This window comes from Longimicrobium sp. (genome assembly GCF_036399935.1).
Lineage (GTDB): Bacteria > Gemmatimonadota > Gemmatimonadetes > Longimicrobiales > Longimicrobiaceae > Longimicrobium.
This window is the reverse complement of sequence record NZ_DASWMD010000070.1, coordinates 1-55997: the sequence shown is the minus strand read 5'-3', so window position 1 is coordinate 55997 and position 55997 is coordinate 1. Positions and strand designations below refer to the sequence as shown.

Here is a 55997-nt window from a genome sequence, read left to right as displayed (position 1 = left end):
CCCGTCTTGCCCGCGGCGGCGATGGTGTACGGCAGCCCCGCCGTCCGCACGCCCGATCCCGTGCCGCGGTCCACCACGTCGCGCATCAGCGAGGTGGTCAGGTAGGCCACGCCCGGCGACATCACGTAGCGCTTGGCGGACTTGGCCTCCCACACCACGCGCCCGTTGGAATCCACCACCCGCTGGATCAGCCGGGGCTTCACCGCGGCGCCGCCGTTGGCGAAGGGGGCGTAGGCGGCCACGAGCTCGATGGGGATCACCGAGGCCGCGCCCAGGAAGGTGGACGGATACGGCTTGATCTCCGTGGTGATGCCCATGTCGTGGGCGGCCTGCACCACGCGGGTGGCGCCCACCTTCTGCCCCAGGACCACCGCCGCGCGGTTGGACGAGGTGCGCAGCGCGCCGCGCATGTCCATGGTCAGCGAGTCGGAAACGTGGTCGGCGGGATAGTAGCCGCCCGTGGAATCCGTGGCGCCCGGGCCCACCAGCGGCTCGGTGATGGGAATGCCCTTGGCCAGCGCCGCGGAGTACACGATGGGCTTGAAGGCCGAGCCCGCCTGCCGGCGCGCCTGCGTGGCGCGGTCGAACTGGCTGAGCGCGTAGTCGCGGCCGCCCACCAGGGCCAGCACGTTGCCGTTGTCGGGGTCCATCGCCACGAACATCCCCTGCAGGCACGCGCCCGGGTTGGCCGGCTTGCCCCCGCAGGATGCGCCTCGGAAGCGGCCGTGCGTGCCGCGCTCCACCGCGCGGATCTGCGCGACGAGCGCCTGCTCGGCGGCGGACTGCAGCGCCGGGTCCAGCGAGGTGTACACGCGGTAGCCCGCCTGGTCGGCGTCGGTGCCGAAGCGCTCGCGAAGCTCGCGGCGCACGGCGGCGATGAAGTACGGGGCGCGGCCCCGGGCCTCCGGCGGCGGGGCCAGGCCCAGCGGCTCGGCCATGGCGGACTGCGCCTCGTCGCGCGAGATCACGCCGGACGAGGCCATCATCCCCAGCACCAGGTTGCGGCGGGTGCGCACCGCGTCGGGGTTGCGGCGGGGATCGTAGAACGAGGGGTTGCGCGGGATGGCGGCCAGCATGGCGGCCTGCGCGTTGGTCAGCTTCGTCGCCGACTTGCCGAAGTACCCCTGCGACGCGGCTTCCACACCGTAGAGGCCGGCGCTCAGGTAGATCTGGCTCAGGTACATCTCCAGGATCTCGTCCTTGGAGAACTCGCCCTCGATCTTCCGCGCCAGCGTGATCTCCCACAGCTTGCGCCGCAGCGTCTTTTCGCGCTTCAGGTGCTGCGGAAAGACGTTCCGCGCCAGCTGCATGGTCACGGTGCTGAAGCCCTGGCCCCAGCTGAGCGAGCGGACGTTGCGGGCCATGGCGCCGAACGCGCGCCGCCAGTCCACGCCCTTGTGGCGGTAGAAGCGCTTGTCTTCCACGGCCAGGAACGCGCCCGACACGTGGGCGGGAATGCGCTCCAGCGGCACCACGATGCGGCGCTCTGGCGCAAGATGGGCCACCAGCTGGCCGCGGCCGTCGTACACGCGGGTGGCCTGCGGGGGCGCGTAGTCGCGCAGCGCCACCACCGACGGGCAGTCCGCGCCCGAGCAGCGCGGCCACAGCCACGCCAGCGCGCCCACGCCCGCCGCGGCGCCGACGGCCAGCACGATCAGCAGGACGCGAACGGTGGTGCGCAGCCGCGAGCGTCCGCCGCTTTTGGCGGCACGGGGCCGGGTGGTCTTGCGTGCCATCTGGCTCGGGGAAAACGGGATGGAGAGTCTGCCAGGAGGTCCAGCTGTGTACCGGCGGCGGACAGGTGGTGTTCCGAGTCCGCGCCTGCTCCGGTTTCCGTTGACGGGCCGCGACTCAGCCGCGCAGCAGCCGCCCGCCGTCCACCACCAGCGTTTCGCCGGTAACGAAGTCCGCCTCCACAAGATACAACAACGCGCGCACCACGTCTTGCGGCGATCCATTGCGCTGCAGCGGCGAGCGCCGCGCGAGTTCCGCGACCTCCGCCTCGGTGAGATTTTCCGGCGGCAGCACGGTGCCGGGCGCAATGGCATTTACGCGAACGTCGGGCGCAAGGTTTCGCGCGGCCACCTTCGTGAGGTGAATGAGCCCCGCCTTGGACACCGCGTGGGCGGCGTAGGCGGCCCACGCCTGCATCCCCGCGAGGTCCGCGAGGTTGATGACGGTGCCCTTCCGTTCGCGCAGGGTGGGCGCGAGGTGGCGGATGAGGAAGAAGGGCGCCTTCAGGTTGACGGCGAGCGTGTGGTCCCAGAGTTCTTCGCTGGTCTGCTCCAGCCGTTCGGACGGGAACACGGACGCGTTGTTGACGAGCAGGTCGATGCCGCCGAACGCGTTTACCGCCTCGCTCGCCAGCCGCCGCACCTCCGCGTCGTTCGACAGGTCCGCGCCGATGATGGCCACCTCGCCGCCCCGCGCGACGATCTCGGCGCGCAGTTCCTCGGCGGGCCGCGCGGACGAGTTGTAATGGATGACGAGCCGGTATCCGCGCGTGGCGAGCGCCGAAGAGATTTCGCGGCCGATGCGGACGGCGCCGCCGGTGACGAGAGCTGTTTTCATGCGGGAAGGTTACGCAATGAGGTGCGGCGGGGGCAACGGCGGGCGCTCACCCCGGCGGTCATCTGAGGACTCGCGCACGGGAAGGCTGGCCCCGGCCCATTCCGCGGCGCCCCCCATCCCCAGCCCTTCCCCCGCAAACAGCCGCGGGGGAAGGGAGCCAGTGTGGTGCGCGGCCGTCGTTGCCGATGCTGGGCAAGGAACGCTTGCATGGCTCGGTGCGCTTCGGGAAGGTCCGGCGCAGTCCCCGGCTGCCCTCTCCCCCCGGCCCACTCTCCCGCAAGCGGGAGAGTGGGAGAACTGCACCAGGCTCCGGGCGCGCCGCATGGCCCGACTCACACCACGACAAGCCAGTCTGCGAAGGCAGATCTCGTGTGATCGTTGCAGCGAATTCATCCGCCGTGCGGGCCCGGCACGATTGCCTTCGCTCCCTCCGCCCAGCCCGTTACCGATCAGGTGCTCTCCCGCTGGCAGCCTGCGATGCGTTTCCGTTATATTCCTCGTCAGCAACCGCCATGGGAAACACACAGGAGCTGCGCGTGGAAGGCAACGTCGAGACGCTGGTGATCATCGGGTCGGGGCCCGCGGCTTGGACCGCCGCCATCTACGCCGCCCGCGCCAACCTTGCCCCCCTGGTGGTGGAGGGCGAGATCTCGCGCGACATGATCCCCGGCGGACAGCTGATGTTCACCGGCGACGTAGAGAACTTTCCCGGTTTTCCGGAGGGCGTCAGCGGGCAGGAGCTCCCCACGCGAATGAAGGAGCAGGCCGAGCGCTTCGGCACGCGCTCGCTGATGGAGAACATCGACTCCGTCGATTTCTCCACCTATCCCTTCGTGCTGCGCCCCACCTACAGCGACGAGATCCGCGCTCGCGCCGTGATCGTGGCCACCGGCGCGCGCGCCAACTGGCTGGGCCTCGACAACGAGATCCGCCTGGCGCAGGCCGGCGGCGGCGTGTCGGCCTGCGCGGTGTGCGACGGGGCCCTCCCCGCCTTCCGGGGCAAGCGGCTGGCCGTCGTTGGCGGTGGCGACACGGCGATGGAAGAGGCCACCTACCTCACCAAGTACGCCGGCGAGGTGGTGATCGTGCACCGCCGCGACGCCTTCCGCGCCTCCAAGATCATGGCCGAGCGGGTGCTCGCCAATCCCAAGATCCGCGTGGAATGGAACAGCCGCGTGGCCGCGGTGGTGGGCGACGGCTTCGTCACCGCGCTGCGGCTGGAGGACTCGGTGACCGGCGAGCAGCGCGAGCTGGAGGTGGGCGGGCTCTTCGTCGCCATCGGCCACACGCCGAACACCGCGTTCCTCAAGGGGCAGATCGACCTCACGGAGCACGGCTACGTGAAGTGCCCGGTGCCGTGGCGCACCTCTACCACCGTGGAAGGCGTGTTCGCCGCCGGCGACGTGATGGACGACTACTATCGCCAGGCGATCACGGCGGCGGGTACGGGATGCATGGCGGCGCTGGAGGCGGAGCGCTGGCTGGCGCACCACGAGCACATCGGCGCCGTCCCCATGCTGGAAACCGGCGAATCGTCCATCGCCATCGCCGAGGAGATGGTCCACGCCGAGTAGGCGCAGGCATCATCAAGAACCATAAGGCCGCGTCCACCCAGGGCGCGGCCTTTTTGCATACATGCCACTCGACCCCGTCCCGCCTGATCAGCCCAACGAATGTTTGGTTGACCTCAGGATCGTCCCAGTGTACGGTTTCGCGCTCAACGGAGCACACTGGACAAGTGCCCTCACGCATAGTACTATACAACAGTATCAAAAGATGAACTCCAAGAACCGGAGGATACTGGAAGCGGTCTTCGAAGAGCCGGTGAGGGCAGATGTCGACTGGCGCGATATCGAGGGACTGTTTCTCGCCTGTGGAGCACGGATCAAGTACCGCGGTGGCTCACGCGTGAACGTCGTGCTCAATGATGTCATGGCCAGCTTCCACCGACCTCATCCAGAGCGGGAAACCGACAAGGGCGCGCTTCGGTCCGTGCGCCGTTTCTTGAGGAACGCGGGAGTAGAACCACGATGAAGTACAAGGGCTACACGGCTAAAGTCGAGTACGACGCCGAAGCAGGGCTTTTGCACGGAGAACTGGAAGACATCTCCGATGTGGTGACGTTTCAGGCCGATTCCGTCGCCGAACTGGAAGCCGAGTTCCATGCGGCGGTTGACGACTACCTGGACTTCTGCAAGGAGGAAGGTCGCGAACCGAACCGGCCGTTCTCGGGCAAACTCGTGCTTCGCATGAACCCCGATTTGCACCGTGCGGCTTCGCGGACCGCGAGAAGCGAGAAGCAGAGCCTCAACGCATTCATCAGTTCGGCCGTTGAAGCAGCGGTTAGGAAAGGCTCCGCGCCGCTCGATACGTAGATGAAAAGGCGTTTCACGCAGAGGCCGCAGAGGGAAAAGAGAGGACGCAGAGGAACTTACCGAGCCCTCTGCGTCCTCTCTGTCTTCTCTGCGTCCTCTGCGTGAAACTGCTTTTTCGGCTCCTACGCCCGTGCCATAGGCTGTTCCTGCTCCACGTGGTCGTAGTCGAACCGCTCCTGCGTGGCGGACGGGGCGACGGTGATGATGACGAACTTGGAGGTGGGCGTGTTGCTGCGCTCAGCCACGGAGTTGATGGGCACGAGCACGTTCGCCTCGGGATAGTACGTGGCGGCGCAGCGGCGCGGGATGGGATACGACAACACGATGAAGCGCCGGGCGATCCGCGTCTCGCCCTCGTAGTGGCTCGTCAGGTCCACCACCTGCCCCGGCTGCAGCCCCTGCTCGGCGATGTCCTGCGCGTTCATCATCACCACGCGCCGCTCGTTGTGGATGCCCCGGTAGCGGTCGTTCAGCCCGAACACCGTGGTGTTGAACTGGTCGTGGCTGCGCATGGACATCATGATCAGCTGCCGCGGCTCCAGCTGCACCCGGTGGATGGGGTGCACGGTGAAGTTGGCCTTGCCGGTCGTGGTGGTGAACTGGCGCTTGTCGCGCGCCAGGTTGGGCAGGTAGAAGCCGCCCGGCTCGCGCACGCGGCGGTTGTAGTCGTCGAAGCCGGGAATCACCCGCTGGATGCGCTCGCGGATCAGGTCGTAGTCCGCCGCCATGGCGTCCCAGTCCACCGTGCTGCGCGCCCCCAGCGTCGCCTTCGCCAGCCGAGCGACGATCGCCACCTCGCTGACCAGGTGCTCCGACGCGGGCGCCAGCATGCCCCGCGACGAGTGTACGATCCCCATCGAGTTCTCCATCGACACGATCTGCACCCCCGACGCCTGCACGTCGCGCTCGGCCCGGCCCAGCGTCGGCAGGATGAGCGCGGTGCGCCCGGTTACGAGGTGCCCGCGGTTGAGCTTGATGGAAACCTGCGCCGTCAGCCGGCAGCGGCGCATCGCCTCCGCCGCGTATCCCGTGTCCGGGCCGGCGGAAAGGAAGTTGCCCCCCATCCCCAGGAACACCTTCACCTTGCCGGCGTGCATGGCCTTGAGCGTTTCCACCGTGTCGTAGCCGTGGTGGCGCGGGGGATCGAAGCCGAACTCCTGGCCGATGCGCTCCAGGAACTTTTCCGGCATCCGCTCCCAGATGCCCACCGTGCGGTCGCCCTGCACGTTGCTGTGGCCGCGCACCGGCAGCGCCCCCGCCCCCGGCTTGCCGATGCTCCCCTTCAGCAGCAGCAGGTTCACGATCTCCTGGATGGCCGCCACCGCCTGCGGCTGCTGGGTGAGCCCCATGGCCCAGGCGACGATCACCGTGCGGCTTTGCATCACCATCGTGGCCACGCGGTTGATCTCCTCGCGCGTGACGCCGCTCTGCTCGATGATAACCCGCCAGCTTTCGCGCCCCAGGTCTTCGATGAAGGCGTCGTAGCCGTGCGTGTGCTGGCGGATGAAGGCGTGGTCGAACACGGTGCCGGGCGACCGGCGCTCCTCCTCGAGCATCTCCTTGACCACGCCCTTGAGCAGCGCCACGTCGCCGGCGATGCGCACGGGAACGAACAGGTCGGCCAGCGGGGTGCCCGCGCCCGTCAGCACGCTCAGGGCCCGCAGCGGGTTCTTCAGCTCCTGCGGATTGTTGAAGTGGTTGAGCCCGGTTTCCGGCAGGGGGTTGATGGCGATGATGCGGCCGCCGTTGCGCTTCAGCTCCTGCATGGCCGACAGCATCCGCGGGTGGCAGCTGCCGGGGTTGTGGCCGATGTCGATCAGCAGGCTGGTGTGCATCACGTCGTCCAGCGTCACCGTGCCCTTGCCGATGCCTATGGCGTCGGTGAGCGCCGCCCCGCTGGACTCATGGCACATGTTGCTGCAGTCCGGCAGGTTGTTGGTGCCGAACTGCCGCACGAACAGCTGGTACAGGAACGCCGCTTCGTTGCTGGTGCGGCCGGAGGTGTAGAACGCGGCCTCGTCGGGCGAATCCAGCCCGTTCAGCTCCCTCGCCAGCAGCTGGAACGCCTCGTCCCAGGCGATCGGCTGGTAGTGCGTGGCCCCCTCGCGCAGCACCATCGGCTGGGCGATGCGCCCCTGCTTGGCCAGCCAGAAGTCCGACCTCCGCGACAGCTCCGCCACGCTGTTCTGCGCGAAGAACTCCGGCGGAATCAGCGTACGGGTGTTCTCCTCGGCCGTGACCTTCGCGCCGTTCTCGCAGTACTCCGCGAAGCCCGAGCGCTCGCCGGGCGCGGGATCGGGCCAGGCGCAGCTCTGGCAGTCGAGCCCACCCGGCTGGTTGAGGTTCAGCAGCATCCGCGTGCCGTCCACCGCGCCCATCTCGCCCACCGCGTACTGCATGGCCACCTGCACGGCCCTGAGGCCGCCCGCGGTGCGCTTGACCTTGCCCAGCTTGAGCCCGGTGAACTCCTCCGGGGTGTGGGCGTGCACGTCGCCATGGGACGCCTCGTCGGCGGAGGTGGCGGGGTGCTTCCCCTCGTCCACCAGCTCCTGGCGCACGCCCTCCTCGCTGGCCAGATCGATCTTGGCGGCTTCCCAGGCGTCCGGCTGCGGCTTGTCGCGGTCGTCGCCGCGGATGGCGCCCTGCTCCGGCTCCACGGACCCGCGGCTCTCCAGGTCCAGCCGTTCCTGTGGATCGATGTTGCCGCCGTCGGTCATGGCCGTTCTCTTTGGATGGTTGCGGGCGGGGAGGGGCAAAATCCATACTCTACCGCGCGCGGTTCTTGCGCACGCCCCGCGGCGGCCAGACCTGCATCACACTCGCTGGATGATCGTTTGGACATGACGGACGCGCCGCCCGCCGGCTCCCCCCAGCACCTGCCCGACCCGCCGCCCCGCTTGGAAGTGGACGCCGTCGTCCAGGCCCCGGAGCGCCTGGCGGCCGTCGACGCCACCGGGCTGCTGGATTCGCCCCCGGAGCCCGCGTTCGACGCCCTGACCCAACTGGCCGCCCGCCTGCTGCGCGTGCCTGCGGCTTTCATGGCGCTGGTGGACGAGGACCGCGACTTCTACAAGGCCGCGTGCGGGTTCGGCGCGCCGCTGGAGTCGGAGCGCGAGCTGCACGGCCGCACCTTCTGCCACTACACGGTGGCCGACGCGCCCGGGCCGCTGGTGATCCCCGACACCCACGAGCACCCGGCGTACCGGCAGGTGCCTACCGTGGACGTGCTGGGCGTCCGAGCCTACCTGGGCGTTCCCATCTTCTTCCAGGGCCAGCCCATCGGCTCGCTGTGCGCCATCGACCACCACCCCCGCGCGTGGAGCAAGGACGACGTGGAGGTGCTCACGCAGCTGGGCGCATCGGCGCAGCGCGAGATCGAGCTGCGGCTGGCGCTGGAAACCTCGCGCCGCGCGGCCCGGGAGCTGGAACGCGTCCATCGCGAGCACCAGGAGCTGCTGGACGCCACCACCGACGGCGTCTACACGGTAGACCGCGACGGGGTCATCCTGTTCGCCAACCGCGCCGCGGCCGAGCTGCTGGGCTTTGCGCCGGAGGAGATGCTGGGCCGCAACGCGCACGACCTCTTCCATCACTCCTATCCCGACGGCAGCCCGTACTCCCCCGACGAGTGCCCCATCTCGCGCGCTGCGCGCTCGGGAACGCCCGTCCAGATATCCAGCGAGGTGCTGTGGCGCAAGGACGGGACGCCGCTGCCCGTGGCGTACGCCTCGTCGCCGGTGCACCGCGACGGGCAGACGGTGGGCGCCGTGGTGCGCTTTACCGACATCGCCGAGCAGAAGCGCGCGACGGAGGGGCTTCAGCTGCTGGCCGAATCCGGGCGCCTGCTTTCCACTTCGCTGGACGAGGACGAGACGCTGCAGGCCATCGGCCGGATGGCGGTGCCGCAGCTGGCCGAGATGGTGGTGGTGGACCTGATCGAGGGCCCGGCCATGCGCCGCGCGGCCTGGTCGCACGCCAGCCAGGGGGCGTCGCCGCTGCTGGAGCGCGCGAGCCAGTTTCCGCCGGCGCTGGACGATGGCGGCCCGCAGGCACAGGTGGTCGCCTCGGGCGAGCCCCTGCTGGTGCGCGAGGTGGACGACGAGTGGATCGTGCGCGCCAGCCGCGCGCCGGAGCACGCCGAGATCATGCGCGAGCTGGTGCTGCGCTCGCTGATCGTGGCGCCGCTCCGCTCGCGCGAGGCCATGCTGGGCACGGTGACGTTCGTCCGCTGCGCCTCGCGTCCGCCGTTCGAGCAGGCCGACGTTGCCGTGGCGGACGAGCTGGCCCGCCGCGGCGCGATGGCGCTGGAGAACGCCCGCCTGTACGACGCGGCCCGGCGCGCCACCCGCGCCCGCGACGACATGCTGGGCGTGGTTTCGCACGACCTGCGCAATCCCATCCACTCCGTGTTCATGAGTTCGTCGTTCCTGCTGGACGTGATCCCGGCGGATGGGCGCGACATGGAGCGGAAGCAGCTGGCCATCATCCGCCGCGCCGCCGAGCGGGCCAACCGGCTGATCCAGGACCTGCTCGACATCACCCACATCGAGAGCGGGCGCCTTTCGCTTCACCGCGAGCCCCACAAGGCGGCGTCCATCGCGGGCGAGGCGGTGGAGTTGGCCGGCATCGTGGCGGCGGACCAGAAGATCTCGCTCGTTCGCGGCGAGATGGACGCGGAGGCGCGGGTGAACGCCGACCGCGACCGCGTGCTGCAGGCGCTGGGCAACTTGATCGGCAACGCGCTGAAGTTCACGCCCGCGGGCGGCAGCGTGACCCTGTCCGTGGAGGCGGAGGGCGGCGAGGTGCGGTTCTCCGTGGCCGACACGGGAACGGGGATCGCGCCGGAGCAGGTGGCCCGCCTGTTCGACCGCTACTGGCAGGCCAACACCGCCGACCGGCGTGGGGTGGGGCTGGGCCTTTCCATCGTCAAGGGCATCGCCGACGCGCACGGAGGACGGGTGGAGGTGAGGAGCGAACTGGGCCGCGGCACCACGTTCACCCTCGTGCTCCCCTCCGCCTGAGGCCAACCGCCGCACTTGCGCGGGGTGCGGCCCCGTCCAAAGATCCTCTGCCGCGCCGTTCGCCCCCGCGCTCCCCGCCCGCATGCCGACGACCCTGCGCTGCCCCGCCTGCTCCGCGCCGCTGGACGCTCCCTCCCAGCACGCGGCTACCTCCCGATGCCCGTACTGCGGCGTCGGCGTGCTGCTCTCCGAACGTAATCAGGGCACGCAAGCCGCCACGAACGATCCGCACGCGGACACCATCGCGGAAGTCGTCCGCATCCTCCAGTCGGGCCACATGATCCAGGCGGTCAAGCTCTACCGCGAGCGGTTCGGCGTGGGGCTGAAGGACGCGAAGGACGCCGTGGACCGGATCTCCGCCGGGCAGCCGGCGGGAACGGTGCCGCACCGGTCAGGCGGCAAGGGGCTCGGCATCGGCTGCGCGGTGATGATCCTCCTGGTGGTCGTCGGCGCGCTCATGATCTGGCGCTCGCCGCGCGCCGCGGAGGAGACGACCACGCCACCCGCGACGCGGGAGTCCCGCGATCCGGTGGGCGCGGTCGCTCCCGGGCCGTCCGCGCCTCCCGCGCTCGGGGACGAGGTGCTGCGGTTCGGGAGCGAGGGCACGGGGGCCGGACGGTTCACCGATGCGCGCGGGGTGGCGGTGGACGGAGCGGGGCGGATCTACGTGGCGGAGTACCAGGGCGGCCGCGTGCAGGTGTTCGATTCGGCGGGCACGTTCGTCACGCAGTGGATGGCCGATCCGAAGATGCCGCTGGTGGACCTGGAGGCGGACCGCGGCGGCACCGTGTACGTGGTGCAGTACGGCCGCATCCGGCGCTACGAGGGAGCGACAGGCACCCTGCTGAGCGAGCTTCCCCGCCCCGAGCGGATGACGAGCTACTCCGACGTTGCGCTGGCGCTGGACGGAACGATGTGGGCCGTCGCGGGCACGTCCCGGATCGCGCACCTGGGCCGGGACGGCTCCGTGCGCCGCACCATCGACCTGCGCCAGGCGGTCGGGGAGGATGCGTCTCCGGAGCGGGTGGCCGTCGCGGGCACGGGCGACGTGTACGTGCTGGACCGCTGGTCGGACGAAGTCTACCACCTGGCCCCGGACGGCCGGTTCGTGGACCGGTTCGGCGGATCCGGCGAGGGGCCGGAGAGCACCCCTTCGCCCGAGGGCATCGCCATCGACGGACGCGGACGCGTGCTCGTGAGTGACCTGGGCCGCGGCATCCGCGTGTTCGATGCCGCGGGGCACTACGTAGGCGAGTTCGGCGGTCAGGAAGTGGTGTTCGGCCTGGCCGTCAACGACCGCGACGAGGTGTTCGCCGCCTACCGCAACCGCCACCAGGTCGTCAAGTTCCGCCTGAAGCCCTGACCTCCGGAACACGGTCACCCTCCGCGTGGCCGGAGAGGCTGACGAGGGAGTGCGCGCCTGGCGTGCTTTCGGTTGTGCATCTATCTTGCGTGACAAGATAGGTGGACACGTACAACGATAGACGAGCCGATGGATCGTGAGCTGAAGCGCGGAACGCTGGACATGGTGCTCCTCCGGCTGCTTTCGGAGCGGGAGATGTACGGGTACGAGCTGGTGGCGGCGGTAGAGGAGCGCACGCGCGGCGCCATCGAGGTGGGCGGTGGCACCATGTACCCGGTGCTGTACCGGCTGGAGCAGGCGGGGCACGTGGAGCCGCGGTGGGAAACCCCCGAGCGGGGCGCCGCCCGCAAGTACTACCGCCTGACGGCCGAGGGCGCCCGTGAGCTGGAGCGGCTGGTGGCGGAGTGGCGGGCGTTCGCGCAAGGAATGGACAGGCTGCTGGACGGCGAAAAAGTACCCCGATGAGCGATACAGAACGCTACGTGCACCAGGTGCTGCGGCACGTGCCCGCCGCCTTTCCGGAACGCCGCGCGCGCATCGGCGCCGACCTGCGCGCCTACCTGGCCGACAGCGTGGCCGCGGGGGAATCCGAGGAGGGCGCGGTGCGGCGGATGGGTCCGCCCGAGCAGGCGGCCGAGAGCTTTCTGCTGGACGCGCCGCTTCCGCTGGCGCCCCCCTGGGACCGCGTGGGCGCGTACGTGCTGGACAACGTCCTGGTCGCGGCGCCCGTCATCGGGGCGATGGCGCTCGCCGCTCTGCTGAACCCGGACCTGCTGGTGAGCCATCCCCAGACACCCAGGCTGCGGGTGGTGGTGGGTGTGCTCGTGGCCGGGACGATCGCCTTCTCGGTGCTGTACTTCCCGCTGTTCGAGGCACGTACGGGGCAGACCCCGGGCAAGCGCCTCTTCGGAATCGCGGTGGTGAAGACGTCGGGAACGGCCGTGCATTTCGGGAGAGCGCTGCTCCGCCGGCTGCCCTCCCTCTTCAACTTCGCGCTGCTCGACGCGCTCTTCGCCGCCTTCACGGCCATGCGCCAGCGCGCATTCGACATCGTTGCCGGGACGCTGGTGGTCAGCGTTCCACGTCCGCCGCGCCGGCTGCGGGCGTGGGTGGCCACCGGGGTGCTCGCCGCGGTGACGGCGGGCGCGATGGTGGCGCTCCTGTCGCTGGTACCGCGCGCCGCCGCCCCGGCGCCGATTCGCGAGGAACTCTCGGATTTTTCCGCAGGACCGTCGTTTCCCTGAACCGTGGAGATCTCATGCGCCTGATGCCACTCGCCGCCTTCGCGCTCGCCACCGCCTGCTCACCGGGCGATCATGCACCCGAAGCCGAGGCCGCCGCCGCGGCCCCGCTCCGTGCCGAAACCGCCGCGCCGCCGGAACGGTACACCCTCACCATCGAGCGTGGCGGAACCACGATCCTGTCCGAGCGCGTCACCCGGACGGCGGAGCGGATGGAGAGCGAGATGACCGCCGGGCCCTCCGAAGGGCGCCTGACGTACACCGCGGAGCTGAACCCCGACGGTACGGTTTCGCGGCTCGACGGCCGCCTTGCCGAGGCCGGTGCGGCGGCACAGCCCGCCGCGAATGCCCGCCTCTCCGTCGTTCTGCGCGGCGACAGCGCGTTCCTGGAACTCGCGGAGGGCGACAGCACCCGGCGGGAGCGGATGGGGGTTGCCCCGGGCACCATTCCCATCCCGGTCAGCGAAGCGGTGGCCGTGCTGGAGCAGTATCTTCACCGCGCCCGCGCCATGGGCGGCCCCACCGCCGAAATCCCCGTCCTCACCCTCGAAAAGGGCGTAAAGACAGGCAGGGCGACCGTCACGTTCACGGGAGCGGACTCGGCACGCGTCGTCTTCCAGGGCGAGGGTTCCACCACCGAGATCCACGCCCGCACCGATGCCGCGGGGCGGCTGCTCGGGGCGCGCGTCTCCGGTTCGGGGCTGGTGATCCGGCGCACGCCTGCGCCCTGAGCCCTCGGGGCGCGTCCGTTCGCCTCCTTTCGAAACGACGACGGGATCGTCAGGTTCCACCTGGTTCCTGACGATCCTCAACCCTGCCCCGCGGATGCAGCTGGATCGCGCCACCCGGATCGGAGCCGCCGTCGCCGGCCTGCTCGCGTTCTGCCTCTTCGGAGCGATCGCCTTCGCGGTCCTTTCGCTCCGCTCCAATCCCGACAGCACCGGCGCCACGCCCGGAGCCTGGGTGGTCGTGGGGATCGTGGTCCTGCTCGCCAGCCTTGCCGCCGCGGCCGCGGGCGGGGCGCTCGTGGCCCTCATCGCCTGGGCGTACCGCCGCTTGGTCCGCCGATCCGACGCGTGATCCCTCCACCGAACTCGCGGGCTCCCGGGAAATGACGAACGCCCCGACCACTGGCCGGGGCGTTCGTCGATGGAGGTGCGGCCGTGGATCAGAACGGCTGCACCACGTACAGCACTTCCACGCGGTCGTCGCGATCGCGGTCCACGAACTCGGCCACCTCGTACTCGCCCGAACGCACGCGCAGGATGCGCGGGCCGTCCGGCTGTGCCACCCACACGCCCATCAGCGGCTGGTCGTAGCCCAGCGCCACCGACTGCAGCGCCAGCCGGCCGAACACGATGTCACCCAGCACGCCCGCCAGCCCGCCGCGGTCCAGCCGGTCCGCGTCCGTGCGGCGGCGGAAGATGACATCTTCCACGCTGCCGCGGCTCCACAGAGTTCCCGAGCGGCTGCCCAGCCCGAATCCCTTGTCCAGGCACCACTCGCGGCCCTGCACCGGGTGACCCGCCCCGCTGCGGCAGAACGCGGGAGCGTTGGCGCTCGGCTGGCGGTCGCCCATGCGGCGGAGCTGCCAGTTGCCCAGCTCGCGCGCGCGGTTCTCGTCCATGTCCATCAGCACGTCGCCGCGGCGGTTCTGCAGGCGGACGCGGCCGTTGGTGGTGAGCACGTTCACCGCGTCCGCCGCCAAGCCACGCGTCCGGCCACGGGAAAGCGCGTTCTGCAGCGCGTTCGTTCCCGAGCGATTGGACCCGCGGCCCCGCGCTGCTGACTCGCTGGTCGACGAACCGCGTCCCGCCGCGTTTCCGTTCCCCGAACCGCGGCGCTCCGTCCGCGCGGAGCTGTTGCCCCGCGCCTCGCCATCGCGCCGGGTGGATGCGCGGCTCCGTTCCGTGCGGTCGGCCTGGTTGCCGCGCTCGCGGGCTGGGCGATCCGCGTCCGCGCGGCCACGTCCCTCCTGGCCCCGCGCAGGCGTCTCGGACCGACCCTCCTGCCGTTGCGCGCCGCCGCGGGCACGGGATTCAGTCTGCCCGCCGCGACCGGCCTCTGCCTCCCCGCCCTGCTTGCCCTTGCCGCCACCCTGCTGCTGGACGCCCAATGCGGATGGCGCCGCGAGCGCTTCGCCCGCGAAGGAGCTCGCGGAAAGCGCAACGGCCGCCGCGAGCGTGAGTGCGATCCTGTTCATCGGTGCCCTTGGAACGTGTGTCTGCTGCCGGCCGCGGTTTGCGCGCGCCAGCCAGCGTGGTGCTGCGCAAGGATGTTGCCGCGCGCGGGGGCCAGAGCCATCTTGCGGGCACATCGTTTACCTACGCCGCGCCACCCGCACTCTCAAGACGACGTGTCCGCTCCCACGTCACCTTCGCCCTCTCTCGCCAGGACGCCGCTCGCCAGCCAGGTTCAGGAGTAGCCGTGCAGACGACCCTCTACCTGCGCGAGGTTTCGCTCCGGCGCGAGACGGTGCCCTCGTTCGACGAGTACCCGTTCTCCCTACCCGCCGTCCGCGGGCTCAACGAACTGGAGTTCCGGTCCCCGGTCACCTTCCTGGTGGGCGAGAACGGCTCGGGAAAGTCGACGCTGCTGGAGGCCATCGCATCCTCCTGGGGCTTCAACCCCGAGGGCGGCAGCCGCAACATGATGTTCGCCACGCGCCCGTCGGAAAGCGGGCTGCACGAGCACCTGCGGCTGACGCGCGGGACCAAGCGGGCGCGCGACGGATTCTTCCTGCGCGCCGAAAGCTTCTACAACGTGGCCACGGAGGTCGACAAGCTGGACATGACCGGCTGGTATGGTGGAAAGTCGCTGCACGAGCAGTCGCACGGGGAGTCGTTCCTGGCCGTGTTCATGGACCGCCTGTTCGGGTCCGGCTTCTACATCCTCGACGAGCCCGAGGCGGCGCTATCGCCCTCGCGCCAGCTTTCGGTGCTCACCCGCATCAATGACCTGGTCAGCGAGCAGAGCCAGTTTCTGATCGCCACCCACTCGCCCATCCTCATGGGCTATCCGGGTGCCGACATCCTGCTGCTGGACGAGGACGGCATCCGCCGGGTGGACTACGAAGAGACGGAGCACTACTTCATCACCCGTGAGTTCCTGCAGAACCGCGAGCGCATGCTGTCGCAGCTGTTCAGCTGAGCGATCCATCCACCGACCGAGCGGCCATGGGCACCCGAGACCCGCGCATCGACCAGTACATCGACAGGTCCGCCCCGTTCGCGCAGGCCATTCTGCGGCACCTGCGCGAGGTGGTGCACACCGCCTGCCCCACGGTGGAAGAAACGATGAAGTGGAGCTTTCCCCACTTCATGTACCAGGGAATGCTGTGCAGCATGGCCTCGTTCAAGCAGCACTGCGCGTTCGGACTGTGGAAGGGCTCGCTGATCCTGGAGCAGGGCGGCGACCGCGCGCGCGACGCCATGGGCCACTTCGGGCGCATCACCTCCGTCGACGACCTGCCGTCCGACGAGATCCTGACCAGCTACATCCACACGGCGATGAAGCTGAACCAGGAGGGCGTGCAGCCGCCCAAGGCCCGCAAGACCGGGAGCAAGCCCGAGCTGGCGGTGCCCGACGCGCTGATGGACGCGCTCCGCGCCGATCCGGCGGCGCTGGCGGAGTTCGAGAAGCTCAGCCCCAGCAACAAGCGCGAATACGCCGACTGGATCGCCGACGCCAAGAGCGACGCCACCCGCCAGCGCCGGATCGACCAGGCCCTCGAGTGGATCGCAGAGGGCAAGTCGCGCAACTGGAAGTACGAGCGCAAGTAAGCTCGTACGCACCCTGTCTCTTACAGCCGCCCGACAAGATGCCTGCTGATTCCCTCGCTTTTCTCCCCGCGCACGAGCTGGCGCGCCGCGTCCGCGCGCGGGAGGTGTCGCCCGTGGAGGTGCTGGACGCGTGCATGGCCCAGGTGGAGCGGCACAATGGCGAGATCAACGCCGTGGTGACGCTCAATCCCGGCGCGCGTGACGACGCGGCGGCGCTGGAGCGGCGGATTGCGGCCGGCGAGGACGTGGGCCCGCTGGCGGGGGTGCCGGTGGGGATCAAGGACGTCACCGAGGTGGCCGGCGTGCGCACCACCTACGGCTCGCCGCTCTTTAGCGACTTCGTGCCGAACGAGGACGCGCTGGTCGTGGAGAGGCTGCGCGCGGCGGGCGCGGTGATCCTGGGCAAGACGAACACGCCGGAGTTCGCGGCGGGGGGAAACACCTTCAACCCCGTCTTCGGGCGCACGCGCAACCCGTGGAACCCGGAGCGCAGCGCGGGCGGATCTACCGGTGGCGGCGCGGCGGGGCTGGCGACGGGGATGTTCGCGCTGGCGCAGGGCACGGACCTGGGCGGAAGCCTGCGCATTCCCGCGTCGTTCTGTGGCATCGTGGGGCTGCGGCCGTCCGTGGGCCTGGTCCCCACCGTGCCGCAGGACTTCATGTGGGACCCCATGCAGGTCACCGGCGTGATGGGCCGTTCGGCGGAGGACGTGGCGCTCGCCCTGGGTGCCGTGGCCGGGGCCAGCGACCGCGCGCCGCTCGCCCAGCCCACGGAGGGGCGCGACTTCGTTTCCGCCGTCCGCCAGGGCGATGCGAGAGGGATGCGGATCGCCTACTGCCCCGACATCGCGGGCATCGGCATCGACGCCGGCGTGGAGCGCGTGTGCCGCGAGGCCGCGTTCGCGCTGCGCGACGCGGGCGCGACGGTGGAGGAGATCGAGCTGGACCTGGCCTACGGGCGCAAGGCGTTCCTGGCGCTGCGCGGGCTCTGGTTCGTCTCGCAGCTTCACCCGCACCTGGACAAGCTGGAGCACTTCGGACCCAACGTGGCCAACAACATCCGCGCGGGGCTGGCGGTGACCATGGAGGAGATCGGCGCGGCCGAGCAGGCGCGGCGGCGCATCTGGGAGCGCTTCCGCCAGCTGTTCCGCGACTACGACGTGCTACTGACGCCCACGATGGCCGTCCCCCCGTTCCCCGTGATCGAGAACTATCCGCAGACGGTCGGCGGGCGGGAGATGGAGACGTACGTGGACTGGATCGCCCCCACCTTCGTGCTCAGCCTGACGGGACTTCCCGTGGCCTCCGTTCCCGCCGGGCTGGACGCGGACGGGCTGCCCGTCGGGCTGCAGGTCGTGGCGCCGCCGCGGGGCGAGGAGCGCGCGCTGGCGATGGCCGGCATCGTGCAGCGGGTGCGTCCGATTCCGCGCCCGCCGCTGGTGGCGGGCGCCTGACGCACCCCTTCCGCGAGACCAGCGACTTGAGCTACGCGCAACGCATCGAGCCGGGCACCCGGGTGTCGCTGGGCGGCATCGATCCCCGCGACACCAGTGGCGTCGGCAAGGCCCAGGGCCAGGAGCGCTTCGTGGCGCTCAACGCGGAGCTTGCCGGCCTGCAGGAGCTGCTGTACGCCGCCGGCACCCACGGCGTGCTGATGATCCTGCAGGGGATGGACACCAGCGGAAAGGACGGCGCCGTCCGCGGCGTGCTGATGAACGTCAACCCGCAGGGATGCCGCGTGGAGTCGTTCAAGGTGCCCACGGAAGAGGATCTGGCGCACGACTTCCTGTGGCGCGTCCACAAGGTCACGCCGGGCAAGGGGATGCTGGGCGTCTTCAACCGCTCGCACTACGAGGACGTGCTGATCGCCCGCGTGCACCGCTTCATCCCGGAAGAGGTGTGGCGCGCGCGCTACGAGCAAATCAACCAGTTCGAGCAGATGCTGGCGGCCAGCGGCACCGTGATCCTCAAGTTCTTTCTGCACATCAGCAAGGACGAGCAGGAAAAGCGGCTGATGGAACGCGAGCAGGACCCCACCAAGGCGTGGAAGCTCAGCGCCAGCGACTGGCGCGAGCGGCAGTACTGGGACGACTACCAGCGCGCGTACGAGGACGCCATCAGCAACTGCAGCACGCCGCACGCGCCCTGGTACGTGGTGCCGGCCGACAAGAAGTGGTTCCGCAACCTGGCCATCGCCGAGGTGCTGGCCGGCACCCTGCGCCAGCACGTTCCCACCTGGCGCGCGGCCCTGGACGCCATGAGCGCCGCCCGCGTGGCGGAGTTGCGTACGTATCGCGAGGGGCTGAACGCGCGGTAGGTCTCCCGCGGAGAACAGCTGCTCCTTCACCGACTTCGATTGTTCCCGATGACCATCTCCAGCCGCTCCGCGTCGCACGTATCCGACAAGGCCAGCCGCTTCACCGAGTCCGTCATCCGCGAGATGACGCGCGAGGCCATGAAGTACGGGGCCATCAACCTGGCGCAGGGCTTTCCCGACTTCGGCGCGCCCGACGCCATCAAGCAGGCGGCGATGGACGCCATCGCGGCGGACGTCAACCAGTACGCCATCACCTGGGGCGCGCGCGACTTCCGGCAGGCGCTCGCGCAGAAGACGGCGTGGCACCTGGGGATGGAGATCGATCCCGAGCGCGAGATCACCGTCACCTGCGGCAGCACCGAGGCCATGATCGCCACGCTGATGGCCACGGTGAACCCCGGCGAGGAGGTGATCGTCTTCGAGCCGTTCTACGAGAACTACGGGCCGGACGCCATCCTGTCCGGCGCCAGCCCGGTGTACGTGAAGCTGTACGCGCCCACCTGGAGCTTCGACCGCGACGAGCTGCGCGCCGCCTTTTCCGGCCGCACGCGGGCCATCATCCTGTGCAACCCCAACAACCCCGTGGGCAAGGTGTTCACCCGCGAGGAGATGGAGTTCATCGCCGGGCTGTGCCGCGAGCACGATGTGCTGTGCATCACCGACGAGATCTACGAGCACATCCTCTACTCGCACGCCGACGGCACGCCGGCGCGGCACATCTGCATGGCGCAGCTGGAGGGAATGCGCGAGCGGACGGTGGTGGTCAACTCCATGTCGAAGACCTATTCCGTCACCGGGTGGCGCGTGGGCTACTGCATCGCCCCGCCCCAGATCACCAGCGCCATCCGCAAGGTGCACGACTTTCTCACCGTGGGCGCGGCGGCCCCGCTGCAGGCCGCGGGCGCGTTCGCGCTGTCGCTGCCGCCGGAGTACTACCACAAGCTGCGCGCCGACTACCAGGCGCGGCTGGACCTGTTCCTTCCCGCGCTGGAAAATGCCGGCTTCGGCGTAACGCGGCCCGAGGGCGCGTACTACGTGATGACCGACATCAGCGGTTTCGGGTTCGGGAACGACGTGGAATTCGCCATGCACCTGGTGCGCGACATCGGGGTGGCGTGCGTGCCCGGCAGCAGCTTCTACCACCGCCCGGAAGACGGGGCGAAGCAGGTGCGCTTCTGCTTCTGCAAGAAGGACGAGACGCTGCTGGGCGCGGTGGAGCGCCTGGCGAAGCTGGCCTGAACGCCGAACGACCTACGCCCGAGCCTCGGAGAGCATCGTGACGGACGGATTGGAGAACGACGAGCCGGTGTTTCCCGGCTCCGGGGGCTCGGCGAGCCTGGTGGAGTGGGTGGACGGGCTGCTCGTGGCGCTGAACGAGGGGCGGACGGACGAGGTGCGGACGGCGCTGCGGAACGAGGAGTGGAGGACGGGGTGGGACCTGTCGGGCATTCCCGCGCCCATCCAGGAGCAGTTCGCGGAGGCCCTGGCCCGCGCGGCCGGGGCGATCGCCTCAGGCTCCGCTGACGAGACCCAGGATGCGCTGCTGATCGCGCGCTCGCGGTTTTTGCCGGGGGCGTAAGCGGGTTCCCCCTCTCCCGGCCTCTCCCGCACGGAACTGCTGTGCGGAGAGGGGGAGAACGTCGATCGGGGTTCGACTGGCTGCCGATGCATGCCGCGGGAGCCCCCTCTCCCCGGCCCTCTCCCCCGCTTCGCAGGGGAAAGGGAGAATTCGATCCCGTTTCCACCACACCTGCCGCCTCCCCCATCGCGCGCCTTCAACCGATTGACGCGCAACACCTTGTCATCCTGAGGCCCAGGCGCACCGAACCTTTACGCGCATCGTCCCTCGCGGGCCGAAGGATCTAGCCTGAACCACGAAACGAGCCTGGGCGCGGTAGCGGTCACCGTAGCCGAAGCCTCGGCTGCCGTGGGGCCCTCACCCGGCCGCGCTGACACGCGTGCCACCCTCTCCCGCAAGCGGGCGAGGGTGTACACACCAGACGCGGGCGTGCTCCCAGTTCCGGTGTAGCGAAGAGGCGTGTCATCCTGAGGCCCAGGCGCACCGTCCCTCGCGGATCCCTGGTGCTACGGGCGGCGCGTGTACGTCACCGAAACCGTGACCGGGGTGGTCGAGGCGGGAACCGTGACCGCCTGTGCCTGCGGGCTGGGATCGTACAGGTTCCCTTCGAAGCCGAAGGTGGAGCAGCGTACTTCGGCCGGCCCTGCCTCGGCCCCGGCCGTGGGCCCGGCCGACGTGGTCGACGCGAAGCTGGAAGATCCCCGCGCCCAATGCACTCCGCACTGCGCCGACCCGTCATATCCCGCGGGCACCCCTGTCAGCTTCAGCGCGACGGCGCCGGAAACCAGTGTAAAGGCAAAGTGCGTGGTCCCCTGGCCGCCATTCGGAACCGTAACCATCCGGTTGTTGTTCACGGCGCGATAGGTGAAGAACGGCCCGAGCGGCTCCGGCTTGACGTACATGTCCAGTATGGTGACCGTGTACACGCCGTGGGGCAGTGGGTCCACGAGCAGCGAAAGGGCGGTGCCCATCTCCCGTTCACGCGGCAGGCCGTCGGGCCCCACGAGCCGGACCACCGCGTTCGACTGCGACGAGTGCGGAACCTCGTCCCTGGTCACCAGGAGCGATCCCGGCTGCTCCGGCGCGACGGTTACCTGCGCCGTTCCCGTCTTTCCCTCCGCCGTCGCCGTGATCGCAACCGGCCCGCCGGAGGCGACGCCGGTGACCACGCCCCCGGCGCTCACCTGTACTAGGGCCGTGTTCGCGCTCGACCAGGCGACCGTCCGATCCGTCAGCGCGTTCCCGTCCGCGTCCCGAAGCGCGGCCGCAAGCTGCTGCATGGCGCCAGGTTCGAGGGTGATGGGGGTCGGTGTCACCGTTACCGAGGCCACCGGCGCGGGGACCACCGTCACGACGGACATCGCCGCCTTGCCTTCGGCCGTCGCGGTGATCATCGCGTTCCCCGGAGAAACGCCCTGCACCTGCTGCGCCGCGTTCACCGTGGCGACCGCCGCATTCGAGGTGATCAGCGTGACCTGCCGGCCGGCGAGCGCGTTGCCGGCCGCGTCACGGGCGGTCACCGTCAGTTGCGCCGACTTCCCCACCTCCACCTGGACCGAACCGGGCTCCAGCGTCAGCGACGCGATGGGTACCGGGAGAACGGTGACGGTGGCGATCGCCGTCTTGCCTTCGGCCGTCGCGGTGATGGTGGCGGTCCCTTCCCCCGTGCCCTGCACCTGCAGCGCGGCGTTCACCGTGGCGACCGCCGCATTCGAGCTGATCAGCGTGACCTGCCGGCCGGCGAGCGGGTTGCCGGCCATGTCGCGGGCGGTCACCGTCAGCTGCGCCGACTTCCCCACCTCCACCTGGACCGAACCGGGCTCCAGCGTCAGCGATGCGATGGGTACCGGAACGACGGTGACGGTGGCGGTCGCCGTCTTGCCTTCGGCCGTCGCCGTGATGGTGGAGGTCCCGGGAGACAAGCCCTGCACCTGCATCGCGGCGTTCACCGTGGCCACTGCCGCATTCGAGCTGACGAGCGTGACCTGGCGGCCGGCGAGCGCGTTTCCGGCGGCGTCGCGGGCGGTCACCGTCAGTTGCACCTCCTTCCCCACCTCCACCTGGGGCGAACCGGGCTCCACCGTCAGCGACGCAATGGGTACCGGAAGAATGGTGATGGTGACCGTTCCGCTCTTCCCGTCGGCGCTCGCGGTAACGTTCGCCGTGCCGGCACTCACGCCCGTAAGCATTCCCCCCGCGGCCACGGTCGCCACCGCGTCGCTGCTGCTCGTCCAGGTGAAGGTCTTCCCCGCGACGGCGCCCCCCGCCGCATTCCTGGCCAGCGCTGAAAGCTGCATCGTCTGGCCGGCGACCACCGGCCCGCCGGGCGCGGCTACTTCCACGGTCGCGACCACGTTGTCCGTTTCAGGGGGCGTGACGCCCCCCGACTCTCCCCCGCACGCGGCGGAGAGAATCGCGCTGAAAACCAGGAATACGAGTGCGGGAAGACGCATGCGGCCTCGGGGTATTGCTTGGAGATATGTCTGGGCAGGGTAGCAAAATATAACAGTTTTTCAGGCGGGGAGCAAACATATGGCTCCCCGCTCAGGGCGGGCGTGCCGCCTCGGCCCGCAGGAGGTGGTACGGGTTCAGGTCGCGGCCCTTCCACCAGCGGTTCGGGTCCGTGACCGTGTGGATGGAGAAGTGGAGGTGCGGCGAGCCCGAGACGTTGCCCGTGCTCCCCACGTACCCGATCACGTCGCCCGGGCGCACGAGGTCGCCCTCCTTGAGCCCCGGCCGGTATCCGTGAAGATGGGCGTAGTAGTAGATGGTCCGCGCGTCGCTGCCCCGCTGGTACACCGAGATCCCGCCCACCGCGTTGGAATCACGCTTCACGATCACGCCCTCCGCGGCCGCCACGACCGGCGTGCCCTGCTTCGCGAAGATGTCCACGCCCTTGTGCGACCGCCCACCGGAGCGCGCGGCGCCGTACGTGTCCTTCAACTCGCTCCGCAGCACCCCCGCGACCGGAACCGTCAGCCCCGCAGCCTCCGCCGCGGGCACCACCAGGCTGGCCCGCGTGGGAAAGCCGATCGTGAGCACCCGGTCCGCGGTGGCCAGGTAGATCGCCAGGCCCACGATCAGCGCCACCTCCACCAGCGCCACGCCGATGACCGCACCGCGCAGGGTGACGCGCGGCATCTTCATCCGCCACCGGCCGCGAACAGCTTCGCCACCTCGGGCTTCATCACCTTGCCCATCGCGTTCCGCGGAAGAGCATCCACCCGGCGCAGGTCGCGGGGCAGCTTGTACGGCGCCAGGTGGTCGCGCGCCCACCCCTGCAGCTCATCCAATTCCACCGCCGATCCGTCCGACGCCTCCACCGCCACGCAGATGCGCTCGCCCCAGTCGGGATCGTCCACGCCGACGACGGCGCACTCGGCGATGGCGGGATGGGTGCGCAGCACTTCCTCGATCTCCAGCGCCGAGACCTTGTATCCACCGGTCTTAATGATGTCGACGCTGCGGCGGCCCAGCAGGCGGTAGTAGCCGTCATCCACCACGGCCACGTCGCCCGTGCGGAACCAGCCGTCGCGGAACGCCTCGGCCGTGGCCTCGGGGCGCCGCCAGTACTCCCGAAACACGCTGGGGCCCCCGATCTCCACCTCCCCCGGCGTCCCAGGCGGCGCTTCCCCGCCCTCGTCATCCACCAGCCGCACGGCCACGCCTGGCAGCGGCAGCCCCACGAACCCCGGCCGGCGCTCGCCCCGCAGCGGGTTGCCGAGCGCCATGCCGATCTCCGTCATCCCGTAGCGCTCCAGCAGCACGTGCCCGCTGATCTGCCGCCACCGCTCCAGCGTCTGCACCGGCAGGGCGGCGGAGCCCGACACCATCAGCCGCATCCGCCGGCAGCCTTCGGCCATGCTCGCCTGGCGCTCGGGCGGGGCCTGGTCGTACGCGGCGATCAGGCGGTTGTAGACGGTGGGAACGGCCATGAACAGGGTCAAACGCCCGCTCTCGATGGCCCGCCACGTCTCGTCCGCATCGAAGCGCGGCAGGATCTCGCACGCGGCACCTGACCACAGGGCGCACGAGAGCACGTTGACGACGCCGTGCACGTGGTGAAGCGGCAGCACCAGCAGCGTGCGGTCGCCGGCCGACCACTCCCACGCCTGCACCAGCGTGGTCACCTGCGCGCGCAGGCTGGCGTGCGTGGTCACCACGCCCTTGGGCTTTCCCGTCGTGCCGCTGGTGTAGACGATCATCGCCCGGCGCGCCTCGTCCACCGCGGGCAGCACCACCGGGTCGGCGGCGAGTGCATCGTTGGTCGATAGGAAACGCCGCCCGTTGCGCTCCGCGATGGGGCGCAGCACCTCCGCGAATCCGCCGTCCGCGATCGCGATGGACGCGTCGGCATCCTGCACCACGTACTCCAGCTCGGCGGGGGGATGCGAGACGGCGAGGGGAACGGCGATGCCGCCCGCGCGCCAGATCCCCCACTGCGTGGCGACGTAGTGCCATCCCGGAGCCGCCAGGAACGCGACGCGCGCCTCGCGCAGGTCGTCCGCGCCGGCCAGCAGCGCCGAAGCCACGCGCGCGGACGCGTCGAGCAGGTCCGCGTACGTGAACCGGCCCTCGGGCGCCACGACGGCCGTGCGCTCGGCGTGGGCGCGCGCCTGCGAGACGATCGGCGGATCGGAGAAGTCGAGGGGCATGGGCGGGCGGGTGGAGGTGACCGGCTCTGCAATGTAGGCGGCGGACCCTGCTCGCGCACGCAGGCGGGGGCGGAGCACCCGCGCCCCGACCTCCGCACGGGCCGGAGCGACTTGGGTGAGATGTGGCGGATCATGAACGTGGCACCGCGGAGAAGGCGCGGGGTGGAATCCGCATGTTTCTCACAGCTGAACAGCCACTCTACGGCATGCCGGGCGGAGCGGAGGAAATACGGAAAACATCGCGTGTCGGCAGCAAAGGAACGGATTGCGGAAACGAAGTGACTCACCAGGCCTCGCCTTGCAAAACCGGGGTTGTCAGTTCGCGATTCCATCGTCATCTTTCCACAGCGGACACCCTCGTTTCTTTCCCCGATGAACCATCCCGTGGCGGCATCGCCGTCCGGCGAGCGCCTCGCACTTTCGCGCGGACTCGCCAACTTTCTCGTCGAGCTGGCCATTGCGCTGCAGCACCACGGCGTCTATCCGGCGGGGCATCCGTTCCTGGCGCGCTCCGCCGAGGGCGTGGTGCGCCGGCTGGACACGGTGCTGCTGGACCGCGCCTCGCTGTCGTTCGGCGTGGCGCGGCGGCAGCTGGTGATCGAGGGGGTAGCGACGGACGAGAGCAACCCGGTGCTGAGCGGGCTGGCGGACCGCCTTCACCGCCACCGCGTGGGCGCGGTGACGCTGCGGCGCGGGCTGGACGTGGACGAGGTGTCGGCGTTCCTCTGCTTCCTGGCGCGCGAAACGGAGCCCGGCCGCCCCCCGCGCGAATGGGGAAACGAGGGGTGGCCCCACGCCAGCCTTCACTCGCTTTCCTACGCGCAGCTGGAGCTGACCGGCGACGGCGCGGCAGACGACGGGCACGCCACGGCCGGCGTGCGCGCGGCGCAGCTGTGGGTGGGGCTGGCGCGGGCCGCCCTGGCGTCCGGAACGGACACGGACGAGACGCCCGAGCCCGCCGTGGTGGCGAAAGCCATCGAGCAGAACGCCCACGCCGTGGCGTACGACCAGGTGATCGTGGGCTACCTGCTTCAGCTTGCGCAGGAGCTGCGGACGGAGGGCGGGCGCGGCTCGGCCGAGGTGCGGCGCCGCATGTCGGACATGCTGGAGCGGCTGAACCCGGCCACGATCAAGCGGCTGCTGGAGATGGGCGGCGACGGGGTGCAGCGCCGCCGCTTTCTCCTGGACGCCAGCCACGGGTTCGCCAGCGACGCCGTCGTGCGCCTGGTGGAGATCGCGGCCGAGAGCGAGGGGCAGACCATCTCCAACTCGCTCGTGCGCCTGCTGAACAAGCTGGCCACCCACGCCGGCGAACCCGCCGGCACCACGCGCGCCGCGGCCGACGCGGCGCTGCGCGAGCAGGTGGAGGCGCTGGTGGGCGGCTGGGGGCTCGCCGATCCCAATCCCCAGGCCTACACCCGCGTGCTGGACGGCCTCTCGACCTCCCTGGCCGGGATCATCGACCTGCTCCCCGGCCCCAACTCGCCCGAGCCCGAGCGCATCCTGGAAACGGCGCTGGAGGTGGGCGGCAACGGCCCCACCGTCTGGGCCGCCGTCCAGCGGATGGAGGCGGCCGGCCAGCTGCACCGCGTGGTGCAGCTGCTGTCTGACGCGCCGGGCCATGGCGGGCTGGTGGAGGCGGGATGGGCGTACGCGTGCCGCCCGGACGGCGTGCGCAGGCTGCTGCGCGAGGGGGCGGACGCGTCTTCCGCGCTGCACGCCGTGCTGGCGAGGACGGGTGCGGAGGCCGTCCCCGCCCTGCTGGACGAGCTGGCGGAGTCGGAAAGCCGCACCGTCCGCCGCGCCACCGTGGACCGCCTGGTGGCGCTGGGGCCGGCGGCGCTCCCGGAGATCGGCCGGCGGATGGCGGACGAGCGATGGTACCTGATCCGCAACCTGCTATCCATCGTCGCCGGCCTCGGCGCGGCGCCGGACGGGTTCTCCGCCGCGCCGTTCCTGCGCCACGAGGATGAGCGGGTGCGGCGCGAGGCGTTCAAGGCGGCGCTGCGGCTGGGCGGCGAGCGCGAGCGCGTGCTGGGGCTGGCGCTGACCGATCCCGACACGCAGGTGCTGCGGCTGGCGCTGGCCGACTGCGCCGACGCGTGCCCGGCGCCGGTGCTTCCGCTGGTCTGCCGGCGCATCGACGATCCCGCGACCGAGCCGGAGGTGCGCGCGCTGGCGGCTCGCGTCCTGGGCGGCTCGCGCGAGCCCATCGCCGTCGCCACGCTGGTGCGCGTGGCCAGCGCCGGGCGCACCCTGCTGGGCCGCGTGCGCCTGGCGCATCCCACCCCCGAGGTGCTCGCCGCCATCGCCGCCCTGGGCCGCGGCTGGGCTCAACACCCTGCCGCCCAGCCGGTGCTGGACGCCGCCCGGCGCTCCGGCCATCCCGAGGTGCTTCGCCTGCTCACCACATCGCCCGCCACCGCATGAGCGACGCCGTACGTTTTCTCACCGGGATGGCGCAGGCCATTGCCACGCTGGCGCTGTACGGCGACGGACACCCCGCGCGCGAGCGGGCGCTGGACGCCGCCTACCAGCCGCTGGCCGACCTGCAGTCGATCCAGCCGCGGCAGTCGTTCACCTTTCTGGGCGACGAGGTGGTGCACGGCTCCACCCCGCTGGGCGAGCTGCGCAACTGGGAATGGAGCGGCCGTTTGGTGGCGGCCGGAATGCAGCGGCTGGAGTTCGACGAGCGGGTGTCGCGCGACGAGTTGGAGGCGCTGCTGGAGGAGATCCTGGCGCGGCTCACGCTGCAGGTGATGGACTCGCCCGAAGCGCGGCAGATGCGGCCGTCGCGCATCCGGATGGGTGCGGTGGGGGTGCGGGGCGAAACGAGCCCCGTCGAAACGCTGACGGCCACGCTGGACTACTCGCTGGCCGACGAGGTACAGGCCATCCGCTGGATGCACGACGAGGTGGAGCAGATGCGCCCGGTGCCGCTGGCCGAGGCCGAGGCGGTGGTGCGGTCGCTTTCCGTGGCCATGCACGGCGAGCAGCAGATGATCCTGCCCCTGCTGCGGCTGCGCACCCACGACGAGTACACCACCACGCATTCGATGAACGTGGCGGTGCTCACGATGGCGATGGCCGAGTTCCTGGGCTATCCGCAGTCGGACATCCGCGCGTTCGGCGTGGCGGGGCTGCTGCACGACATCGGCAAGGTGCGCATTCCCCGCGACATCCTGAACAAGCCGGGGAAGCTGACGCCGGAAGAGCGGGCGATCATCAACCGCCATCCCATCGACGGCGCGCGGGTGCTGCTGGACACCGAGCGCAACCTGGACATGGCGGCGGTGGTGGCGTACGAGCACCACATCATGCACGATGGCGGGGGCTACCCCGCGCTCCACTACTGCCGGAGCTGCCACTCCGCCAGCCGCCTGGCCCACGTGTGCGACGTGTACGACGCGCTTCGCACCCACCGCCCGTATCGCGAGGCGTGGCCGGCGGAAAAGGTGCTGGCGTACATCGAGGAGCGCGCGGGAACGGAGTTCGATCCCGGGGTGGCGGCCTCGTTCGTCCAGATGATGAGGCAGTGGGAGCAGCGCTTCGCCGTACTCGAAGACGAGCGCCAGCCCGTCCGCGCGCCGGTCACCGCCGGGGGGGCCGAGGCCTCGGTTCCAGTGACCGCTACCGCGCCCACGTTTGAAGGTGCCCCAGGCTAGATCCTTCGCCCCGCGTAGTTCGTACTGCGGGCCGGCTTGGCGCGCCTGTGGCTCAGGATGACAAGCCTTTGCGCATCAAAGGTTTGGGAGCAGCCCCACACTGGCTCCCTTCCCCCGCGGGGTTTGCGGGGGAAGGGCTGGGGATGGGGGGCGGCCGAGGCATGCGCCGGCCTACGTCGAAACGCCACACAACTGAAGTGTACCCCCTCTCCCACGCTGTTTGTGGGAGAGGGTCGCACGCGTGTCAGCGCGGCGGGGTGAGGGCCCTACGGCAGCCGCGGCCTCGGTTCCGGTGACCGCTGCCGCGCCCCAGGCTTGTACGGGTCCGCCGTTAGATCCTTCGCCCGCGAAGCTCGTACTGCGGGCCGGTCCGGCGCGCCTGGGGCTCAGGATGACAAGGCATTGCGCATCTGTCAGTTGCCGCGCGCCAGCCGCTGCAGGGCGATCGCGCGCTCGTGGTCGGAGTCCATGCGGTCCACCACCGCGCGGTAGGCGGCGGTCACGCGGCCGTTGCGGAGCTGCGCCGCCGGCACCTGCGACAGCACGATCCGCTTCTCCATGTCCGAGTCCATCCGCGCGGCGGAGTGCAGGGCGGCGACGGTGGATGCCTCGCTGGGCGAGCCCCGGAGAGCCTGCGTCAGCACGATCCGGCGCTCCATGTCGCTGTCCATCGAGTCCAGCGCACGGAAGAACGCCGCCTCCGCCGTTCCGCCCCGCTCAAGCCAGCGGGTGAGAACGATCCGCCGCTCCATGTCGCTGCCCATCCCATCCACGGCGCTGAAGAACGCCTGCTGGGCGCCCGCCGGCAGCCGGCCCCGGTCGAGCGCGTGGTGCAGGACGATGCGCGTCTCCATGTCGGAATCCATCCCGCCCGCCGCATCCAGGATGGCGCGCATGGCACCCTCACCGCGCGCGTGCTCCATCGCGTGGGCAAGGACGATCCGCCGCTCCGAGTCCGAGTCCATCCGCCGATCCACGTCGGCCATCACCCGCGACATCTCCGCCGGGGAAAGCGGCTGGCCCGCAAACAGCGCCTGGTAGTAGGCGCGGCGCGCCCCGTCCCCGCGCATCTGGCCCACCTCGTTCAGCACGGCGGGCACGCCGCCACGCTGGCGAAGGTGCGCCACCCGCTCGCGCGCGCCCAGGCCGCTGCCGCGCACCGCCTGCAGGATCGCCGCGCTGGCCCACTCGCGCCCGCGCGCATCCATCTGCCGTGCGCGTCCGTCCACCTGGTAGCGAACGTCGACGCGTCCACCCTGGCCGGGGCTGAAGTCCACGCGGCGCGTGGTCCCCCGGCTGCGCTCCTCCACCATCAGGCTGCCGCCGGGGCTCACCCGCTGCACCCAGTTGCCGTCATCGTTGAAATCCACGTCGCCGCGCAGGCGCACCTCCAGCCGGTGGCCGTTGTGCTCCTGGACGATGTGCGTCCGCTCGCTTGTTGTTTCGTGGCGCTGCGCGCAGGCGGGAACGGCCAGCAGCAGCGCGGCGGCAAGGGAAAGTGTACGGATCATGGTCGTTCTCCGGTGCAAAGGGTGAAAAATCAGCACTTGATGGCAACGAAACGCCGGGCGCGCGGCCCGGCGCCGTGTGGCTCAGGCTCCCGTGTACTCCTGGATGAACGCGTTCATCCAGGCGCGGCCCTCGGTTTCGAACGGACGCTGCCGTCCGTCGACAGTGTACGTGAACACCGGCCGGCCGCCCTCGCCCGAAACGCCGCGGACGATGTGCACGTGGCCGTCGTAGCGGCGCTCCAGGTGCAGCCGCCCACCGGGGAGAATGCGGCGGATGTCGGACCGCGCGGTGCCGAAGATCACCTTGCTCGCGTGAAGCTCCACGTGGCACGGCTTTCCGTTGCGCAGCCCGTCCAATTCGATGTCGCTGTCCCACTGCCCCTCGCCCGGAGCGTTGCGGTGCGCGCTCGCGACCGAGCCCGAGCGCGGCCGGCTCGATGTGGGAGTGGCGCGCGTCGACGAGCTCGACGTCAGCGCGTTCAGCGCGAGGCCGCGCTCCAACTCGCTGTCGATGGAGCGCGCGGCGGCCAGGTACGCCTCCCGCGCGCTCCCCTGCACCGTCTGCCGCTCCGCCGCGCCGGTAAGGATGATGCGGCGCTCCAGGTCCGAATCCACACCCGCGACCACCCGGAGGATGGCGGCCAGCGAGGGCGTGTCCCAGCGCCGCGCCTCCCACAGCCCGGTGATGACGATGCGCTGCTCCAGCGACGACGAGAACGACTCCAGCGCCGAGGCCATCGCGGGGGGCAGCGAGACGCTCGCGCGGAACGCGCGGTGCTCGGTGGCGGCGGTGAGGACGATGCGCCTCTCCAGGTCCGAGTCCATCGTGCGCGTCGCGGCTACGATGGCGGCGATGTTCGCGGCACTCAGGTCGCTCTTCTCCAGCAGCCCCGTCAGCACCAGCCGCCGCGCCGAGGCCGACTTGATGTCTTCGGCCGCGCGGATGATCTCGGCGTAGAGCCCGGGATCGCTCCGCCCGATGGCCTCGCGCAGCACGGCCGCCGCGTCCCCATCGCTGCTGCCGGGCTTCACCACGGGCGCGCCCGCCGGTGCCTTGGGTTCAGCCGCCGGCGCGGAAAGCCGCTCGACGTTCTCGATCACGCGAGGCGCGACCGTGGACGGCTCGCTCGTCTTCTCCGGGCGCAGCGCCGTGCCGACGCCGGGGGTCTCGATGCTCGGCTTGGAGATGAGAGGCGAGTCGATCGGCCGAGCCGCGGCCGCGACCGGCGCCTCAGCGGCTGGCGCCGGGCGGAGCGCGGCGAGCGGCAGCATGCACACCAGCGCCGCGGCGGCAGTCGCCAGCCCGGCGGTGCGGCTGACGCCGTTGCGGCGCACGGCGTTGTCCAGGATGGCCAGCAGCCGCCCCTCGAACTGGCTGCGGCGCGCCATCGCCAGCGCGGGGGAGGGACCGTTGGACGAACCCAGCTTGCGCACGATGTCGAGCAGGTGGTCGGCGTAGTCCGCCGCCCGCGTGCCGATGGCCAGCACCGCGTCGTCGCAGGCGTGCTCGCGCTCTTCGCGCAGCTTGCGAGCGGCCACCCACACCAGCGGATTGAACCAGAACACCACCAGCGCCAGGTGGGCAATCCACTGCGTAGCCGCGTCCCATCGGCCCACGTGCGCCAGCTCGTGGGCCAGCACTACGCGCCGCCGCTCCGCCTCCCACTGGTCGGACTCGGCGGGAAGGAGGACGACGGGATGGAACACGCCCCACGTCATGGGCACCGTGGCCGCGGGCTCGCGCAGCAGCCGGACGATGCGCCCCAGGCGAAGGCGCCGCGCCAGGCCGTCCGTCAGCGTCACCCACTCCTGGTCCGTCAGCTCGGTCGCGCGCCGCTCGATCCACCGGATGCGTGCGACGCCGTACGCAAGCCGCAGCCCTAACAGCAGGACGCCCGCCGCCCACACCATCAGCGCCAGGCGAATCCAATCCATCGACACCCACCACGGCTGCGCCGGCACGGCAGCCACGGCCGGAGACGTGGAAGCCGGTGCGGATGCGGATGAGGTGATCTCGGACGAGTGATCGATCGAAGCAGGCGCGGAAGCAACCGCGGGTGCCGAGGCGGCGGGGACGGTGGGAAGGGGAAGCACCCGCCACTCCGGGACGAGGCTGCGCGCCAGGGGCAGAAGAAGGAGCGCCGCCAGCGCCGCCAGCCACACCAGGTGCCGGGCGGAGGCGGACGAGCGGCGCATCAGCCCCGTAACGGTCAGCGCGGCCAGCAGCACCAGGGTGCCGCGCACCGCCGCGTCGGCGACGGCCAGGAACAGTGCCGAATCCGTCATTGCCCCTCCTCGCCGTTGCGGGCCTGCTCGATCAGCTTCGCCAGGCGGTCCAGCTCCGCGGGCGAGGGCTGCGAATCCTCGATCAGCGCGTTCACCACCTGCTCCGGGCTGCCGTTGAAGAACGTCCGCAGCAGGTGGCGCAGGGCCGTGGTGCGCGCCTGCGTCCGGGGCGTGGTGGGAAGATAGACGTAGCGCTTCCCATCCATGTCGTGGTTCAGCAGCCCCTTTTCCTCCAGCAGGCGCAGCGCGGCTCGCACGGCGGAGTAGGTCGGCGGATCGGGAAGATCGTCGAGCACGTCGGCAGCCGTCGCCTTGCCGCGCCGGTAGACGATGTCCATGATCTGCCGCTCTCTGCGGCTCAGCTCGGATCGGGTCTGGGCTTCCATGCCGGCGGGACTCAGGGGCGGGGGCGCATCACGTGCGGAAGAATCAGCACATGCAGAATATTCAGCACTTGGTCGCAGAAGTCAAGGGAGACGAGAAGGAGGCGCCGCCGGCGGCGTGAATACTACCAGCGGCCGTGCCACTCCAGGCCGTGCGGCAGGTCGTCGGCGGCAAACTCCAGGTGCACTACCCGCCGATGCGCCGGCGTGCGTGCCGGGGACGACGCGTGAAGGATCAACGGCCGCATCACCATCACACCGCCACGGGCGCAGGTGCAAGCGACCGCCTCACTCTCGTCCCGCCACCGGTCGATAGCATCCGGCGCGAGCCGGCCGTGGGCGTGCGACGCTGGAATCACCTGCACGGGTCCGTTTTCCGGGCCGCAATCGTCCAGGTGCACGCGAACCGTGAGCATGCGCTCCAGCACCGCCGCGGGCGGCTGCACGTGAACGATCCCCGCCTTTTCCGACCAAGGCCCGAACCCCTGGACGTCGCGGCGCTCCCGCACGGCGATCGTCAGGTCCTGGTGCCAGGCCACCTTCCAATTGGCTTCGGGCGTCTTGTCGAAGAGGATGCCGCGCGCGACGAAGCAGCCGGCGCCCAGCACCGGCTCCACGAGCGCGCGCACCGCGGCGGAACCCGCCAGCGCACGGACGGCGGGTACGGCGTGCAGCAGGTCGCGCACGGCGTGCACGCTGCCGCGCCGCTCCACGGCCGCCGGCCCCTCTACGCTGGCGAGATCCCCGAGAACCTCGTCGATGACGGCGGAAACCACGACCGACTCGATGATGGCGAACCCCTCGCGGCCGATCCGGTCGGCGTAGGCCTGGGTATCCATGATGAATCAGAAACCTGGGAGAATACGACAGCCCCGCCGCATCTGCTGATGCGGCGGGGCTGAGAAAGTGGTCGTTGTAGGATTCGAACCTACGACCTCTCGCGTGTGAAGCGAGCGCTCTGGACCAGCTGAGCTAAACGACCGTATCGCGGGCCGGAGGTTATCCGCGCCCGCGCCGGAAGGTGGGCTGCTTCCTGCGGGGACCTGACCCTTTGCCCTCCAGAAACCTGCAGTACCCCGTACGGGAATCGAACCCGTGTTTTGGCCTTGAGAGGGCCATGTCCTAGGCCACTAGACGAACGGGGCGTGACTGGTTGGAGCCTTGCAACCTAACAGCCTGGCCGAAGATCGTCAACCGCCCGGCCGGGCGTTCCCGCCAGAGGCGCCGCCCGGATTCGAACCGGGGATGGAGGATTTGCAGTCCTCTGCCTTACCACTTGGCTACGGCGCCAGCACGCGCGAGAGGCCCGCCAGGGACCCTTCAGCGCCCGGCAAATGTATGTACCCCACATCGGACCGTCAACCCCGCGGGCCCGCGTGATTCCAGGCCGCGCGCGTTTGACAGCGCCCTGTGCGTGCGCTAGCGTCCCCGCCGGAGCCGCGCCGATTTTCGCGGATTTCCCTGCACACCCCGACTACGTTTCCGGCGGATGAATCTGCCTTTTCGCACCACGCTCGCGCTGACGCTCCTGCTGCTGGCCGCCGTACCCGCGCCGGCGCAGGACGCCGACGCGTGGGTGCTGCCCCGCGGCAGGCTCGAACTGACCGGAACCGGCGTTTTCACCCATTACCAGCGCCGGCTGGGCGGTGCCGGGCTCGGCTCGGAGTTCGAGCAGCCGTTCCAGGACCTTGCCCTGCAGGCGCTGAGCGACTCGCTGGCCCGGGCCAACGTGGGCACGCGCCAATTGTGGAGCAGGCTCACCGGCGGCGGTCCCCTGCCCGACTCGCTCGTTCCGGGCACCACCTCGCTCCGGCTGCGCGCCGACGTACGGCAGCTGCCGCTCACCGTGCGCTACGGCTGGCGCGACCGCATCACGGTCTTCGCCACGCTGCCCATCGAGCGGCGCGCCGTTTCGTCGCTGGGGCCGTTCCTGCTGGGCGGCAACGTGGGGCTGAATCCCGACGCGGTGAGGAACCGCGCCGCGCTGGCCAACATCGACCCGGCGCTGGCGGGCTACGGCGGCGGGCTGCTGCTGCCGACGCGTGGCTCGCAACTGGGCGACTCGCTCCAGGCGCTGCTCCGCAAGCGGGGCACCGACACGCTGAACCTTCCCACCCGCACGGTGGACTTCGCCAACCTGCAGGCGAACCCGCAGCTGGCCGCGTTCGATTCGCTCTCCAACAGCCGGGGCTACCGCTTCGGCGACGTGCAGGTGGGCGCGCGCTTCCTGCTGACGCCGGGCCCCCCGGGGTGGCCCATCCCCGACACCGTCCAGCGTCGCGCCGTGCGCACGTCCGTGGGCGTACGCGGGCGGCTGCCCACGGGCGCGCGCGGCACGATGTTCCGCACCGAGCTGGTGCCGGGCGGCGGGCACTTCGGCGTAGGCGTGGACGCGTTCAACGACCTCTTCCTCTCCCGCCGGTGGCTGGTCAGCGCCTCCGCCAGCTTCGACGTGCTGCTGCCGGCAGACGTCCAGCGCCTAGCGTTCGCCGCCGACCGCCCCTTTCCGCCCGACACGGCGGTGCGCACGGTGCGCCGCGAGCCGGGGTCGCAGCTGGCCTTCAACGTGGTTCCCCGCTGGCGGCTGACGCGCGAGCTCTCGTTCGCCGGCCAGTACGCGTTCACCCGAACGGGGGCCACCCCGTACACGGGCGACGTGCTGCCGTCGCCGGTGGAGACCCTCGATGCGTGGATGGCGCACGCGGCGGGCATCGGCGCGCGGTACAGCACGCTCCGCGCGTACTCCCTGGGGCAGGCGGCCGTACCGGTGGAGGTGGACATCTCGGTGCTCTCCGCGTTCGCGGGAAGCGGCGAGGCCCCCGCGTACAGCCAGGTGCGCATCACGGGACGCTTCCATCCGCACCGGGGCCTGCTCCCGGGCCCGGACAGCATTCCCCCGCCCCCACCGGTCCCGGCAGACACCACCGCCCCGGCTCCGACGGCCACCGTGCCTGCGCCCGAACCCACGACACCGCCCCCGGCGCCACCGGGCACCCCGCCGGCGCCTCCGGGCACCCCAACAGCCAGCGCCGCGCGCACGCCCGCTCAGGAGCGGCGCTGAACCAGGCGACCGGCGGATCACAGGCAAAACACCCCCGCGGCCGAGAGACCACGGGGGTGTTTCTGCATGGGCGACCTCAGTTAACCGAGCGGCCTCGACACTCTGTCATCCAGAGGCCCAGGCGCACCGAACCTCGCCCGTACTCCATCCCATGCGGGCCGAAGGATCTAGCCTGGGATGCCAAGAAACCAAGGCGCGGCAGCGACACGAGACCTTGAGGCGCGGCTCCCCCGGGCGAATGAATTCGCTGCAACAACCACACGATGTCCACCTGCGTGGACTGACCTGCTTCCGTGTATCGGATGGCTGGTGGCACGCCCCGGCCTCGTAGACACCGGGGTCGTGAATAGGAGGGACAGGTATCGAGCGAGTGCTGTTGAAGCCCTGAACGGGACGCGCCAGCGGCCCGTGTCAGGGCTTACCGCTTTCCGAGCGGCGGGTTCACCCGCTCCCGCGCTGGGCTCGCCGACACTCACACCCCCACGCCGCGCTCCAGCAGCTCCCGCGCGTGCTCCAGCGACACGACGCTCTCGGGGTCGCCGCCCAGCATCCGGGCGATCTCCTGCACGCGGTCGGCCGACTCCAGCGGCGTCACCTCGGTGGTCGTGCGGCCCTCGCGCTCGCCCTTGCGCACCAGCAGGTGCACGTGGGCGCGGCTGGCGATCTGCGGAAGGTGCGTGATCGCGAACACCTGGTGAGTGCCCGCCACCTCCCTCATCTTGTCGCCCACCTGCAGCCCCACCCGCCCGCCGATCCCCGCGTCCACCTCGTCGAACACCAGCGTGGGCACCGAGTCCAGCCGGGCGAGGATGGTCTTCAGCGCCAGCATGATGCGCGACATCTCACCGCCCGACGCCACGTGCGACAGGGCCTTGGGCTCGAACCCGCGGTTCAGCGACACGCGGAACTCCACCTCCTCGGCCCCGAACGCGCCCGCCTGGGCCAGCGGAACGCGCTCCGCGCGAAACACCGCGCCATTGCTCATCCCCAGCTCGGGGAGCACCGCGCTCACCTCAGCGGACAGGCGCTCCATGGCGGCCTCACGCGCGGCGGTCAGGCTGGCGGCGGCCGCGGCGAGGGCTTCTTCGGCGGCGGCGAGCTTCTTCTTCAATCCCCCGAGCTCCCACTCGGCGCCCTCCACCAGGTCCAGCTCCGCCCGCGCGCGCCGGCCCACCTCGATGACCTCGTCCAGCGTCTGCCCGTACTTGGACTTCAGGCGAAAGACCAGGTCCTGACGGCGGCGGATCTCTTCCAGGCGCCGCGGGTCGTGCTCTATCGTGGAGTTGTACCGCTCCATCCGCTCGCCCAGCTCCTGCAGCGAGTAGTAGACAGTGTCGTACAACTCGCGGACGTCCTCCTGGGCCGGGTCGATGCGCACGAGGCTGTCGATCTGCCGCCGCAGGCTACCCACCTCGTGAAGCAGCGCGCGCTCGGAGCCGGTGACCGCGTCCGCCAGTCCGCCCGAGAGCGCCTGCAGCTCTTCGGAGTGGCTTAGCCGGCGGGCCTCGTCCTCCATCTCCTCCTCTTCGCCGGGCTTCAGCGACGCCGCCTCGATCTCGTCGGCCTGAAAGCGCAGGAAGTCCGCTCGCTGCGCCGCGTCGCGCCGGCGTGTGTCGAGTTCGGAAATGTCGCGGCGCAGGCGTACGGCCTCGCGATGCGCCTCGCGGACGGTGGCCAGCATTTCCCCGTGGCCGCCGTACGCATCCAGGATGACGCGCTGCTCATCGCGTTTCAGCAGCGTCTGGTGCTCGTGCTGGCCGTGCAGGTCCACCAGTGCGCGGCCCAGCTCCCCCAGCACGGCGGCGGTCGTGGGCGAACCATTCACCCACGCGCGGTTGCGGCCGGCGGCGGCGACCTCGCGCTTCAGCACCAGTACGCCGTCCTCGTCGGGATCGATGCCGCGCTCGTCCAGGATGCGGTCCACGTCCTCGCGTCCGGCGACGTCGAACACGCCTTCGACCGACGCCCGGTCCTCGCCCGCGCGCACTACGTCGGCGGACGCACGCTCGCCCAGCAGGAGCGAAAGCGCGCCCACGATGATGGATTTGCCCGCGCCTGTTTCGCCGGTGAGCACGTTGAGCCCCGGACCCAGCCGGACCGAAAGCCGGTCGATCAGCGCGAAGTTGCGGATCCGCAGCTCGGAAAGCATGAGCGAAGATACACCGAAGATGGACGGTGTTCAAGAGTGACGAACGACAGTGCGTGAGTACGTGGGTGCGCTTACAGACGGTACGACGCATCCACCGCTCGCCTCGCGCGCCCTACCAGACCGTGCAGTCCGCGAAGGCGGACTTCGTGAAGTTCCAGCCGCGGTTTCAACCGCCCGGACAGAGGCCGAGGCCCCTGCATCCGTGACCGCTGCCGCGCCCGGCCGATTACCCATCCGCGGCTAGATCCTTCGGCCCGCGAGGTTCGGCGTACGGGCAAATCCGGCGCGCCTGGGCCTCAGGATGACAGGCTGCGTCGCCTCGTCAGCACGGGAGGCACCACGCCCAGTTCTGGTGTGTACCCCCTCTCCCACGTTGTTTGTGGGAGAGGGTGGCACGCGTGTCAGCGCGGCCGGGTGAGGGCCCCACGGCAGCCGAGGCCACCTCACATCAAAAACTTCGTCGCCAGCCCCAGCAGCAGAAAGAACCCGCACATGTCCGTGAACGCGGTCACGAAGATGGACGAGGCCACGGCCGGGTCTACCTTGAACCGCTCCAGCATGATGGGCACGAACGCCCCCGCGAAGCTGCCTACGGTCAGGTTCATCCACATGGCCAGCATCACCACCATCCCCACCAGGGGATTCCCCTCCAGCGTCCACGCCAGCCCCGAAACGATCAAGCCGATCACCAGGCCGTTCCCCAGCCCCACCAGCAGCTCCTTGCGGACGATGGACCAGCGCTGCTCCGCCGTTTCCGTCGAAAGCGCCAGGCGGCGGATGGTGACCGCCAGCGCCTGCGTGCCGCTGTTGCCGCCCAGCCCCGCCACCATCGGCATCAGCACGGCCAGAAAGGTCAGCGCCTGGATGGTCTCCTCGAACACCAGCACCACCGTGGCGCCCGCGGCGGCGGTGCACACGTTCAGCATCAGCCACGGAAGGCGAGAGCGCACCGCGTCCCACCATCCGCCGCGGATCTCCTCTTCGCCGGACACGCCGACGAACTTCAGGATGTCCTCGGTGGTCTCGGCCTCGATGACGTCGATCACGTCGTCGAAGGTCACGCCCCCCAGCAGCCGCCCCGCCGTGTCGACGACGGGAACGATGGTCAGGTTGTAGCGCGACACGATGCGCCCCACCTCTTCCTGGTCGGTGTCGGGGAGCACCACCGCGATGGGCTCGTTCACCATCCCGCGCACCGGCGTGTCCGGATCCGCCGTCACCAGCGAGTTCAGCGACACGGTGCCCTGCAGCACCTCGTGGTCGTCCACCACGAACACCAGGCCGTAGAACTCGGCCATGTTCTGCGCCTGGCGCCGCACCTCGTCGATGGCCTGCACCGCCGTAAGCCCCGTCCCCACGATGACGAGCTCGCCCGTCATGATGCCGCCGGCCGACTCTTCGTCGTAGGCCATCAGGTCGCGGATGTCGCCCGCGTCCTCGTGCGACAGCGCGGCCAGCACGCGGTCGCGGTCTTCCGGGCCCATCTCGCCGATCATGTCGGCCGCGTCGTCGTCCGAAAGCTCGGCTACGACGGCGGCGATGTCGTGCGGGTCCAGCGCGGCCAGCGACTCCTCGGGGTGCTCGTCGGGCTCCATCTCCGACAGCGCGTCGGCGGCCAGCCCGGGGTCTTCCGGCGCCAGTGCCGACAGCACCCGCACGCGGTCGTCCTCGTCGAGCTGCTCCAGCAGGTCGGCGATGTCGGAGCCGTGCGAAAAGGTGTCGAGAAACGCGTGCAGCGCAGAGTCGTCGCCCGCCTCCAGCAGTTCGTGGAGGTGGTCGATGGGGTCCAGGTCGCTGGCGGCGGACATCGCCGTCATCAGGTCATCACGTGTGTATCGAAGTGGTGGATGGGGCCGGCGGAAGGCGTCACGCGCCCGCGCCGCCGGACAGGAACTCCCGAAGCAGTGCCTCCTGGCGCCGGAACATCTCCGAATCGGCCCGGCCCTCGCCCTCCGGGTGCTCGTACCCCAGGACGTGGAGGGTGCCGTGCACCGCCAGGCGCAGCAGCTCCTCGCCGGGGTCGGCCCCCACCTCGGCCGCCTGCCGCGCCGCCTGCTCCACGCCCAGGTACACGTCGCCCAGCGGCGGCTCGCCCGGGCCGTTCAGGTTGAACGAGATCACGTCGGTAGGCCAGTCGTGGTCCAGCCACTGCCGGTTGAGCGCGGTGATCTCGCCGTCGCCCACGAGGGCGACGGAGATTTCGGCCTCGGCCACCCCCTCGGCCCGCAGCACGTGGCGCACGGCGGCATCGATGCGCTCCGCATCCGCCGCGGGCACGAGCCCCTCCCCCACGCTCACCTCCACGTCGATCTCATCCATGCGCCACCGCGTTGGGCTGCCCGGCGCGCTCGCGGGCGCCGTTCGGCTCCGGCGCGGCCCCGCCGCCGGCCAGGGCCGTGGGGTAGTCGAGGCGCTGATGATACATTCCGCTCAGCACCTTGGCGAGCACTTCGCGCGCGATGGTGATCTCGCGCAGCGTAAGCGGGCACTCGTCCAGCTGCCCCGCGGCGATCTTGCCGTCGACGATGCGGTTCACCAGCTCGCGGATGCGCTCGGGCGTGGGATCGTGAAGCACCCGCGCCGCCGACTCCACCGAATCCGCCATCATCACCACGGCCGTTTCGCGCGTCTGCGGCTTGGGGCCGCCGTACGAGAACTCGGCGGGGTTCAGCCGCGCCTCGGGGTCCGCGCTGCGCGCCTGCTCCATGAAGAACGAGATCGGCTGCGTGCCGTGGTGCTGGGCGATGAAGTCGCGCACGGCCTGCGGCAGCCGGTACTCCGCGGCCAGCCGCAGCCCCTCGACCACGTGGCTGCGGACGACGGCGGCGCTCATCGCGGGCTTCAGCCGGTCGTGCGGGTTGCGGCCGCGCGGCTGGTTCTCGATGAAGTACAGCGGCTTGGTGATCTTGCCCACGTCGTGGTAGTACACGCCCACCCGCGCCAGCAGGGCGTTGGCGCCGATGGCGTTGCACACCGCCTCCGCCAGGTTGGCGACGGAGATGGTGTGCGCGTACGTCCCCGGCGCCTCCAGCGACAGCCGCTGCAGCAGCGGGTGCTTGGGATCGGCCAGCTCCATCAGCGTCTGGTTGGTGGTCACCCGGGTGAACCACTCGGCGATGGGGAGAAAGCCCATGGCCAGCAGCGTGCTGCCGATGCCGTTCACCGCGCCCCACAGCACCCCCCAGCCGATCTCCTCGGCCCCGCGCGCCCGCAGCAGCCCCACCGCCAGCACCGCGGCCGCGTACGCCAGCGCGATGACGGCGATCAGCCCCCAGGCCTGAAAGCGCCGCTGCGCCATCCGCAGCCCGAAGGCCGCCGCCGCGCCCGCCACCGCCGCCTCGAAGGGCACCACCATCCCCACGAACGGCTGCTGCCCGCCCAGCAGCAGCGCCAGCACCAGGGCCAGCACCAGCGCCAGCCGCCCGCCCCACAGCACGGCCGCGACCAGCGTGGCGAAGGGGATGGGGATCAGCTCCGGGGGCAGGTCATACCGGCCGATGGGGGAGGCGATTCCCGCCACCGCCAGCACCAGCAGCCCCAGGAAGATCACCGCGCGGTCGTCGGCGTAGATCGTCGGCCGGACGATGCGGAGCAGCGCGCCCACAATCAGCAGCAGCAGCACGTTGAAGAGCACCGCGCCGATCACCCGCGGCAGGGCGTGGCTGCCGGCCGCCTCGCCGGGATGGGCCTGCAGCGCCTCCTGGTAGGCGCGCAGCCGCTCCACCTCGCGCTCCCCGATCTGCTCGCGCGCGCCCACGATGCGCTGCCCGGCCAGGATGCGCTCGCGCACCGAGTCTACCGCCGCCGAGGCGCGGGCGCGCGCCGCGCCGGTCAGCGAGGTGTTCTCGGCCAGGCTGGGGCGGAACCAGCGCACCAGGAGCAGCCGCTGCAGCTCGGCCGCGTCCACCCCCGCCTCCGCCGGCAGGCGGGCCTGGGCCGCGCGGTAGAACTGGTCGGCCGTGTACACCGAGTCGGACGGCACCAGGCGCTCGCCCCCGGCCAGCCCCCGCACTCGCACCGCCGAGATTCCCTCGGCCCCGGGCGACGACGAGGCCACGCCGCGGGCCAGCAGTTCGCGTGCTGCCTGCTCCGTCGCGGCCTGCAGCTGGCCACGCCGAACCGGGTCCGCCAGCACCTCCAGCGCGCCGAGCGTGGTGGGAATGCGGGCCCGGTCCAGCACGCCGCGGACGGCCTGGGGGGCGCCCCCGGCGGGCGCCGCGGCCAGCGACTGCTCCACCGCGCCGAAGAACCCGCGGACCCCCGCCACCACGCTGTCCGCCGCGCCCGGCCGGTAGTCGAACACGGGCGGTACCCCGCGCGCCGCCTCGTCGCGCTCGCGCAGCAGCTCGTCGGGCGACTTGGGGACGGAGAACGGCACCTGCGCCACCACCTCGTCGCGCGCCACCACCCCGCGCTCCAGCACGGGAACGTCCGCCGTCTGCGCGCCGGGAAAGAGCGCGTGCACGGCTACAGCCACCGCCAGCAGCACCCCCGCGCGCAACCCGTGGTGAAGCACCGCGGCCATCCCGGCCGGGGGCACGGGCGCCACGGGCTCGCGCGGCGCGGCGCGGCGTTCGGGGAAGGGGCGCTCCCCGGAGGGCTTCATCCCCGCTTCTCGTCCGCGTCCGAGACTTCGCCGCGCGCCGCGTCGTACGCGCGGATGATGTCCTTCACCAGGCGGTGGCGGATCACGTCGGAGCCGCTCAGGTACGAGAAGGCGATCCCCTCGATCCCCTTGAGCACCGACTCCACCTCCACCAGCCCGGAATCTTCGCGGCGGGGCAGGTCCACCTGCGTCTTGTCGCCGGTGATCACCGCCTTGCTGTTCATTCCCAGGCGGGTGAGGAACATCTTCATCTGCGCCCGCGTGGCGTTCTGCGCCTCATCCAGGATGACGAAGGCGTCCTGCAGCGTGCGGCCGCGCATGTACGCCAGCGGCGCGATCTCGATGGACCGGCTTTCCATGGCCCGCCGCAGCCGGTCGGGCGGGATCATGTCTTCCAGCGCGTCGTACAGCGGGCGCAGGTAGGGGTCGATCTTTTCCTGCAGGTCACCCGGGAGAAAGCCCAGGTTTTCGCCCGCCTCCACCGCCGGCCGCGCCAGGATGATGCGCTTCACCCGCTTCTTGTAGAGCGCGTCGACGGCCATGGCCACGGCCAGGTACGTCTTGCCCGTGCCCGCGGGCCCAATGCCGATGACCACGTCGTTGTTCTCGATGGCTTCCAGGTACTTGGCCTGGCCCTCGCTCTTGGGGCTCACCGTCTTCTTGGGCCCGGGCACCGTCACCCGGCCCGCCGCGTCGGCCAGGCGCCGCACGCCGTTCTCCGAGCGCGACGCGTCCAGGTAGCGCGACACGTCGTCCACGCCGAAAGGCACCCCGTTGCGCGCCATCTCCACCATGTGCTGCGCCACGGGAACCGCGCGCTCCACGTCCTGCAGGTCGCCCGAGAGCAGCAGGTGGTCGTCGCGCAGCACCACCCGCAGGTTGGCCGCCTTGCCCAGTTCCAGCAGCGTCGCGTCGTTCACGCCGCTCAGCGCCAGCGGGTCGGCCCCGTCCGCCGGAATCCGGTGCTGTACGGTGTTGTTCTGATCAGCCATCTATCCTCTTGCCGTCCTTCGCCTTGTGCCTGCCGCGTACACTCGCCCTCAACGGCGGAGGGGCGAGGATTTCCCCGCCCCTCCCTGCCCTGATACACCGACCGTGCCGCCGTGTGCGCCTATCCGGCCGCGGGTTCGCGCACGCGCACGTGCACCTCGGCCAGCTGCTCGTCGGCGATGGCCGTGGGGGCGTTTTCGAACGCGGCCCGGGCGCTGGTGGTCTTGGGGAACGCCACCACGTCGCGCAGGCTCTGCGCCCCCGCCAGCAGCATCACCAGCCGGTCGAAGCCGAACGCGAACCCCGCGTGCGGCGGCGCGCCGAAGCGGTACGCCTCCAGCAGGAACCCGAACTTGGCCTGCGCCTCCTCCGGCCCGATTCCCATGGCGGTGAACACCGCCTGCTGCACCTCGGGCACATGGATGCGCACGGAGCCACTCGCCAGCTCGTTGCCGTTGTACACCGCGTCGTACGCCCGCGAGCGCAAGCCCATCCGGTACAGCTCGCGCGCCGCCTCGCCCGAGGGCGTGCCGTCCGCCGTGGCGGCGACGATGGCCTTCACCGCGTCGTCCGCCGGCATGCTGAAGGGGTTGTGCGCGTACACCAGCCGGCCGTGCTCGGCGTCCCAGTCGAAGACGGGGAACTCCGTCACCCAGAGCCAGGCGTGGCGGCTCTCGTCCAGCAGCCCCAGCTTGCGCCCCAGGTGCCGGCGCAGCTCGTCGAGTGCCCCGTCCAGCTCCGGCCCCGCCGCCTCGCCCTCGCCACGGAAGTGGCCGACGACGGCCACGAACAGGTCGCCCGCCTCCACTCCGGAGGCTTCGTAAAAGGCGTTCGCCCGCCCCTCGTCCAGCGCCTTGGCGAACTGGCCCGACAGCCCGTCGTCCCCGCGCTTCACCCACAGCGCGCCCGCCGCGCCGCCGCGCCGGGCGACGTCCTGCAGCTCGTCGAGCTCCTTGCGCGACAGGCGCGCCCCGCCGGGAATGCGCAGCCCGCGGATGCGCTGGGGCGTGCCCTCCGTCGCCTGGAAGATGCGGAAGTCGGCGCCGCGCAGCACGTCGGTGACGTCCACGATTTCCAGCGGAATGCGCAGGTCGGGCTTGTCGGTACCGTACCGGCGCATGGCCTCGGCGTACGTCATCCGCGGGAAGGGCGTCTCCAGCTCCACCCCGGCCACGGCGGCGAAGACGGCGGCCATCAGCCCCTCGCCCACCCGGAACACGTCCTCCTCGTCCACGAACGCCATCTCGGCGTCGATCTGCGTGAACTCCGGCTGGCGGTCGGCGCGCAGGTCCTCGTCGCGCAGGCACTTGGCGATCTGGAAGTAGCGGTCGTACCCGCTCACCATCAGCAGCTGCTTGTAGATCTGCGGCGACTGGGGGAGCGCGTAGAACTCGCCCGGGTGCATGCGGCTGGGCACCAGGAAGTCGCGCGCGCCCTCGGGCGTGGGCTTGGTGAGCAGCGGCGTTTCGATCTCCAGGAAGCCCTGCCCGGAAAGGTACGCCCGCGTGGCCAGCGCCGCCTCGTGCCGGATGACCAGGTTGCGCTGAAGGGTCGGCCGGCGCAGGTCCAGGTAGCGGTAGCGCAGCCGCAGCTCCTCGGCCGGCAGTTCCTCGTCTGCCGCGTAGTCCACCTGGATGGGAAGCGGCTCGGAGCGCGTCAGCACGCGCAACGCCGTGCCCCGCACCTCCACCTCGCCGGTGGCCAGGGCGTCGTTGTGCTGGCCGTGGATGCGGGGAAAGATGGTGCCTTCCACCTGCACCACGTCCTCGGGCCCCAGCCGCCGCGCCTCGGCCAGCGCGTCGGCCGGCGTCCACGCCGGGTCGAACGACACCTGCACGAGGCCCTCGCGGTCGCGCAGGTCCAGGAAAACGATGCCGCCCAGGTCGCGGCGGCGGTGCACCCACCCGGCCACCGTGACGGGGTTGCCTGCATCGGCGGCGCGCAGCGAGCCGGCTGCGCGGGTGCGGTACGCGGTGGCGAGTTGGTCGGTCATGCGCCAGGGTACGGTGCGCGGGCCAGGGGCGCGCCGGCCGGCGTGCCACGGCGCACGCGCCAGCGGGAATACAGGTACACGGCTGCGGCCACCCCGGCCGCGTCGGCCACCCAGTCGAACACGTCGGGCGAGCGGCCGGGAACGAACATCTGGTGGATCTCGTCGCTGGCGCCGTACGCCGCGCCCAGCAGCACCGCCAGCGCCATCGGCAGCGACGACCGGTGCACCGCAAAGGCCAGGCATGCGCCCAGCACGGCATAGGCACCGAAGTGCAGCACCTTGTCGAGGTACGGCACCTCGGGCGCGGGCAGCGTCGGCTGGGCCGACAGGCTGAAGATCACGGCGGCCCAGGCCAGCGCGGGCAACCAGGCCGGCACGCGGCCCATCAGGACGCTTCCGCCTCGGCCAGCACCGCCACGAACTCGTCGGGGGTGGCCGCGGCGGCCAGGCGGGCGCGGAAGTCGTCGCGGCGCACCATGCGAGAGATGCGGCTGAGCGCCTTCACGTGCTGCCCGCCGGCGGCCTCGGGCCCCACCAGCAGAAAGAACAGGCGGACCGGCGCACCGTCGAGCGCGTCGTAGTCCACGGGCTGGCGCGTCACCCCGGCGGCCATCACCAGGGCGGGCACGCCGTCGCACCGGCAGTGAGGGATGGCGACGCCGCTGCCCACGCCCGTGCTCAGCACTTCCTCGCGCTTGCGCACCCCCTGCAGCACGCCGTCCTCGTCGGCCACGGCGCCGGCCTGGTGCAGCACGCCCACCAACTCGCGCAGCAGGTCTTCCTTCGAAGCGCCCCGCAGCGGCACGCGAACCCGGTCGGGGGTGAGCAGCTCGCTCAGCAGCACAGGGAACCTCTGACACCGATAAACGTTCAGGCCACGCGCGTGGCGTGGCCGGGGGTGCGGACTTTGCAAAACCTAACGCACGCCCCACACCCCAGCAAGCGCGCGGGGAACACGGGCGCCGGTGCGGTGAATCAGCATGGTTCAAGCCCTTTGCAGCCCAGGACTAGAGCCCACGGAATGATCGCCACCGCGCAGCAGACCGCCACCGCCCCCGACCTGGTGGGCATGCTTCCCGAAGAGGCCGAGGCCGCGCTCCGGGAGCACGTTGCCGCGCGCGGCCAGCCGGGCTACCGCGTGGGCCAGGTGCTGCGCTGGATATTCGAGCGTGGCGCCTTCGGCTTCGGCGACATGACCGACCTGCCGCAGGCCGAGCGCGCCGCCCTGGCCGAAGCGTTCGCCTTTACCGCGCCGGAGCCGGCCAAGGTGTCGCGCTCGGTGGATGGCACGGCCAAGCACCTGTGGCGCTTGGCGGACGGCGAGCTGATCGAATCGGTGCTGATCCCCACTCCCACCCGCCTGACGCTGTGCATCTCGTCGCAGGCGGGGTGCGCCATGGCGTGCACCTTCTGCGCCACCGGGTGGGCGGGCTACCGCCGCCAGCTCAGCGCGGGCGAGATCGTGGCGCAGTTCCGCGGGGCGCGCAAATGGGCGCAGGAAAACGGCTACGACGACATCACCAACATCGTCTTCATGGGCATGGGCGAGCCGCTGATGAACCCCAAGGCGGTGTTCCCCACGCTGGCCATCCTGAACCGCGGCTACAAGTTCGGGGCGCGCCGCGTCACCATCTCCACCGTGGGGGTGGTGCCCGGCATCCTGCGCATGGCCGAGATGCCCGAACAGTTCCGCCTGGCCGTTTCGCTGCACGCGCCCAACCACGAGCTGCGGCAGAAGCTGATCCCGCTGGAAAAGAAGTTTCCGCTCCCCGAGCTGCTGGAGGCGCTGCGCCGCTTCGACCAGGCGGGCGGCAAGCGGATCACCTTCGAGTACGTGATGATCGACGGCGTGACCGACGCGCCCGAGCTGGCGGACGAGCTTGCGGGGGTGATCCGCGAGTTCAACGCCTTCGTCAACCTCATCCCGTTCAATCCCATTCCCGGAACCGAATGGAAGCCCAGCCGGCGCGCGCGCCTGGACTACTTCGTGGAGCGGCTGGAGCGGCAGGGGATCTCGGCGCACGTTCGCGAATCGCGCGGCAGCGACATCGCCGCCGCCTGCGGCCAGCTTCGCGCCGAGGTTACGCAGGGGCGCACGCCCGTGCAGATGGGCTCGCTCTGATCTCCAGCGCGGCGCCGGGCCACGTTCCCGGCGCCGCGCTCAGGTGGCGCTGCCTGCATCCTTGAGCAGCAGGTTCTCCATCTTCAGGAGAAGCACCTCGCGCTCCCGCTCTTCGCGCTCACCCAGCCGCGCAACCTCCATCATGCACCGCTGCAGGGTGAACGTCACGTCGCGCAGCTCGCGCCGTACGTCCTGGATTTCGTCCTGCACCTGGCGCACGTCCTCGGCAAGGCCGACGCACGCCTTGGCCCAGTCGTAGACAGCTTTCCACATCGCGTCACGCGAAGGCTGGCAGGCTGTCGAGAATGGCGCGCGTTTCGCGGCGCAGGCGGTCGATCTCGCGCCGGTCTTCGGCGATCTGGCGCCTGATTCCCTTCACGCGGTCGAACAGCGCGGCAGCCATCTCGCGGTAGTCGGGATCGGCGCGGGTGGCGCTCGGCGCGTCGGAGAAGTACGTGCCGTAGGGAACGGCGACCGGCTCGCGCGCGCTCATCACGCCGTACCCGGGTGGCGTGTAGTACGGCTTGCCCCTGCGCGGGTTCGGCGCCTCGCCCTGGTCGTCGGGCTCAGGAGCCGGCCCCGATACTTCGTTGTGCTCTGGACGCATCTGCGGCCTCGTGGCTTAAGGGTGATTTCGCTCGATCTTCACCTTTGGGGAACGCGCCGGATGGACGCTCCCGACGCCTGTACGCTGCGTGCAAATCACCTCCGCGTCAAGGGCCTCGCAGGACCATACAAACCCCGCCACAGCAGCAACATCCCGCTCCGCGCGCCTGCTCGGTTCCACGTCGATCCCGTCCCGCACCGCGTCTCTTTCCGCCTCCGCCTGCACACGCTCGAAACTCCTGTTCAGGGGCATTTCGTCCCTCGGGCCAAGCTCCCGTCCCAACCTGTCCTCTTTTTGCCTCACGCGGGCGTGCCCCCTCGCGCACGGCCAGACGCCCGGTAGATTGTCCGCGTTCAGCACGACGCCAAATCTCCAGCTCTCCGTTCATGCCCGAGCAGCCGCGCAGCCAGCCCCAGCACTGGGTGAAGCACACCGTTTCCGCCGAAGAGGCCGGGGGCACGGTGCAGGACATCCTGACGAAATCCATGGGCGTATCGCGCCGCATGATCCAGCGGCTGACGCGCAGCAAGGGCGTGCAGCTGAACCGGCGTCCCGCCTGGCTGAACGCCAAGGTTCGCGCGGGCGACGTGGTGACGGCGAGGCTCGCGGACGACGAGGAGAGCGGGCTGAACCCGGTTCAGATGCCGCTGGACGTGGTGTTCGAGGACGCGGAGCTGCTGGTGCTGAACAAGCCGCCGCACCTGCTCGTGCATCCCACGTCGCCGGAGCATCGCGAGACGCTTTCGCACGGCGTGGCCTGGCACCTGGCGCGGCAGGGGGTGCGCGCCAAGGTGCGGCCGGCGCACCGCATCGACCGCGACACCTCGGGGCTGGTGCTGTTCGCCAAGTCGGCGCACGCGCATCACCGGTTGGACCTGCAGCTTCGCGAAGGCGGGCTGAAGCGCGAGTACCTGGCGCTGGTGGACGGCGTCATCGGGGACGATCGTGGCGTGGTCGACCAGCCCATCGCGCGAGATCCGCGCAACCCGGCCCTGCGCGCGGTGCGCCCCGGCGGCGAGCATGCCGTCACCCGCTACGAGGTGGTGGAGCGATATCCGGCGGCGACGCTGCTCCGGGTGGAACTGGAGACGGGGCGCACGCACCAGATTCGCGTGCACATGCTGCACGCCGGCCACGCCGTGCTGGGCGACCGGCAGTACGGGCGGAAGGGGCTGGCGCTGATGCCGCGGCAGGCGCTGCACGCGTCGCGGCTGGCGTTCGCGCACCCGTCCACGGGCGAACCGGTAGAAGTGGTGGCGGAACTGCCGGACGACATCCGCGGGGCGATCCAGGGGCTGAACGGCGGAGCGGCCCGGGGCTGATCCGCCCCGGGCCGCTCCTCGTCTTCTGGAAGTCCGTCTATTGCGCCGTGGAGGCGGGGCGCTCAGGGTTCCTCGCCGCCCAGTCCTTGCCGAGGACGACGGTCACGTCCAGGTACAGGTTGGCGTCCGGCCGCGACTCCACGCGCGAAATGCCCAGCGCATCCGCGACTGCGCGCGCCTGCCCCACCTGGCGGACCCGATCGAGTACCACGGAGCTGTCGGGAGAGAACCCGGGCGCGTTGCCGATCTCCTTGACGTCGAACCGGCCGTCGTCGCGCAGCCGCGCCCGACCCCGGTCCGCCAGCCGGGGAATGCCCGACGCGTTCAGCACCGCGACGCGGACCGGCGCGGCAGAGGCTGCGGTGGTGGACGGGGGGGCTCGGGGCGGCGTGGAGGGAGCGGCGGACCAAGGCTCATCGGCCACGGTGGACCCGCCCCCCGCCAGGCCGGCGGCGAGCGAGCCGACCAGGACGGCCACGGCCAGCAGGGTAACGAACAGGCCGATGGTCTGAAGCCGGCGCCCTGCCCCGCCCTGCCCCGCGCTACGCCCCTTCGACTTGCTCATGGAACGCCTGCGTCTCGGGGTGCAGCGTGCTTCCGCTCTCCGTCACGTGGCCCACGCGCGCCCGCACCACCTCGCGCAGCACCTCGTCCATCTCGCCCGGCATGCGCGCCCGCAGCGACGCCGTCCACTCCGGCTCGTACCGGCGCCCCGGCTCCAGGAAGTCGGCCAGGTACAGCGCTCGCCCCAGTGTGCCGAAGCGCGGCGAGCCCAGCGTGTGGTAGCGGATGGCGTCGAGCATCTCGGGGTCGGCGTCGCCCGCCAGGCGCTCGGCGGCGGCGGGGCCGTGCAGCAGCTTGCCGGGGAGCGATCGGAACGCCTCGGGCACCAGCGGACGCAGCTCGTCGGGCGGGGACTCGCGCAGCACGTCGTGAAGCCAGCCCGTGGCCAGCCAGCGGGTGCGCTCGTCCGCGGACAGGCCCAGGGCGTCGGCCCACTCGCCCATGAGGTCGGCGACGCGGCCGATGTGGGCGCGGCGCTTTTCCGACGCGCGCGCCCACTCGGGAAGCTCGCCGCGCGCCGCGGCGCGCGCCAGCGGGCCCAGCTCAGTCGTCGAAGCCGCGTTTGACATGGGGCTCAAGGATGGCGCGGTTGCGGATGGAGGTGTGCGAAACGTAGTTGAAGCCCTTCAGTTCCACGCCGCTGCCCACGCGGGCGGCCACCAGCCGGCAGCACGGGCCCACGACGGTCTCGTCGCCGATGGTGGTTCCCGCCTCCAGCACGCACCCGGGGTAGATCACCGTGTCGCGGCCGATCTGCACGTCCACGTCCACCAGCACCGTTTCTGGGAGGAGGAAGGTGACGCCCCCCTCCATCAGCTTGCGGACCACGCCGTCGCGCACGGCCGACGCGGCGCGCGACAGGCCGGCACGGCTGCGCACGACGAAAGCGGCGGGGTCCTCCACGCGGTGGGCATCGGGAAGCGCGGCTGCGAGGGCCGACAGGTCGCCGCCTTTCCGCAGCAGCAGAAGCGCGGCGTCTTCGCCCAGCGAGGCCGCGGCCACCCCGCCATCCTCCCCCACCAGCAGCGCATCGCCTTCGTTGCCCAGCAGCTGCTGCAGCCGCAGCCCGGCCGTGGGCGCGGCCGCGTCGACGGCAACCACCCGCCCGGCGTGGGCGGCCTGCGCCAGGATGGTTCCCAGCGACTGCTCGTGGGGAAGCACCACCTCGATGGTGGCGGGGATGTCGGCGAAGAGGTCGGGCGACAGGTCGGGGCCCGAGGCCACCACGATGCGCGAAGGGCCCGGCTCCAGGTCGGCCAGGCAGCGCACCACGTGCCACGCCAGCGGACGGCCCGCCAGCGGGTGCAGGTAGGTGGAAAGGCGCGAGCGCAGGCCGCCGGACTCCGCCTCCGCCAGCGCCAGGACCACGCCGGTCCAGGCGCCCATGGAGATCAGGAGGAAACGGCCCGGAGGGTGCCCGGCGTGATCCGGTTGTGCTCGTCGACGAAGATGAAGCGCGGGCGGTAGCTTTCCATGGCGGCTTCGTCGTACTGGCCGTAGCTGATGACGATCACCTTGTCGCCCGGGTGCACCAGCCGGGCGGCGGCGCCGTTCAGGCACATCTCGCCCCGGCCGCGCTCGCCGGGGATGACGTACGTTTCGAAGCGCGCGCCGTTGTTGACGTTCACCACGTGCACCTGCTCGTACTCCAGCAGGTCGGCCGCTTCGATCAGCTCAGGGTCGATGGTGATGGAGCCGATGTAGTTGAGATCGGCACCGGTGACCGTGGCCCGGTGGATCTTGCTCTTGCACATCGTGCGAAGCATGGCGGTATCGCTCGTGTCCGGAGAAAGCTGCGGCTATCCTGCAAGGACCTCGTTGTCGATCAGGCGGGTGCTGCCCACCCGTGCCGCCACCAGCAGCACCGTTCCGGGCGCGGCGGCGGCCACCGGCTCCAGCGTGTCGGGGTCTACCGCCTCGGCGTACTCGGCCTGCACCCCCGCCGTTCCCAGGGCGCCGCGGAGCGCCGCGCGAAGGGCCCCGGCGTCGCGCTCGCCGGCGGCGAACAGGTCGCGGCCCCGCCGCAATCCGCGCGAAAGCGCCAGCGCCAGCGCGCGCTCGTCGGGCGAAAGATACACGTTCCGCGAGCTCATCGCCAAGCCGTCGGGGTCGCGGACGATGGGCGCCACCTCCACCCACACGCCCATGTCCAGGTCCACTGACATCCGCCGGATCAGCGCCGCCTGCTGGTAGTCCTTCTGCCCGAACACGGCCACGTCGGGCCGGAACAGGCCGAACAGCTTGGCCACCACCGTGAGCACCCCGCGAAAGTGGCCGGGGCGGATGGCGCCCTCCATGCGCGCCGCCAGCGGCCCCGGCTCCACCAGCACCTGCGGCGTGCCGCGCGGGTACATCTCGCGCGGGTCGGGGGCGAACACCAGGTCCACGCCGCGGGCGCCGGCCATCGCCAGGTCGCGATCCAGGTCGCGCGGGTAGCGGTCCAGGTCGTCGCTGGGAGCGAACTGCAGCGGGTTCACGAACACCGACATCGCCACGCGGTCCGCCATCTCCCGCGCGCGGTCCACCAGCGACATGTGACCCTCGTGCAGGTAGCCCATGGTGGGCACCAGTGCCACGCGCTCGCCCGCGGCGCGCCAGGCGGCCACCTGCTCGCGCACCTCGGCGCGGGTGTGCACCAGGCGCGGCCCGGCGTCCAGGGCCGTGCTCATTCGAAGGTGTGCTCCGCGCCGGGGTAGCCGCCGTCCTTCACCGACTTCACGAAGTCGCCCACCCCCGCCGACGCCGCCTGCCCCACCTCGGCGAAGCGCCGCAGGAAGCGCGGCGCGAAGCCGGGGTTCAGCCCCAGCATGTCGTGGAGCACCAGCACCTGCCCGTCGCACCCGGCCCCCGCCCCGATGCCGATGGTGGGGATGTCGACGGTTTCCGACGCCCGCCGCGCCAGCGCGCCGGGCACAAGCTCCAGGACGATGGAGAAAGCGCCGGCGGCTTCCAGGCGGCGGGCATCGGCCAGCATCCGCTCGGCGGCCTCCTCGCCCTTGCCCTGCACGCGAACGCCCGTGACGTGAACCGACTGGGGGGTAAAGCCCAGGTGGCCCATCACGGGAATGCCCGCGCCCACGAGCGTGGCGACGGTCTCGGCGATCTCGGGCGAGCCGCCCTCGAGCTTCACCGCGCTGGCGCCGGTTTCCTGCAGCACGCGCCCGGCGTTGCGGAGCGCGTCCTGGCGCGAGACCTGGTAGGTAAGGAAGGGAAGGTCGACGACGAGCAGCCCTCGCTCCACGCCGCGGCGCACGGCCCGGGCGTGGTGGATCATGTCGTCGAGCGTCACGGGGATCGTGGTGTCGAGCCCCAGGACCACCTGGCCCAGCGAGTCGCCGACGAGGACCACGTCCACGCCGGCGGCGTCCACGAGACGAGCGAACAGGTAGTCGTACGCGGTGAGCGCGGCGATCTTTTCTCCGCGGCGCTTCATTTCGCGGAGGTCGGCGACGGTTACCCGTCGCGGGCCGTTCCCGCGCTGTGTTGACATCCCTGTGGTCTGCCCTGGCACAAAAACCGGCCGCCGCCGTGGGGTTTGGGGCCGCGGGCGGCGGGTTGACGGGGCGAGAAGCTAACCCGATGTTGGGGGGGTGTCAAACCCGATCCGGTACTGCCCCCTGCTGGTCCGCGCCCTTGCGGCCGAGCTTCGCGCCGCGCTCCAGGGCCGCCAGGCGCTCGCCTTTCCCCGCTTCGACCGCGACCTTTCGTGCACCCTGCCGCTGGACGGCGGGCAGGCCCTGCGGTGGGACCTTCACCCGCGCCGCGGCTGGGTGCAGCTGGTGGCGGATGAGGACGCGGCGAAGGGCGAGCTTTCCGCGCGCATCGTCCGCGTCTCCTCTCCCCCCGACGAACGGCTGATCCGGCTGGACATCCACGAAGCCAACCGCTTCCGCGGCGGCCGGCGCGCTTTGGTGATCGAGCTTCACACCAACCAGTGGAACGCGCTGGTGGTGGACGCAGACGCCCGGCGCATCGTATCCGCCCTCCGCGCGCGCGAGGCCGGCGGCCGCTCACTGAAGCCCGGCGCGGAGTACCGCCCCCCGGAACCCGCCGGTCGCGTGCTCCCGAACCGTCCCCGCGAGTCGCTGGTGGCCGAGTGGCTGGACGCGCTGGGCGCCGTCCCCCCTGCCGAACGTCCGCGCGCGCTCGTCGCCCGCTTCGCCTACACCAGCCCCCTGAACGCCGCGGCGCTGCTGGGCGACGCCGCGCGAGGGGACGACCGCGAGGTCCTGGGCGAGGCATTCGAGCGCTGGTGGGCGGTGGCGGATGGTGACGAGGAGAGTGCGTTCCTGGTGAAGACGCCGGCGGGGCCGCAGCCGTATCCTCTGGCATTGGAGGGGATGGAGTCCGTCCGGGCGCGGTCGCTGCTGGCCGCGATGGACGAGGTGGCGGCCTCCGCCGCGGCGGAGCCGGACGCGGTGGCGGACGTATCGGCCGAGCCTGACCTGCTGGACCGGGTGAAGCGGAAGCTGGCGGGGGCGGAGCGACGGATCGAGCGGCTGCGCGCCGAGGCCGCGACGATGGGAGAGGCCGACCGGCTGCGCGGGCTGGGCGACCTGCTGCTGGCCCACCTGGACTGGCCGGAGCCGGGGGAGCCGTCCGTGATCCTGCCGGGGTTCGAGGGCGACGAGGTAGAGGTGCCGCTGGACCCCGCCCTGCGCCCGCACGAGAACGCCGAGCGGCTGTACGAGCAGGCCCGCCGCCGGGGCCGGGCCGAGGCGCGCTTTCCCGAGCTGATGGCCGAGGCCGAGGTGGAGCGCGACCGCTGGCGGGCGGCGGCGGCGGCCATCGAACGCGGCGAAACGCCGGACTGGGTGGAATCCGCCCTGCGCCGGCCCGAGTCGCGCTCCGTCAAGGCGAACGAGCCGGAGGGGGCGCGGCTTCCCTACAAGATGTACCGCACGTCGGGGGGTCTGGAGGTGCGCGTGGGCCGATCGTCCAAGCACAACGACCGGCTGACGTTCGGCCATGCGGCGCCGGGGGACGTGTGGCTTCACGCGCGCTCCGTTCCGGGCTCGCACGTGGTGCTTAGGTGGAGCGAGCCCGGCGCGCCGCCGGCCCGCGACCTGGAAGAGGCGGCGGTGCTGGCGGCGTGGTACAGCAAGGCGCGCTCGTCGGGCACGGTGGCGGTCGATTGGACGCGCCGGCGCTACGTCCGCAAGCCGCGCGGCGCCCCGCCCGGCCGCGTGTCGCTGATCCAGGCGAAGACGATTTTCGTGGAGCCCGACGCCGCGGTCGAAGAACGCCTGCGCGTCACCTGAACATCGGCCTCAGACTGTCATCCCGAGGAGCGGCCACGGCGAAAACGGCCGCCACACCGACGACCGCAGCGACCGAGGGATCCGCCACACACCACGCGCCACGCACCGCCGCGTCCGACACGCAGAACCCAGTCCGCGCAGGCGGACTTCGTGACGTTCCAGCCGCGGTTTCAACCGCCATTGCGAGGTCCGGGACGCGCCCCACCCTCGGCGATCCGACGGCCACGTACTGGCTCCGGGTCGCGCCCCACTCTCGACGATTCGACCGTCATTGCGAGCGTCCGGTGCGCCCCGCGATTTACTCCACGCATCCACAATCCTGGCCGAGGCCTAGGGATTCGTTCCCGCTGCCGCGCCCCGGCTGAAAGGTATCCGCGGTTAGATCCTTCGGCCCGCGAGGTTGGGATTGCGGGCAGGTTCGGTGCGCCTGGGCCTCAGAGGGTGTTGAGAAACGTCAACTTGGCCGAAGCCGACGGAGCATGAGACCCGACATCGCAAGATGGATCCATGCTTCGCTGCTCTCCATTAGGCCCTCATAGTCCTTGCTCAACCGGCGGCAGCGCCCCAGCCAAG

Annotated in this window: 48 protein-coding genes, 3 tRNA genes and 1 pseudogene (1 of these 52 running past the window's edge); 21 read left to right on the top strand and 31 right to left on the bottom strand. The window is 71.0% G+C overall.

Translation table 11 applies throughout. The features are described 5' to 3' along the window. Together VGB24_RS21350 and VGB24_RS21345 are read right to left on the bottom strand one after the other, a co-directional pair. On the bottom strand, positions 1-1736 hold the 5' portion of the coding sequence (locus VGB24_RS21350; RefSeq protein ID WP_331074945.1) for a PBP1A family penicillin-binding protein. 457 nt of this gene lie to the left of the window's left edge; only the first 1736 of its 2193 coding nucleotides appear in the window; it begins with the start codon at positions 1734-1736; its stop codon lies off the left edge, out of view. 115 nt (positions 1737-1851) lie between these two features. Further along, positions 1852-2571 (bottom strand): SDR family oxidoreductase, encoded by a 720-nt coding sequence (locus tag VGB24_RS21345; protein ID WP_331074944.1) that lies wholly within the window; start codon positions 2569-2571, stop codon positions 1852-1854. Positions 2572-3083: 512 nt separating this feature from the next. On the opposite strand from VGB24_RS21345, the gene trxB reads away from it, so the two are divergent. From trxB to VGB24_RS21330, 3 genes are all read left to right on the top strand, one after another. Then, on the top strand, positions 3084-4145 hold the full coding sequence (gene trxB / locus VGB24_RS21340; RefSeq protein ID WP_331074943.1) for a thioredoxin-disulfide reductase: 1062 nt from the start codon (positions 3084-3086) through the stop codon (positions 4143-4145). A gap of 202 nt (positions 4146-4347) precedes the next feature. Beyond that, positions 4348-4605: a type II toxin-antitoxin system HicA family toxin gene (locus tag VGB24_RS21335; protein ID WP_331074942.1), complete on the top strand. Its 258-nt coding sequence runs from the start codon at positions 4348-4350 to the stop codon at positions 4603-4605. Further along, the gene (locus VGB24_RS21330) at positions 4602-4946 is read left to right on the top strand and encodes a type II toxin-antitoxin system HicB family antitoxin (RefSeq protein ID WP_331074941.1); all 345 of its coding nucleotides are present in this window, start codon (positions 4602-4604) and stop codon (positions 4944-4946) included. Before VGB24_RS21335 ends, VGB24_RS21330 begins: the two co-directional genes overlap by 4 nt. Positions 4947-5068: 122 nt before the next feature. On the opposite strand, the gene VGB24_RS21325 is transcribed toward VGB24_RS21330, so the two are convergent. Next, the gene (locus VGB24_RS21325) at positions 5069-7489 is read right to left on the bottom strand and encodes an FdhF/YdeP family oxidoreductase (RefSeq protein WP_414676740.1); all 2421 of its coding nucleotides are present in this window, start codon (positions 7487-7489) and stop codon (positions 5069-5071) included. A gap of 297 nt (positions 7490-7786) precedes the next feature. Between VGB24_RS21325 and VGB24_RS21320 the strand changes: the two genes are divergently transcribed. From VGB24_RS21320 to VGB24_RS21295, 6 genes are all read left to right on the top strand, one after another. Beyond that, the gene (locus VGB24_RS21320) at positions 7787-9967 is read left to right on the top strand and encodes a GAF domain-containing protein (RefSeq protein WP_331074939.1); all 2181 of its coding nucleotides are present in this window, start codon (positions 7787-7789) and stop codon (positions 9965-9967) included. An 82-nt stretch (positions 9968-10049) separates the two neighbouring features. Continuing rightward, entirely contained in the window at positions 10050-11330 is a 1281-nt protein-coding gene (locus tag VGB24_RS21315; RefSeq protein ID WP_331074938.1) for a hypothetical protein, read from the top strand. Between the two features lie 129 nt (positions 11331-11459). Continuing rightward, positions 11460-11795, top strand: coding sequence for a PadR family transcriptional regulator (locus VGB24_RS21310; protein WP_331074937.1), 336 nt, complete (start codon positions 11460-11462; stop codon positions 11793-11795). Further along, positions 11792-12574, top strand: coding sequence for an RDD family protein (locus tag VGB24_RS21305; RefSeq protein WP_331074936.1), 783 nt, complete (start codon positions 11792-11794; stop codon positions 12572-12574). The genes VGB24_RS21310 and VGB24_RS21305 overlap by 4 nt, the downstream gene beginning before the upstream one ends. 14 nt (positions 12575-12588) lie before the next feature. Then, positions 12589-13302 carry a hypothetical protein gene (locus tag VGB24_RS21300; RefSeq protein ID WP_331074935.1) on the top strand — a complete coding sequence of 238 codons (714 nt, stop codon included), beginning with the start codon at positions 12589-12591 and terminating at the stop codon, positions 13300-13302. 94 nt (positions 13303-13396) lie between these two features. Beyond that, positions 13397-13651 carry a hypothetical protein gene (locus VGB24_RS21295; RefSeq protein WP_331074934.1) on the top strand — a complete coding sequence of 85 codons (255 nt, stop codon included), beginning with the start codon at positions 13397-13399 and terminating at the stop codon, positions 13649-13651. 88 nt (positions 13652-13739) lie between these two features. Here VGB24_RS21295 and VGB24_RS21290 read toward each other — a convergent pair whose 3' ends face one another. After that, the gene (locus tag VGB24_RS21290) at positions 13740-14774 is read right to left on the bottom strand and encodes a hypothetical protein (RefSeq protein ID WP_331074933.1); all 1035 of its coding nucleotides are present in this window, start codon (positions 14772-14774) and stop codon (positions 13740-13742) included. A 224-nt stretch (positions 14775-14998) separates the two neighbouring features. Between VGB24_RS21290 and VGB24_RS21285 the strand changes: the two genes are divergently transcribed. From VGB24_RS21285 to VGB24_RS21260, 6 genes are read left to right on the top strand one after another with little or no spacing between them, the layout of a single operon-like run. Beyond that, positions 14999-15721 carry an AAA family ATPase gene (locus VGB24_RS21285; RefSeq protein ID WP_331074932.1) on the top strand — a complete coding sequence of 241 codons (723 nt, stop codon included), beginning with the start codon at positions 14999-15001 and terminating at the stop codon, positions 15719-15721. A 26-nt stretch (positions 15722-15747) separates the two neighbouring features. After that, the gene (locus VGB24_RS21280) at positions 15748-16353 is read left to right on the top strand and encodes a YdeI/OmpD-associated family protein (RefSeq protein WP_331074931.1); all 606 of its coding nucleotides are present in this window, start codon (positions 15748-15750) and stop codon (positions 16351-16353) included. A 38-nt stretch (positions 16354-16391) separates the two neighbouring features. Beyond that, on the top strand, positions 16392-17807 hold the full coding sequence (locus VGB24_RS21275; protein ID WP_331074930.1) for an amidase: 1416 nt from the start codon (positions 16392-16394) through the stop codon (positions 17805-17807). 26 nt (positions 17808-17833) lie between these two features. After that, the gene (locus VGB24_RS21270; RefSeq protein ID WP_331074929.1) at positions 17834-18670 is read left to right on the top strand and encodes a polyphosphate kinase 2 family protein; all 837 of its coding nucleotides are present in this window, start codon (positions 17834-17836) and stop codon (positions 18668-18670) included. Between the two features lie 48 nt (positions 18671-18718). Then, positions 18719-19909 carry a pyridoxal phosphate-dependent aminotransferase gene (locus VGB24_RS21265; protein ID WP_331074928.1) on the top strand — a complete coding sequence of 397 codons (1191 nt, stop codon included), beginning with the start codon at positions 18719-18721 and terminating at the stop codon, positions 19907-19909. A 37-nt stretch (positions 19910-19946) separates the two neighbouring features. Continuing rightward, positions 19947-20249, top strand: coding sequence for a hypothetical protein (locus VGB24_RS21260; RefSeq protein ID WP_331074927.1), 303 nt, complete (start codon positions 19947-19949; stop codon positions 20247-20249). A gap of 506 nt (positions 20250-20755) precedes the next feature. On the opposite strand, the gene VGB24_RS21255 is transcribed toward VGB24_RS21260, so the two are convergent. From VGB24_RS21255 to VGB24_RS21245, 3 genes are all read right to left on the bottom strand, one after another. After that, on the bottom strand, positions 20756-22702 hold the full coding sequence (locus VGB24_RS21255; RefSeq protein WP_331074926.1) for an Ig-like domain-containing protein: 1947 nt from the start codon (positions 22700-22702) through the stop codon (positions 20756-20758). A 91-nt stretch (positions 22703-22793) separates the two neighbouring features. Beyond that, positions 22794-23396: a M23 family metallopeptidase gene (locus VGB24_RS21250; RefSeq protein ID WP_331074925.1), complete on the bottom strand. Its 603-nt coding sequence runs from the start codon at positions 23394-23396 to the stop codon at positions 22794-22796. Then, positions 23393-24904: an acyl-CoA synthetase gene (locus VGB24_RS21245; protein ID WP_331074924.1), complete on the bottom strand. Its 1512-nt coding sequence runs from the start codon at positions 24902-24904 to the stop codon at positions 23393-23395. Before VGB24_RS21245 ends, VGB24_RS21250 begins: the two co-directional genes overlap by 4 nt. A gap of 372 nt (positions 24905-25276) precedes the next feature. Here VGB24_RS21245 and VGB24_RS21240 point away from each other — a divergent pair, with 372 nt between their 5' ends. Both VGB24_RS21240 and VGB24_RS21235 read left to right on the top strand, forming a co-directional pair. After that, positions 25277-27334 (top strand): hypothetical protein, encoded by a 2058-nt coding sequence (locus tag VGB24_RS21240; RefSeq protein ID WP_331074923.1) that lies wholly within the window; start codon positions 25277-25279, stop codon positions 27332-27334. Beyond that, positions 27331-28569 carry an HD-GYP domain-containing protein gene (locus VGB24_RS21235; protein WP_331074922.1) on the top strand — a complete coding sequence of 413 codons (1239 nt, stop codon included), beginning with the start codon at positions 27331-27333 and terminating at the stop codon, positions 28567-28569. Before VGB24_RS21240 ends, VGB24_RS21235 begins: the two co-directional genes overlap by 4 nt. Positions 28570-28982: 413 nt before the next feature. Here VGB24_RS21235 and VGB24_RS21230 read toward each other — a convergent pair whose 3' ends face one another. The 7 genes from VGB24_RS21230 to VGB24_RS21200 all read right to left on the bottom strand — a co-directional run bounded on the left by VGB24_RS21230 (position 28983) and on the right by VGB24_RS21200 (position 34039). Beyond that, positions 28983-30080, bottom strand: a complete 1098-nt coding sequence (locus VGB24_RS21230) for a hypothetical protein (RefSeq protein WP_331074921.1) — start codon at positions 30078-30080, stop codon at positions 28983-28985. 81 nt (positions 30081-30161) lie between these two features. Further along, positions 30162-32366 carry a M56 family metallopeptidase gene (locus VGB24_RS21225; RefSeq protein WP_331074920.1) on the bottom strand — a complete coding sequence of 735 codons (2205 nt, stop codon included), beginning with the start codon at positions 32364-32366 and terminating at the stop codon, positions 30162-30164. Beyond that, the gene (locus tag VGB24_RS21220) at positions 32363-32752 is read right to left on the bottom strand and encodes a BlaI/MecI/CopY family transcriptional regulator (RefSeq protein WP_331074919.1); all 390 of its coding nucleotides are present in this window, start codon (positions 32750-32752) and stop codon (positions 32363-32365) included. Before VGB24_RS21220 ends, VGB24_RS21225 begins: the two co-directional genes overlap by 4 nt. A gap of 122 nt (positions 32753-32874) precedes the next feature. Further along, the gene (locus VGB24_RS21215; RefSeq protein WP_331074918.1) at positions 32875-33588 is read right to left on the bottom strand and encodes a phytanoyl-CoA dioxygenase family protein; all 714 of its coding nucleotides are present in this window, start codon (positions 33586-33588) and stop codon (positions 32875-32877) included. A 68-nt stretch (positions 33589-33656) separates the two neighbouring features. Further along, positions 33657-33731 (bottom strand) — tRNA-Val (locus tag VGB24_RS21210). 90 nt (positions 33732-33821) lie between these two features. Further along, a tRNA-Glu gene (locus tag VGB24_RS21205) sits at positions 33822-33894 on the bottom strand. A gap of 74 nt (positions 33895-33968) precedes the next feature. Continuing rightward, positions 33969-34039, bottom strand: a tRNA-Cys gene (locus VGB24_RS21200). A 199-nt stretch (positions 34040-34238) separates the two neighbouring features. Here VGB24_RS21200 and VGB24_RS21195 point away from each other — a divergent pair. Next, positions 34239-35810 (top strand): hypothetical protein, encoded by a 1572-nt coding sequence (locus VGB24_RS21195; RefSeq protein WP_331074917.1) that lies wholly within the window; start codon positions 34239-34241, stop codon positions 35808-35810. Between the two features lie 472 nt (positions 35811-36282). Here VGB24_RS21195 and recN read toward each other — a convergent pair whose 3' ends face one another. The 8 genes from recN to VGB24_RS21155 form a co-directional block, all read right to left on the bottom strand. Further along, on the bottom strand, positions 36283-37959 hold the full coding sequence (gene recN / locus VGB24_RS21190; protein ID WP_331074916.1) for a DNA repair protein RecN: 1677 nt from the start codon (positions 37957-37959) through the stop codon (positions 36283-36285). Positions 37960-38402: 443 nt separating this feature from the next. Continuing rightward, a complete protein-coding gene (mgtE, locus tag VGB24_RS21185) occupies positions 38403-39776 on the bottom strand; it encodes a magnesium transporter (protein WP_331074915.1) in 1374 nt (457 codons plus the stop codon). A 49-nt stretch (positions 39777-39825) separates the two neighbouring features. Further along, entirely contained in the window at positions 39826-40278 is a 453-nt protein-coding gene (gene ybeY, locus VGB24_RS21180) for an rRNA maturation RNase YbeY (RefSeq protein WP_331074914.1), read from the bottom strand. Continuing rightward, on the bottom strand, positions 40271-42565 hold the full coding sequence (locus VGB24_RS21175; RefSeq protein ID WP_331074913.1) for an HDIG domain-containing metalloprotein: 2295 nt from the start codon (positions 42563-42565) through the stop codon (positions 40271-40273). Before VGB24_RS21175 ends, ybeY begins: the two co-directional genes overlap by 8 nt. Further along, complete coding sequence (locus VGB24_RS21170) at positions 42562-43557, bottom strand: PhoH family protein (RefSeq protein WP_331021343.1); 996 nt, start codon at positions 43555-43557, stop codon at positions 42562-42564. The genes VGB24_RS21175 and VGB24_RS21170 overlap by 4 nt, the downstream gene beginning before the upstream one ends. A gap of 119 nt (positions 43558-43676) precedes the next feature. Continuing rightward, on the bottom strand, positions 43677-45548 hold the full coding sequence (gene aspS / locus VGB24_RS21165) for an aspartate--tRNA ligase (protein ID WP_331074912.1): 1872 nt from the start codon (positions 45546-45548) through the stop codon (positions 43677-43679). Further along, positions 45545-45934: a VanZ family protein gene (locus VGB24_RS21160; RefSeq protein ID WP_331074911.1), complete on the bottom strand. Its 390-nt coding sequence runs from the start codon at positions 45932-45934 to the stop codon at positions 45545-45547. Before VGB24_RS21160 ends, aspS begins: the two co-directional genes overlap by 4 nt. Next, positions 45934-46392 (bottom strand): PTS sugar transporter subunit IIA, encoded by a 459-nt coding sequence (locus VGB24_RS21155; RefSeq protein ID WP_331074910.1) that lies wholly within the window; start codon positions 46390-46392, stop codon positions 45934-45936. The genes VGB24_RS21160 and VGB24_RS21155 overlap by 1 nt, the downstream gene beginning before the upstream one ends. A 177-nt stretch (positions 46393-46569) precedes the next feature. Between VGB24_RS21155 and rlmN the strand changes: the two genes are divergently transcribed. Next, positions 46570-47670: a 23S rRNA (adenine(2503)-C(2))-methyltransferase RlmN gene (gene rlmN / locus VGB24_RS21150; RefSeq protein ID WP_331074909.1), complete on the top strand. Its 1101-nt coding sequence runs from the start codon at positions 46570-46572 to the stop codon at positions 47668-47670. Between the two features lie 39 nt (positions 47671-47709). On the opposite strand, the gene VGB24_RS21145 is transcribed toward rlmN, so the two are convergent. Next, complete coding sequence (locus VGB24_RS21145) at positions 47710-47943, bottom strand: hypothetical protein (protein ID WP_331021338.1); 234 nt, start codon at positions 47941-47943, stop codon at positions 47710-47712. Between the two features lie 4 nt (positions 47944-47947). Then, the gene (locus tag VGB24_RS21140) at positions 47948-48277 is read right to left on the bottom strand and encodes a hypothetical protein (protein ID WP_331074908.1); all 330 of its coding nucleotides are present in this window, start codon (positions 48275-48277) and stop codon (positions 47948-47950) included. A gap of 386 nt (positions 48278-48663) precedes the next feature. Between VGB24_RS21140 and VGB24_RS21135 the strand changes: the two genes are divergently transcribed. Beyond that, positions 48664-49599 (top strand): RluA family pseudouridine synthase, encoded by a 936-nt coding sequence (locus tag VGB24_RS21135; protein WP_331074907.1) that lies wholly within the window; start codon positions 48664-48666, stop codon positions 49597-49599. Positions 49600-49636: 37 nt separating this feature from the next. Here the strand turns inward: VGB24_RS21135 and VGB24_RS21130 are convergent, their stop codons facing one another. Genes VGB24_RS21130 through panB form a run of 6 tightly spaced genes read right to left on the bottom strand, consistent with a single transcriptional unit; the run spans position 49637 to position 53653 of the window. Next, on the bottom strand, positions 49637-50164 hold the full coding sequence (locus tag VGB24_RS21130) for a LytR C-terminal domain-containing protein (RefSeq protein WP_331074906.1): 528 nt from the start codon (positions 50162-50164) through the stop codon (positions 49637-49639). Beyond that, on the bottom strand, positions 50142-50732 hold the full coding sequence (locus VGB24_RS21125; RefSeq protein WP_331074905.1) for an HD domain-containing protein: 591 nt from the start codon (positions 50730-50732) through the stop codon (positions 50142-50144). Before VGB24_RS21125 ends, VGB24_RS21130 begins: the two co-directional genes overlap by 23 nt. After that, positions 50707-51549, bottom strand: coding sequence for a hypothetical protein (locus tag VGB24_RS21120; RefSeq protein WP_331074904.1), 843 nt, complete (start codon positions 51547-51549; stop codon positions 50707-50709). The genes VGB24_RS21125 and VGB24_RS21120 overlap by 26 nt, the downstream gene beginning before the upstream one ends. A 5-nt stretch (positions 51550-51554) precedes the next feature. Further along, positions 51555-51929: an aspartate 1-decarboxylase gene (panD, locus tag VGB24_RS21115; protein WP_331074903.1), complete on the bottom strand. Its 375-nt coding sequence runs from the start codon at positions 51927-51929 to the stop codon at positions 51555-51557. A gap of 33 nt (positions 51930-51962) precedes the next feature. Beyond that, positions 51963-52832 (bottom strand): pantoate--beta-alanine ligase, encoded by an 870-nt coding sequence (panC, locus tag VGB24_RS21110; RefSeq protein WP_331074902.1) that lies wholly within the window; start codon positions 52830-52832, stop codon positions 51963-51965. After that, the gene (gene panB / locus VGB24_RS21105; protein WP_331074901.1) at positions 52829-53653 is read right to left on the bottom strand and encodes a 3-methyl-2-oxobutanoate hydroxymethyltransferase; all 825 of its coding nucleotides are present in this window, start codon (positions 53651-53653) and stop codon (positions 52829-52831) included. The genes panC and panB overlap by 4 nt, the downstream gene beginning before the upstream one ends. A gap of 100 nt (positions 53654-53753) precedes the next feature. Here panB and VGB24_RS21100 point away from each other — a divergent pair, with 100 nt between their 5' ends. Then, positions 53754-55424, top strand: coding sequence for an NFACT RNA binding domain-containing protein (locus tag VGB24_RS21100; protein ID WP_331074900.1), 1671 nt, complete (start codon positions 53754-53756; stop codon positions 55422-55424). A 454-nt stretch (positions 55425-55878) separates the two neighbouring features. On the opposite strand, the pseudogene VGB24_RS21095 reads toward VGB24_RS21100, so the two are convergent. Further along, positions 55879-55997 (bottom strand): annotated as a pseudogene (locus VGB24_RS21095) (IS5/IS1182 family transposase); the annotation flags it as partial.

Excerpts from the sequence above, each read along its gene's own strand:
- VGB24_RS21345 (WP_331074944.1), bottom strand. The coding sequence starts at position 2,571 with ATGAAAACAGCTCTCGTCACCGGCGGCGCCGTCCGCATCGGCCGCGAA.
- trxB (WP_331074943.1), top strand. The coding sequence starts at position 3,084 with ATGGGAAACACACAGGAGCTGCGCGTGGAAGGCAACGTCGAGACGCTG.
- VGB24_RS21335 (WP_331074942.1), top strand. The coding sequence starts at position 4,348 with ATGAACTCCAAGAACCGGAGGATACTGGAAGCGGTCTTCGAAGAGCCG.
- VGB24_RS21330 (WP_331074941.1), top strand. The coding sequence starts at position 4,602 with ATGAAGTACAAGGGCTACACGGCTAAAGTCGAGTACGACGCCGAAGCA.
- VGB24_RS21320 (WP_331074939.1), top strand. The coding sequence starts at position 7,787 with ATGACGGACGCGCCGCCCGCCGGCTCCCCCCAGCACCTGCCCGACCCG.
- VGB24_RS21315 (WP_331074938.1), top strand. The coding sequence starts at position 10,050 with ATGCCGACGACCCTGCGCTGCCCCGCCTGCTCCGCGCCGCTGGACGCT.
- VGB24_RS21310 (WP_331074937.1), top strand. The coding sequence starts at position 11,460 with ATGGATCGTGAGCTGAAGCGCGGAACGCTGGACATGGTGCTCCTCCGG.
- VGB24_RS21305 (WP_331074936.1), top strand. The coding sequence starts at position 11,792 with ATGAGCGATACAGAACGCTACGTGCACCAGGTGCTGCGGCACGTGCCC.
- VGB24_RS21300 (WP_331074935.1), top strand. The coding sequence starts at position 12,589 with ATGCGCCTGATGCCACTCGCCGCCTTCGCGCTCGCCACCGCCTGCTCA.
- VGB24_RS21295 (WP_331074934.1), top strand. The coding sequence starts at position 13,397 with ATGCAGCTGGATCGCGCCACCCGGATCGGAGCCGCCGTCGCCGGCCTG.
- VGB24_RS21290 (WP_331074933.1), bottom strand. The coding sequence starts at position 14,774 with ATGAACAGGATCGCACTCACGCTCGCGGCGGCCGTTGCGCTTTCCGCG.
- VGB24_RS21280 (WP_331074931.1), top strand. The coding sequence starts at position 15,748 with ATGGGCACCCGAGACCCGCGCATCGACCAGTACATCGACAGGTCCGCC.
- VGB24_RS21275 (WP_331074930.1), top strand. The coding sequence starts at position 16,392 with ATGCCTGCTGATTCCCTCGCTTTTCTCCCCGCGCACGAGCTGGCGCGC.
- VGB24_RS21265 (WP_331074928.1), top strand. The coding sequence starts at position 18,719 with ATGACCATCTCCAGCCGCTCCGCGTCGCACGTATCCGACAAGGCCAGC.
- VGB24_RS21255 (WP_331074926.1), bottom strand. The coding sequence starts at position 22,702 with ATGCGTCTTCCCGCACTCGTATTCCTGGTTTTCAGCGCGATTCTCTCC.
- VGB24_RS21250 (WP_331074925.1), bottom strand. The coding sequence starts at position 23,396 with ATGAAGATGCCGCGCGTCACCCTGCGCGGTGCGGTCATCGGCGTGGCG.
- VGB24_RS21245 (WP_331074924.1), bottom strand. The coding sequence starts at position 24,904 with ATGCCCCTCGACTTCTCCGATCCGCCGATCGTCTCGCAGGCGCGCGCC.
- VGB24_RS21240 (WP_331074923.1), top strand. The coding sequence starts at position 25,277 with ATGAACCATCCCGTGGCGGCATCGCCGTCCGGCGAGCGCCTCGCACTT.
- VGB24_RS21235 (WP_331074922.1), top strand. The coding sequence starts at position 27,331 with ATGAGCGACGCCGTACGTTTTCTCACCGGGATGGCGCAGGCCATTGCC.
- VGB24_RS21230 (WP_331074921.1), bottom strand. The coding sequence starts at position 30,080 with ATGATCCGTACACTTTCCCTTGCCGCCGCGCTGCTGCTGGCCGTTCCC.
- VGB24_RS21225 (WP_331074920.1), bottom strand. The coding sequence starts at position 32,366 with ATGACGGATTCGGCACTGTTCCTGGCCGTCGCCGACGCGGCGGTGCGC.
- VGB24_RS21220 (WP_331074919.1), bottom strand. The coding sequence starts at position 32,752 with ATGGAAGCCCAGACCCGATCCGAGCTGAGCCGCAGAGAGCGGCAGATC.
- VGB24_RS21215 (WP_331074918.1), bottom strand. The coding sequence starts at position 33,588 with ATGGATACCCAGGCCTACGCCGACCGGATCGGCCGCGAGGGGTTCGCC.
- VGB24_RS21195 (WP_331074917.1), top strand. The coding sequence starts at position 34,239 with ATGAATCTGCCTTTTCGCACCACGCTCGCGCTGACGCTCCTGCTGCTG.
- recN (WP_331074916.1), bottom strand. The coding sequence starts at position 37,959 with ATGCTTTCCGAGCTGCGGATCCGCAACTTCGCGCTGATCGACCGGCTT.
- mgtE (WP_331074915.1), bottom strand. The coding sequence starts at position 39,776 with ATGACGGCGATGTCCGCCGCCAGCGACCTGGACCCCATCGACCACCTC.
- ybeY (WP_331074914.1), bottom strand. The coding sequence starts at position 40,278 with ATGGATGAGATCGACGTGGAGGTGAGCGTGGGGGAGGGGCTCGTGCCC.
- VGB24_RS21175 (WP_331074913.1), bottom strand. The coding sequence starts at position 42,565 with ATGAAGCCCTCCGGGGAGCGCCCCTTCCCCGAACGCCGCGCCGCGCCG.
- VGB24_RS21170 (WP_331021343.1), bottom strand. The coding sequence starts at position 43,557 with ATGGCTGATCAGAACAACACCGTACAGCACCGGATTCCGGCGGACGGG.
- aspS (WP_331074912.1), bottom strand. The coding sequence starts at position 45,548 with ATGACCGACCAACTCGCCACCGCGTACCGCACCCGCGCAGCCGGCTCG.
- VGB24_RS21160 (WP_331074911.1), bottom strand. The coding sequence starts at position 45,934 with ATGGGCCGCGTGCCGGCCTGGTTGCCCGCGCTGGCCTGGGCCGCCGTG.
- rlmN (WP_331074909.1), top strand. The coding sequence starts at position 46,570 with ATGATCGCCACCGCGCAGCAGACCGCCACCGCCCCCGACCTGGTGGGC.
- VGB24_RS21145 (WP_331021338.1), bottom strand. The coding sequence starts at position 47,943 with ATGTGGAAAGCTGTCTACGACTGGGCCAAGGCGTGCGTCGGCCTTGCC.
- VGB24_RS21140 (WP_331074908.1), bottom strand. The coding sequence starts at position 48,277 with ATGCGTCCAGAGCACAACGAAGTATCGGGGCCGGCTCCTGAGCCCGAC.
- VGB24_RS21135 (WP_331074907.1), top strand. The coding sequence starts at position 48,664 with ATGCCCGAGCAGCCGCGCAGCCAGCCCCAGCACTGGGTGAAGCACACC.
- VGB24_RS21130 (WP_331074906.1), bottom strand. The coding sequence starts at position 50,164 with ATGAGCAAGTCGAAGGGGCGTAGCGCGGGGCAGGGCGGGGCAGGGCGC.
- VGB24_RS21125 (WP_331074905.1), bottom strand. The coding sequence starts at position 50,732 with ATGTCAAACGCGGCTTCGACGACTGAGCTGGGCCCGCTGGCGCGCGCC.
- VGB24_RS21120 (WP_331074904.1), bottom strand. The coding sequence starts at position 51,549 with ATGGGCGCCTGGACCGGCGTGGTCCTGGCGCTGGCGGAGGCGGAGTCC.
- panD (WP_331074903.1), bottom strand. The coding sequence starts at position 51,929 with ATGCTTCGCACGATGTGCAAGAGCAAGATCCACCGGGCCACGGTCACC.
- panC (WP_331074902.1), bottom strand. The coding sequence starts at position 52,832 with ATGAGCACGGCCCTGGACGCCGGGCCGCGCCTGGTGCACACCCGCGCC.
- panB (WP_331074901.1), bottom strand. The coding sequence starts at position 53,653 with ATGTCAACACAGCGCGGGAACGGCCCGCGACGGGTAACCGTCGCCGAC.